Raw genomic sequence first — 55,710 nt, forward strand, 5'->3', positions numbered from 1 at the left:
CACGTCACCGCGAGCTGCTTCGTCCTCTCCGCCGACCGGGGATCGGTGCTCCTCGCGCTGCACCGCAAGGCCGGTCGTTGGCTGCAGCTCGGCGGCCACGTCGAGCCCGACGACGCGAGCGCCGCAGCGGCAGCGCTGCGCGAGGCCCGAGAAGAAGGGGGCATCGCCGACCTGGTCAAGGTCGTGGCGCACCCCGTCGACGTCGACCGCCACCGGTTGGTGGGCGCGTTCGGCGCCTGCGAGGTGCACTGGGACGTCGGCTATCTCGCTGTCGCCGCACCCGGCGCCGCCCCCGCGGTGAGCGACGAGAGCGACGACGTCGCCTGGTGGCCCCTCTCCGACCTCAGGGACACGCAGCCGCACCTCGCCGACCGCATCGCGGGCCTCGTCGCCGAGACACCCGGCCTGCTCGAGAACCGGCCGACGTGATCGAGCTGCAGGAGCACCGACCCGAGTGGGCCGAGTCGTACCGAGCGGCCGCGGCGGCGGTCATGGCCGTTCTCCCCGGGCAGCTCGACGCGATCGAGCACATCGGCAGCACCGCGGTCCCGTCCCTGCTGGCGAAGCCGATCATCGACCTGGCTGCGCGGGCGGTCGCGGGGGCCGACCCGCGCCTCCTCGACAGGCCCCTCTCCGGGCTGGGCTTCGAGCGGCACGCCGCCGGGCCGAAGAACCACGCCGTCTTCGTCCGCACCGTGGACGCGCGTCGAACGCACCTCCTGCACGTCTTCGCCCCCGATCAGTGGGAGCACTGCAACCAGCGCCTCTTCCGCGACCGGCTGCTCCGTGACGCCGATGCCCGCCGTCGGTACCGCGAGCTGAAGGAGGCGCTGGCCCGGTCCCGAGACGGCCGCGACTACACGGCGGGCAAGCTCGCCCTCGTGGAGGAGCTGCTCAACGAGGAGCGGGCGGCCCGTGGCCTCCCCCCGACGTCGGCCTGGGACAAGTAGCTCAGCGCTGGCGCGCGACGGCGGGCAGATCCCGCCCGTACGTCTGCATCGGGCGCCCGAGCAGCGAGTGCTCGAACGGCTCGCCGACCGCCTCCCAGCCCTCGCTCTCGTACAGGCGGATCGCCGCCGCGTTGTCGAGCAACGCGTGCAGCACGACCCGCGGGTGCCCGAGCCCGGCGAGGTGATCCGTCACGTGACGGATCAGCGCCCGGGCGAGACCCTGCCCCTGCGCGGCCGGTGCGACGGCGAGAAGCCCCAGGACGGCAGCATCCGTCGGGTCGGACGGCAGGCCGCTCCCCGGCGCCGTCGCCAGGACGAACCCGCCGAGCGTGCCGTCGACCTGCTCCGTGACGAACCAGCTGATGCTGCGGTCGAACTTCGGGCGCGCCCGCTCGGCGACGCCGGGGAACGCGCGTCCGTCGCGGGCGGCGCACGCCGCGACCCAGAGTGCGACGCAGGCCCCGACGTCGGCGCTCGTGGCCGGGCGGAGGGAGGGATCGATCGCACGAGTGTCGTCCATGTGTCGGTCATGCCGGGGACGACCGCCTCGAGTGGTCGGTTCCTGTCCCTCAGAGCGCCGGCACCGACCAGAACCGACCACTCGGCGCGCGGACGCGCGCGGACGCGGCACGGACGCGCACGGACGTGCACGCTCGCCGACCCTGGGCGCCAGCCCCGCTCCCGCCGAGGCCCGAGGTATATCGTTCGGGCATCGCTCGACCCTCGACAGGAGATCATCATGGGCACCTCGCGCACACCCGGCACCTTCGGCATGGACCTCGACGGGATGTGGCAGGCGATGGACCAGCTCCGCTCCACCTTCGACCGTCGTGACGGCGCCCGCGCCCCGCGCGGCGAGGTCCGCGCCGCGATCCTCGCCCTGCTCGGCGAGCGGCCGATGCACGGCTACCAGATCATCCACGAGATCGACGAGCGCAGCGGCGGCGACTGGAAGCCCAGCGCCGGCTCCGTCTACCCGACCCTGCAGCTGCTCGCCGACGAGGGCCTGATCGTCGCCGAGGAGACCGAAGGCCGCAAGGTCTGGTCGCTCACCGACTCGGGCCGCGCCGCCGCCGGCGTCGACCCCTCCGACCCCTGGGCCGCCCCGCGCTCCTCCGGCGACCGTCGCACCGCCCTGCCCAAGGCCGGCGTCGAGCTCGCCCGCGCGACCGCCCAGATCGGCCGCACCGGCACCTCCGCGCAGGTCGACGAGGCGGTGGCGGTCCTCGACGAGGCACGTCGGCGCATCTACTCGATCCTCGCTCGAGACTGACGCGGGTGGCGTCGCCCCGTCCCGACGAGGCCCATCCCGAGGTGCGTGACCGGGCCGGTCGCGCCCGGTACCGCCGCATCCTGCGGTTCGCGTCGCGCCACCTCGCGGTGACGTGGTGGTTCGAGCTCGTGCTGCCCCGGTTCGGGCTGCGCTGGGTCGCCGAGCGCACCCGTGCCCGGCGCATGCAGCGCTTCGCCCGAGGCTTCCACGGGCTCGCGCTCGACCTCGGCGGCCTGATGATCAAGGTCGGCCAGTACCTGTCGTCGCGCCTCGACGTGCTCCCGCCCGAGATCACCAAAGAGCTGGAGGGGCTGCAGGACGAGGTCACGCCCGTGCCCTTCCCCGAGATCCGGGCGCTCGCCGAGGCCGAGCTGGGCATGTCGCTCGACCGGGTCTTCGCCTCCGTGTCCCCGGAGCCGATCGCGGCGGCCTCCCTCGGCCAGGCGCACCGCGCCGTGCTCGGCCCGGTCGACTCGGCCGACACCGGTCTCCGCGACGTGGTGCTGAAGGTGCAGCGCCCCGGCATCGACCGCATCGTCGACGTCGACCTCGCCGCCCTCCGCAAGGTCGGCGGCTGGCTGAGCCACGTCCGGCTCGTCTACGACCGCGTCGACGCCCCTGCCCTCGTCGAGGAGTTCGCCCGCACCAGCCTCGAGGAGATCGACTACCTGCACGAGGCCGCCGCCTCGGCCCGCTTCGCCGCCGACTTCGCCGACGACGACCGGGTCGGCGTGCCCGACGTCGTGTGGGAGCGTTCCACCCGCCGCGTCCTCGTGCTCGAGGACGTCTCCGCCATCAAGATCACCGACGCCGAGGGCCTCCGCGCCGCCGGCATCGACCCTGCCGAGGTCGCCCCGGTCTTCGCCGCGGTCATGTTCGACCAGCTCTTCGGCAACGGCTTCTTCCACGCCGACCCGCACCCCGGCAACATCTTCGTGACGCCCGTCGAGCCGGGCGGCAGCGCCGGCAGCGCCGACGGTGTCGAGCCCCAGCGCCCGTGGCGGCTCACCTTCATCGACTTCGGGATGATGGGGGAGGTGCCGGCCGGCACCCGGAACGGCCTCCGTCAGCTGCTCATCGCGGCCGCGTCGCGCGACGGCAGCGGCATGGTGAACGCCATGCGCGACCTCGGGGTGCTGCTCCCGACCGCCGACACCGTCGGCCTCGAGCGGGCCGTGACCGCGACCTTCGCCCGCTTCGGCGGCATGGGCTTCGCCGAGCTGCGCGAGGTCGACCCGCGCGAGTACCGCGAGTTCGCCGGGCAGTTCGGCGACCTGATCCGGTCGCTGCCGTTCCAGCTGCCCGAGGACTTCCTGCTCGTCCTGCGGGCGGTGACCCTCACCTCCGGCGTGGCCAGTGCCCTCGACCCCGTCTTCAACCTCTGGGACTCGGTCGAGCCGTACGCCGCCCGGCTCGTCCGCGACGAGCGCGGCAACGCCGTGCAGGACGTGGCCCGACGGGCGGCCGACGCGGTCGGCGTCGCCGCCCGCCTGCCCGGCCGGCTCGACCACCTCGTCGGCCGCCTCGAGGACGGCACGCTCGAGGTCGGCAGCCCCCGCATCGAGCGCCAGCTCGGCCGGATCGAGCGGACGGCCCGCCGCGTGCTGGCCGCCGTCCTGTTCGGCGGCCTGCTGATCGCCGGCGCCGTGCTGCGCGCCGACGGCGACGTGCTCGGCACGGTGCTGATGGTCGCCTCCGCGGTGCCGCTGCTGTACGCCCTGCTCGCCGGGCGGCTCCCCGGGTAGGAGGCGGCGCCTCCTCGGCTGGACTTGCCCAGTGGTCCGAACTGGGCCCCCTGCCTGCCGAGTGGTCCGAACTGGGCACCTTGCCTGTCGAATGGTCCGAACTGGGCACCTTGCCTGCCGAGTGGTCCGAATTCGGCCCTCGCAAGGGTGCGGACGACATCTTCTGACCACTCGATGGCGGGCGGCACCGCGAGCAGGGTCAGGCGGTCGCGGTGTCGTGCAGCACCTTCCGGGCGACCACGTTGCCGAGCCGCTGCGCCACCTGCACCAGCACGATGATCAGCACGGTCACGGTCACGGTCACGGTCACCGTCCTGTGTCGGGACGGGGTGAGCCGACACGAAGTGCCGTCCCGGCGGACTCGCAGAGCCCTCCGCGCCGGTTCACCGCGGGGCCGCCCGGCCTCGACGGCGACGACGGTGCTCGGTAGCGTGGTCGGACGCCGTCGAGGGGACACCGCATGAACACCGCCACAGTCGTCATCGCCCTGATCGTGCTCGCGATCGTCGCGGCCACCGTCGCGATCGTGCTCCGCGACCGGCGGGACCGTGCGCTGGCCGCCAGGCTCGACGAGTCCGACCCGGGGGCGGGCGTCCGCGCCCAGGCCGACGCCGAGCGGCAGCAGGCCGGCCCGCGGGGCGAGGCCGGCGGTTCGTCGTGGTCGGCCGCCGGGAAGAACTCGGCCTGAGACGGGGCTCGGCCGGCCCCGTGGACCAGCACCGTCACGACGACGACCACGAGGATGCTGCCGTCCTCGAGTCGGGTTCCTCTCCCGACCCCGGTCCCGACCTCGACCCCGACCCCGGTCCCGACCTCGACCTCGACCCCGACCTCGACCCCGACCCCGACTCCGACCCGGACGAGGGCTCGCTGGTCTCCTTCGCCGCCCTGGCTGTCGACAAGCTCGTCTCGCCCGCTCGCGGCACCCGGCAGGGCGTTCTCCTGCCCGGCGTCGACACCTCCGTCGTCCGGATCTGGGGAGACGGCGTGGACGTCGTCGTCCGCACGCCACGAGACACCGCCGGGCCCGACACCTACCCGGCCGAGGAGTGGGCCGCCGAGCACGCCGCGCGCCACGGGGTGCGGACGCCACGGGTGCTCGCCCGCGAGTCCGAGTTCGGCGAAGGGCCCCTCATGATCGTCGAGCACGTCACCTCGATCGCCTCCGACCGTGACCCGTGGCACGATCTCGGCCGCCTCGCCGCGGCGCTCGCCGAGGTTCACCTCGACGCGGTGGACCCGGCCTCGGTCGAGCCCGACGGGGTCGACCCCCACGTGCCCGACTCGCTCTTCACCCGCTTCGGCCGCGACCTGCCGGAGGCCTGGCGGCGCCACGTGCGGTACGGGCTCGACTCCCTGGTGCCGGGCGACCGCCTCCTCGGCCTCGGCGTCTACACGGAGCGACAGCGGGGCCCGCTGCGCACCGCCCTCGAGCAGCTCGTCGACGAGAGCGAGGGGTGGCGGCACGGGCTCGTCCACGGCGATCTCGCACCGCGCAACCTCGTGCCCCGAGGCCCCGGCGACCCCGTGCTGATCGACTGGGGGACGGCCCGCACCGGCCCCGTGCCCTGGCTCGAGCTCGACCGCGTGCACCGCTGGAGCGTCGTCGGCGGCGTCGTCACGGCCGACGAGCTGCGGCGCTTCGCCGCCGGGCTCGGGGTCGACCTCGACGACTCCCTCCCGACCCTGCGGCGACTCGCCCTGCTGCACCACCTCGACCTCGTGCGCTGGGCGCTCGAGCACCGTCCCGACCGGCTCGCCCGTGAGGTCGAGGAGGCGCGGCGAGCGATCGCCCGTTGCCTGCCCTGACAGCCCGGTCGGCCACGTCAGGGAGCCGTCCTGCCCTGCTCGGCCGTCGAGTGGTCACGACCTGTCCTTCCGCGGCGCGTGAACGACACTTCTCGACCACTCGACGCCGCGTGCCTCTCTGGCTGCCGCGGTCAGGCGGCGACGCCCGCCGCGTCCGCGCCGCGGAACGTCGCGCGGTAGGCCCGCGGCGTCGTCCCGAGCACCCGCGTGAAGTGGTGCCGCAGCACCGCGGCCGACCCGAACCCGGCCTGGCCGGCGACGGCGTCGAGCCCGAGCCCCGTCACCTCGAGCAGGTGCTGTGCCCGAAGGAGGCGCTGCCTCGTCAGCCAGGCGGCCGGCGTCGTGCCCAGCTCGGCCTTGAACCGGCGGGCGAAGGTGCGGGGCGACATGTGGGCCCGTGCCGCGAGGGCCTCGACGGGCTGCTCGTCGCCGAGGTGGGCGAGCATCCAGTCGGCGAGGGGCGCGAGGGACGTGTCGGCCTCGTTCGGCAGGGGAGTCTCGATGAACTGGCTCTGGCCGCCGTCGCGGTGCGCGGGCACGACCATGCGGCGGGCCACGACGTTCGCGGCGGCGGCCCCGGCGACCCGACGGACGAAGTGCAGGCACGCGTCGATGCCTGCGGCGGTGCCGGCGCTCGTGATGACCTTCCCGTCCTCGACGAAGAGCGCGTCCGGGTCGACCGTCGTGCCGGGGTGCTCGCGCCGCAGCCTGTCGGCGTGCATCCAGTGCGTCGTGGCGCGGCGGCCCTCGAGGATTCCCGCGTCGGCGAGCACGAACGCGCCGCTGCAGACGCTGATCAGCCAGGCTCCGCGCGCCTCGGCGGAGACGAGCAGGTCGCGCACCGCGGGCGAGAGCGTGCCGTCGGCCCCGTAGCTGCCGAGGGCCGGGACGCAGATGACGTCCGCGTCGTCCGCCGCCGCGAGGCCGTCCGCGACCGTGATGCCGAAGCCCTGGTTCGTGGCGACGACGCCCGGGTGCTCGGTGACGACGCGGTGCTCGAACGATGGCCCGCCCTCGGCGCTGCGGTCGAGGCCGAAGACCTCGCAGAGCACGCCGAACTCGAAGGGGGCGACTCCGTCGGCCACCAGGGTGGCGACGATCATGCGGTCCATGGGGTCTCCCGGCATCTGGCAGTCATGACGTGTTCGATGGCGATCCTGCCACTGGTCGGCGCGTCCGTCCACTCCTAGGTTCGGGGGTATGACCTCTGCTGAGCCCGTGGACTCATCGACCGCCTCCACCGCCGCCTACTCCGCCGCCGTCGCGCGCCTCCTCGTCCCGCCCACCGACGTCGCCGCCCGCGCCCGGGAGGTCGCCGCGGCGCACGCGAGCCCGGCCCTGCTCGCCCACAGCGATCGCTCGTGGGCGCTCGCCGCCGAGCTGGGCCGGCGCGAGTCGATCGAGTTCGACGCCGAGCTCCTCTGGGTCGCGTCGCTGCTGCACGACCTCGGCCTCGTGCCCTCGTTCGACGCGCACGCCGTCGACTTCGAGCACGCCGGGGGAGCCGTCGCGCGCGTCTTCGCCGCCGGAGCCGGCTGGCCGGAGGCTCGACAGCGCCGGGTCGCCGAGGTGGTCGAGCGCCACATGTGGGCGTCGGTCGACGTCGCCCTCGATCCCGAGGCGCACCTGCTCGAGCGGGCGACGAGCCTCGACGTCAGCGGCGCAGGAGGTGCGGACTGGGACGCCGCGTTCGTCGCCTCCCTGGTCGCGGCCGTCCCGCGGCTCGGCTTCGCCGCCGAGTTCGCCGCGGCGATCGGCGACCAGGCCGAGCGCAAGCCCGCGAGCGAGGCGGGCCGTGCGGTGCGCGGGGGAATGCCCGGCCGCATCGCCGCGAACCCCCTCGACCGCCTCCCCGGCTGAGCGGCGGCCGCGGAATGCCGAGTGCGCACCCCTGGTTCATCCCGTAAGATCATGCACACGCATGAAACGCAGCGGATCGGAGCGCACCCCATGGCACACCCCCTCGAGTTCGGACTCGACACCTTCGGCGACGTCACCGAGCGCCCGGCCGGCGTCGACGGCGCGGGCGAGCTCGTCTCGCACGCCCAGTCGATCCGCGACCTCGTCGAGCAGGCCGTGCTCGCCGACCAGGTCGGCCTCGACTTCATCGGCGTCGGCGAGCACCACCGGGTCGACTTCGCGGTCAGCGCGCCCGAGGTCGTGCTCGCGGCGATCGCGGCCCGCACCGAGAAGATCCGCCTGGGCTCGGCCGTGACCGTGCTCAGCTCCGACGACCCCGTCCGTGTCTACGAGCGCTTCGCGACGGTCGACGCGCTGTCGAACGGGCGGGCCGAGGTCATCCTCGGGCGTGGCTCCTTCACCGAGTCGTTCCCCCTCTTCGGCCTCGACCTGCAGGACTACGAGGTGCTCTTCGAGGAGAAGATCCAGCTCTTCGCCGAGCTCCTCAAGGACGAGCCCGTCACCTGGCAGGGCACCAAGCGCGGCGCCCTCAGCGACCAGTGGGTCTACCCGCGGCCCGAGAGCGGCACGCTGAAGACCTGGGTCGGCGTCGGCGGATCGCCGCAGTCGGTCACCCGGGCGGCGCACTACGGCCTGCCCCTCTTCCTCGCGATCATCGGTGGTCAGCCCGCCCAGTTCGCGCCGTACGCCGACCTCTACCGCCGTGCGCTCGGCGAGTTCGGCAAGGAGTCGCAGCCCATCGCGATGCACTCGCCCGGCTTCGTGCTCGAGACCGACGCCGAGGCGAAGGAGGTGCTGTTCCCGTACCAGGAGGCGCAGACGAACCAGCTCGGCAGCGAGCGCGGCTGGCCGCCCTACTCGCGCGCGCAGTACGAGCAGAGCGCGGGCCCCCAGGGCGCCCTCTACGTCGGCTCGCCCGAGACTGTCGCCGCCAAGATCGCCCAGAACATGACGCTCCTCGGTGCCACCCGCTTCGACATGCGCTACAGCATGGGCCGTCTGCCGCACGCGGAGATGATGCGCAGCATCGAGCTCTACGGCACGAAGGTGGTGCCGCTGGTCCGCGAGATGCTCGCCTAGCCGACCCGCGCCTCCTCGGTGCCAGGGTCGCCGACGAGGTCAGCCCCTGGCGCTCCGGCGGCGCCCACGGCTCCGACCCGCAGGAAGTCGAGGGCGGCGGCCGCGGGCGACCCCTCGGCGGCCGTGTAGGCGACGATCGCGAGCTCGCTGCCGGGGACGGTGAACACGTCGCAGTCGAGCTCGAGCGGCCCGACGAGCGGGTGGTCCATCACCTTGCGCGCGGACTCGTGCACGCCGACCGCCCCCTGGGCCCAGAGGGCTGCGAAGGCGGGCTCGGAGGCGAGCAGCCCGTCGACCAGGCCACGGAGGTGCGGGTCGGCCGGGTGGTCGACCAGGGCCCGGCGCAGGTCGGCGACCAGCGCGGCCCGGAAGCGGGCGCCGCCCGAGCCGTCGAGGTGACGGGTCCGCACCGCCGTGTCCGCGCCTCCTGTGCTCGTCCGTGTCCTGTCCTCCTCCACGGCGGCAGCCGGGTCGGCCTCGCGACGGGCGTCGCGGAACGCCCGGACGACGATGTTCCGCTCGCCCGCCGGCCAGCCCTCGGGGTCGCCGAGGAGGCGCCCCCAGAGCGGGCTCCAGGTGAGCAGGTCCCAGGAGGCGCTGAAGACCGCCACGGGAGTCTCGCGCAGGCGTCCGACCAGCCGCTGCACGCCCGGCGGGATGTGCCGCGACACGACGGCCGAGGTCGGGGGCAGGAGGCCCGCGCTGCGGAACAGGTGGTCGCGCTCGGCGTCGTCGAGCTGCAGGGCGCGGGCGAGCGCGGTGGCGACCTGGTCGGAGGGGTGCCGGGCGCGGCCCTGCTCGAGCCGCACGACGTAGTCGACCGAGAGCCCGGCGAGGGCCGCGAGCTCTTCTCGGCGCAGGCCGGCCGCGCGCCGGGGGCCGCCGGAGGGCAGGCCCGCGTCGGAGGGCGCGAGGCGGGCTCGCCAGGTCTTCAGCAGCCAGCCGAGCTGGTCGTCCTGTGCAGTCACGGGCTCATCCTCTCCTCCCCAGGGAGGAGCTGCCTGGTACTGGCAGTCCTCCTGCCCGGGCGGGCCACGCGCCTGTCGGCGGCGACGCGCAGACTCGACCCATGACCACGACACTCATCACCGGATCCAACAAGGGCCTCGGCCTCGAGACCGCCCGCCGCCTGCTGGCCGAGGGCCACACCGTCTGGATGGCGGCGCGCGACGCGTCACGCGGACAGCAGGCCGCCGACGAGCTCGGCGCCCGCTTCGTGCAGCTCGACGTCACCGACGACGCCTCCGTCGCGGCGGCCGCCGAGCTCGTCGGGGCCGAGGGCGGGCTCGACGTCCTCGTGAACAACGCGGGGATCTCGGGTTCGCACGCGGACCCCGCCGACCTCACGGGCGCCGACGCGCTGCTCGTCCTCGACACCAACGTCGCCGGCATCGTCCGCACGACGCACGCGTTCCTCCCGCTGCTCCGCGCCTCGTCGGCCCCGGCGATCGTCAACGTGACGAGCGGGCTCGGCTCGTTCACCGCGGTGCACGACCCCGACCGCATCGAGTCGACCGTGGTGGCCCCGCTCTACACGGCGTCGAAGTCGGCCGTGACGATGCTCACCGTCCAGTACGCCAAGGCGCTGCCGGGCATCCGGGTCAACGCGGCCGACCCCGGCTACACGGCGACCGACCTCAACGGCAACAGCGGGCACCAGACCGTCACCGAGGGCACCGACGCGATCGTCGAGCTGGCGACGCAGGGGGCGGACGGGCCGACCGGCACCTTCATCGACCGTGGCGGCGTCGCGCCCTTCTAGGCGGCGCAGCGGCTGCGCTCGGGCGGAGGCGCCGGGCGCGATACGGCAGGCGTCAGCCGCCAGGCGTCAGCCGGCAGGCGTCAGCTCTTCTCGCAGGCGATGCCGTCCTTGTCGCGGTCGAGCTTGCTGTTGGCGGCGTAGAGCGCCTTGTCGAACTTCACGGTGCCCTTGAGCTTGCGCTTCTCGACCGCGCCCTTGGCGGGGGTGACGAGGTTGACCTTCACGCCGGGCTTGGCGATGCCGCCCGACCAGGCCTTCTGCACCGCAGTGCAGTTGGCGTAGGTCTTCGCAGCCGTGGTCGCGGCGTGGGCCTGGCTGCCGCCTCCGAGCAGGGACGCGACGACGACGCCGGCCGCGAGGAGCCCGAGCTGCGTGCGGGCGATGGTTCCGGCCATGGTGGGTGTCCTCTCGAGGGCGCCGTCTGACGTCCGGCTCCGATCCAAGCCGCCGCGCGCCTCCTGCACGACCCCCAGAGCGAGCGCCCCTCGCACGGGGCTCAGAGGCGCGGTGCGGCTGAGGGGGGCAGCCCCTGGCGCGCGGGCCAGCTCAGCCGCGGCTGCGGGCCAGTGCCTCGAGCTGCTCGTTGTAGGCGGTCAGCTCGGCGTCGCCGTCGCGGTCGGCCTGACGGTCCTTGCGCTTGGCCTCGCGGCCGTCGCTGCGGCTCCACATGATCGCGACGATGATCGCCATCGTGACGGTCGGGATCTCCCCGACGCTCCAGGCGATGCCGCCGGCGGCGTACTGGTCCTCCATCGGCGTCGGGCCCCAGGTCCGTCCCATCGCGCCGTACCAGTCGGCCAGGAACAACCCGGTCGCCGTCATGATCCCGATGCCGAAGAACGCGTGGAACCCCATGGTCGCCAGCAGCACGACGAGCCGCATCGGGTACGGCAGGCGCCCCTTCACCGGGTCGATGCCGATCATCGACTGCACGAAGAGGTACCCGACGATCAAGAAGTGCACGATCATCCAGTAGTGGCCGAGGTGCGTCGTCGTCGCCCAGCTGAACAGCGACGTGTAGTAGAAGACGAAGAGCGATCCGGCGAAGAGCACGGCGGCGACGATCGGGTTGCTGATGACGTGCGCGTAGCCGGAGTGCACGAGGATCATGATCCACTCGCGCGGCCCCCGGGTGCCGTCCGTCCGCTTGCGGATCGCCCGCAGCGCCAGTGTCGCCGGGGCGCCGGGCACCAGCAGCAGCGGGATCACCATGCCGAGCACCATGTGCGACAGCATGTGCGCGCTGAAGAGGTAGGGCTCGTAGACGTTCGGGGCGCCGCTCGTGACGTAGAACAGCACGAGCAGGCCGGCGATCCAGGAGGCGGTGCGTCCGAGCGACCACTGGTCGCCACGGCGTCGCAGCCGCACGACGCCCGCGACGTAGAAGAAGATCCCGAAGGCGCAGACGAGCGCCCAGAGCAGGTCGACGTTCCACTCCGTCAGGTACCGGATCGGCGTCAGCTCACGAGGCAGCGCCTCCTCCGTGAGGATCTCCGCCGGCGACGGCGCGGCCAGGTCGCTGGCAGCCACCTCCTCGACCGGTGTCGCCGTGCGGGCGAGCGCCGACGCGACGCCGGAGGCCAGGCCCATGAAGGCCAGCTCGGCCGTCACGAACCACCAGAAGAACCGGGCGGTCCTCGCCGGGTGCGTCTCCATCCGCCGGACCAGGTACTGCCGCTGCACGACGCCGAACAGCCCGAGCGCGACGAGCGCGAAGGTCTTGACCAGCACGAGCACGCCGTAGCCCGTCGACAGCGCGGCCCAGTCGCCGATGCGCAGCGCCGCGCTGCCGACGCCCGAGACGGCGACGACGACGAAGCAGATGATCGCGAGGGTCGAGTAGCGCGCCAGGACGACGCTGATCCGGCCCTTCTCGAGCGTGCTCCGCAGGAGGACGAGCGCGACGAGGCCGCCGAGCCAGACGGAGGCGCCCTCGAGGTGCAGCGCGAGGTCGGTGACGGCGGCGTCGTGGCCGCTCGAGCCGGCGGCGTGACCCTGCTGGGCCAGGGGGATGAGCCCGCCGCCCGCGAGCACGGTGAGGGCGACGAGCGCCCAGATGTTGCGCAGCACGAAGCTGAGCACCGTGACCGCCGCGGCGATCAAGGTGGTGATGAGCCAGGCCCGGCCCAGCTCGGTGTCGGTGAGGAAGAAGGCGAGGGTACGGCCGAACTGCTCGTCGAGGGTGACGGGCACGTTGGCGACGCTGAGGAACGTGAAGAAGCTGGTGGCCGCGGAGGCGACGGTCCAGAACCCGGCAGCGCCCGCCGCGATGTCCATGGCCCGCTCGAACTCGGGTCGGTCGCGCGAGAGGGCGAAGCAGGTGAGGAACAACGTTCCGATGGTGACGGCCGCGCCGATGTTGCCGAGCATCTTGGCCATCGGCAGCCCGTAGCGCACGACCTGGCCGGGGTCGACGACGAGCGGCGCGTCGGCGGCGCCGCCGAACTTCAGGGCGGCGACGAGGGCCGCGAACGCGACGACCACGAGCAGTGCGGGCCCGGCCGTGCGAGAGAGTCTGGGCATCGCTCCCATGGTAGGTCGCCGCGACTGGGAGCGGGAGCGGACCGCTCGCCCCCGAGCGACCTCCTCCTCCTCCTCATTCAGGAAGATCGGACCTGAGCCGCGCGAGCGGGGGAGGCGGAGTCCTGACTCGTGCACCGATCAGGAACTACGGATGGCGAGTTCCTGAATGCTGCACAGGCACAGGCACAGGCACAGGCACAGGCACAGGCACAGGCACAGGCACCGGCGCCGGCACCGGCACCGGCGCCGCTGCCCGCACAGAGCCCGGGCATGCAGAAGAGGGCGGCGACCGAAGTCGCCGCCCTCTCCCGGGTGCTTCGTGAGAAGCGGAGGACTACTTGACCGCAGCCTTGAGCTTGCTGCCGGCGCTGACCTTGACCGAGTCGCTCGCGGCGATCTCGAGGGCCTCGCCCGTCTGCGGGTTGCGACCCGTGCGAGCGGCGCGGTGCGTCTTCTCGAAGGCGATCCACCCGGGGATGGTGACCTTCGTGCCGTCGGCGACCGACTTCGACACGACGGAGAAGAAAGCGTCGACGACGCCGCTGACGGCGGCCTGGCTCTGGCCGGACTCGGAAGCGACAGCTGCGACGAGCTCGGTGCGGTTCAGTGACTTGTCAGCCATGTGGTGTCCTCCTCGGACTTCGTTCGGTGAGACATGACACGGCGTTCACCGTGCCTGTTCGGATCAGTCTGCAGAGCCGAGGGCCCTGTGCCTGTGTGGTTCAGACCCGGTGCCGCAGCCCCGGACCATCTAGCTCGATCCTGGAGCCGAGGCCCCGGGAAACGGCTCGAACCTACCAGGAAGACTTCGTGATGCCCGGAAGCTCACCACGGTGCGCCATGTCACGGAAGCGCACGCGGCTGATGCCGTACTCCTTGAGGTGGCCACGGGGGCGACCGTCGATGGCGTCGCGGTTGCGCAGACGGACCGGCGACGCGTCGCGCGGCAGCTTCTGCAGGCCGAGGCGAGCGGCCTCGCGGCTCTCGTCGGTGCCGGCCGGGTCGACGAGGGCCTTCTTCAGCTCGAGGCGCTTCTCGGCGTAGCGCGCGACGATGACGGCGCGCTGGTCGTTCTTGGCGATCTTGCTCTTCTTGGCCATGCTTAGCGCTCCTCGCGGAATTCGACGTGCTTGCGGATGACCGGGTCGTACTTCTTGAGAACCAGGCGGTCGGGGTTGTTGCGACGGTTCTTCTTGGTCACGTACGTGAAACCGGTGCCCGCCGTCGAGCGGAGCTTGATGATGGGACGGACGTCCTGCTGACGAGCCATTAGATCTTCTCCCCACGAGCGAGCAGGTCCTTGACGACCGACTCGATGCCACGAGCATCGATGACCTTGATGCCCTTGGCGCTGAGCTGGAGGGTCACCTTCCGGCGCAGCGACGGCACGTAGTACGTCTTCTTCTGAATGTTCGGGTCGAAACGACGCTTGGTGCGTCGGTGCGAGTGCGAGATGTTGTGGCCGAAACCAGGAATGGCTCCGGTCACCTGGCAGGTTGCTGCCATGATTTCCTCCGTAGGTACCGTAGGAACTCGCCGCCCGTGGACGGCGACCCCTACCCAAGGTCACTTGTCGGCGCGCGTCGCCCCGCTCGGTCCGCATGACGGGCCGTGGTGCTCGGGGGTCGGTGCACATGGGCGCAGAGAGCGCCCAACCAAAGAACGAGCTTACGCGACACGCCCGACCCGGGTCAACTGCGACCCCGCTGGTAATTCAGGCCGAGACCGCAGGAGGCGCGAGGCCGAGATCGCAGGAGGCGCGGCTCAGTCGGCCGCCCCGCCGCGCGTCACGGCAGGGTCGCGTCCCGCGGCCTTCTCCGCCGTGCACGCCGCGCAGGTCCCGAACACGTCGACGATGTGCTGTGCCTCGGTGAAGCCGTGCTGCGCGGCGACCTGTCGGGCCCAGGTCTCGACGGCGTCGGCCTCGATCTCGACCGTGGTGCCGCAGGTGCGGCAGATCAGGTGGTGGTGGTGGGTGCCCGGCGTGCAGGCGCGGTAGAGGCTCTCGCCCTCCTGCTGCAGCGAGTCGGCGGCACCGTCGGTGGCGAGGTCCGAGAGCGCGCGGTAGACGGTGGCGAGCCCGATGGGCGAGCCCGTGTCGCGCAGCTGGCCGTGCAGCGACTGGGCGCTGACGAAGCCCTCCGAGCGGCCGAGCGCCTCGCGCACGGCCTCGCGCTGCCAGGTGTTCCGCTTCGCTACCACTGCGCACCTCCGTGCATCGCTCGTGCTCGTGCAGGTCCCGCCACGTCAGGCCTCCTTCGTCGTCGTCGAGGGTACCGGGGCGTCCTGTGGTCGCCTGGGGGCGCCTCCTCGGCGGTCGCGTCGCCCGCCGACGACGCGGCAGACGAGCCAGATCAAGAACGAGATGGTGGTGACGTAGGGGCTGATCGGCAGCCCGCCGCCCAGTGCGAGCAGGATGCCGCCCACCACCGACACCACCGCGAACACGACGCTGAGCACCGGCACGAGCCGCGGGTCGACGGTGAGTCGCAGAGCTGCCGCCGCCGGGGTGACCAGCAGCGCGAGCACGAGCAGGGCGCCCACGATCTGCACCGAGACCGCCACCGCGAGGCCGAGCACGAGCATGAAGACGAGGCCGAGCGCCCGCACCGGGATGCCGGCCGCCGCCGCGACGTCGGGGTCGACGCTGGCGAAGGTCAGCGGTCGCCAGATCACGAGCAGCACCACGATCACGACGGCCGAGATGGCGACGAGCCAGCCCAGCTGCGGGTTGTCGACCGAGACGATCTGGCCGGTGAGCAGGCCGAACTTGTTCGCCGACCGTCCGCGGTACAGCGCGAGGAACAGGATGCCCAGGCCGAGCCCGGCCGGCATCAGCACCGCGATGATCGAGTTCCGCTCGCGCGCCCGCGATCCGAGCAGGCCGATCAGCAGCGCCGCGACGACGCTGCCGACGACCGAGCCGCCCACGACGTTCGCGCCGATCAGCAGGGCCGCCGAGGCGCCGGCGAACGAGAGCTCGCTGATGCCGTGCACGGCGAACGGCAGGTTGCGGGTGATCACGAACGGCCCGATCAGTCCGCCGACGAGGCCGAGCACGGCGCCCGCGACGATCGAGTTGCGCACCAGCACGACGAGCTCGCCGAAGTCCTGGAACGAGAACAGCTGGGTCCAGAGGTCGGTCACCGCACGAGTCCTTCGTCGTCGTCGTGCTCGTCGGGGTGGTGGTCGTCGTGGCCCTGGCCGCCGACGATCACGATGCGCCCCATGGTGCGCACCACGTCGACGGGCGTGCCGTAGAGCTCACTGAGCACGGGGGCCTGCAGCACCTCGTCGGGGGTGCCGATGCGGAACCTGCCGCCGGCGAGGTAGAGCACCCGGTCGACGACGTCGAGGATCGGGTTCACGTCGTGGGTCACGAACACCACGGCCGCTCCGCGGGCGCGTCGCTGCCGGTCGATCAGCTCGGTGACGCCGCGCTGGTGCCGCAGGTCGAGCGAGATGAGCGGCTCGTCGCACAGCAGCAGGGCCGGCTCGGCCGCGAGGGCCTGGCCGACGCGGGCGCGCTGCTGCTCGCCGCCCGACAGGCTCGCGACGGGCGCGGAGGCGAACGAGGAGGCGCCCACCTCGTCGACGAGGGAGTCGATCGTCGCGCGCTCGGCGGCCGACTCACGACGCAGGCCCCACCGGTGCCCGGTGACGCCGAGGGCGATCATGTCGCGGGTGCGGAGCGGGGTCCCGGCCTCCATCAGGCGTTGCTGCGGCACGTACCCGATGCGGCGGTGGCCGCGGCCCACGGGCCGGCCGAGGAACTCGAGGGTGCCCTCGGTGAGCTGCTGCTGGCCGAGCACGGCGCGCAGCAGCGTGGTCTTGCCCGCGCCGTTCGGCCCGAGCACGGCGATGAACTCGCCCGGGGCGACGTCGAGGTCGAGGCCCGACCACAGCGTGCGGTCGCCGAACGAGACGCCCGCGCCGCGAAGGCGCAGCACGGCGTCTCCGCCGCCCCCGGCCGAGGAGGCGCGGTGGGCGGCGGCGACGGAGGCGTCGGCCGTGCCGGGGGTCACTTGTCGAGCGCCGCCTTGATCGCGTCGATGTTGCTCTGCTGCCACGAGACGTAATCATCCCCTGTCGGGAGCAGCTCCGTCACCGGGACGATCGCGACGCCGGCCTCGGTCGCCGCCTGCTCGACCTGCTCGGTCTCGGGGCTGGAGGTCTGCTCGTTGTAGGCGAGGAGGTCGACGCTGCCGTCCGAGAACAGCTTCAGGGTGTCGTTCAGGGCGGCAGGCGACACGTCGTCGCCTTCCTCGATCGCCTCGGAGAAGTCGGCGGGGGTCACGTTCACGAGGCCCATCGCGTCGAAGAGGTACCCGGGCACGGGCTCGGTGTAGGCGACCGACTCGCCGTCGTGGGCGGTCTCGATCTCTGCTGCCTGCGCCTCCAGGTCGGCGATCTGCTCGCCGAACGAGGCGGCGTTCGCGGTGAACGTGTCGGCCTGGTCAGGGTCGACCGAGCCGAGCTCGTCGGCGATCGCGGTGGCGACCGCGGCCATCGAGGGGAGGCTGTAGAAGACGTGCTCGTTGAACTCGCCGTGCTCGTGGTCGTGCTCGTCGGCGTCGGCCGGCTCGTCGGCGTGCGCCTCGCCCGTCTCGTCGGCGTGCACCTCGTCGGCCTCGAGCCCGCTCACCTCGACGGCGTCGATCACGGCAGCCTCCGACCCGCTCGCGTCGAGCAGCGTGTGCATGAACTCGTCGTAGCCGCCGCCGTTCTGGACCACGACGTCGGCCCGCGAGACGGCGAGCTGCGTGCGGGCGTCGGCCTCGAACGAGTGCGGGTCCTGTGAGGGATCGCTGATGACGCTGGTGACGTCGACCGCGTCGCCGCCGACCGTCTTCGCGATGTCGCCGTAGACGTTCGTCGACGCGACCACGGCGATCGCGCCTCCGTCGTCGGACGACGACCCGGCCGCACCGGGACCGCCGCCCCCGTCGCCCGAGGCGCAGCCGCTCAGCACCAGCACGGCGGCGGCGGGCAGGGCGAGGAGCGACAGGGCACGCGATGTGGTCATGTCGCCACGCTATTGCTACTGATAATGATTGTCAAAACAGTGACGCGGGCCGATCGAGAGGGCTCGCCAGGATCAGCCCGGAACGCGCACACCCGCAATGTAGTGCTAGACATTCCACATGTCTTCTCGCGCACAGCCTGCAGGTGTGCGCCGGGCGGAGCCGCCCGCCGCACCGCCCGCCGCCGAGCGACCGCGACCGCGGCCGCACGGCACCCTCGGCCCCGGCGCGCGCGACCTGGCGCTCGGGGTGGGACTCGTCCTGTGGAACTCCCTCTACACGACCTACGTCCACCCCGACAGCGGTGAACGCGTCTGGCCGTACGACCGTCCCTCGACGTATCTCCTCGTCCTCCTCGGCGTCTGGGTGGTCGTCGTCGGCCGCCGGTCCCGGCCGGGGACGACGGTCGTGGCCTGTGCGGTGCTCGATCTCCTCCTGCGGGGGACGGACGCCGCCAGCGACCCGCTGCCGACGGCGTGCGCGGCCTTCGCCGTCATGCAGTACCGACACGGCCCGCGCCGACCTGTCGCGGTGGGCCTCGCGATGCTGGTCTTCGTCGCCTCGGTCCCGCTCGCCGACCGGTCGCTGGACGGCCTCGTGGTCGCGCTGTCGACCATCGCCGCGAGCGCAGCGACGGGGCACGTCTCCGCGCGGCACCGCAGCGCGGCGGCGCAGGCCGAGCAGGCGGCGCTCCTGCGCCTGAGGGCGGCCGAGCAGGCGGTCGCTCTCACGGTGGCGCACGAGCGGCAGATGGTGGCGAGGGAGATGCACGACGTCCTGTCGCACGGCGTGGCCGTGATGGTGCGGCTCTCCGAGGCTGCTCGGGTGCTCGGCGACCAGGACGACGACGACCGGCGTCGGGACGCGCTGCTCAGCGAGGTGTCGGCCACGGGACGGGGAGCCGTCGCCGACATGAGGCGGCTCCTCCACGTGGACGGATCGCCGCCTGACGGCTCCGGCTTCGAGCCGACGTTGTCGGACTCGCTCGAGGCCCTGGGCCGACGGGCACGGCTCGCCGGCCTGCCCGTCGAGCTCGAGGTCGACGAGCCCCTGATCGCCCGGTGCTCGACGGCCGCACGACGACTGGTCGCGCGGGCGGTGCAGGAGGGCCTCACGAACGCCTTCCGCTACGCGGACGGCGCGACCCGCGTCGCCGTCCGGGTCCGTGGGGGAGACGCGGCGGCACAGGCGGCGGGCTCGTCCGCCCGGGTCGTCGTCGAGGTCGAGGACGACGGGGCCGGTGCCGCCGTGCCCCTCCAGGGCACGCTCAGCGGGCTGATCGGCCTCGACGAGGGCGCCCGCGCCGTCGGCGGTCGCGTCGAGGCCGGGCCGCGGGCCGACCTCGGCGGGCTCGGCTGGCGACTGGTCATGACACTTCCCGAGAGAGAGCTCCCGTGAACGACACCACCGTCCTGATCGCCGACGACCAGCCCATGGTCCGTCTGGGCACGACGGTGGTCGTGGGGCGCGCTCCGGGGCTCCGCGTCGTGGGCGAGGCAGCCACGGGACGCACGGCCGTCGAGGCCGCGACCGCCCTCCGCCCGGACGTGGTGCTCATGGACATCCGCATGCCCGACGTCGACGGGGTGGAGGCCACGCGGCGCATCGTCGAGACCCTCCCCGAGGTGCGGGTGCTCGCGCTCACCACCTTCGACCTCGACGAGTACGCCTTCGGGGTGCTGCACGCCGGGGCGAGCGGCTTCCTCGCGAAGGACTGCACCGCGGAGGAGCTGGTGTCGGCGATCAGGACGGTGGCCGCCGGGGAGGCGGTGACGTCGCCCCGCGTCACGAGCGCGCTGATCGCCCTGCACCGCCACCGCTTCGCCGAGCTGGTGCCGACGGGCGACGCGGCGGCGTCGCTCACGACTCGCGAGCGCGAGATCCTCCGGAGGGTCGGGCACGGACTCTCCAACGCCGAGATAGCCCACGAGCTGTACCTCGCCGAGTCGACCGTCAAGACGCATCTCTCGCACGTCCTCGCGAAGCTCGGGGTGCGCGACCGCGTCCAGGCGGCCATCTGGGTGCATCACCACGGGGCCGTCTGACGACCTCCGGACGCCTGCCGAGGAGGCGCCCCCTCAATCGAGCAGGAGCGCCGGCTCCTCGAGCACGCTCGCCACGTCGGCCACGAACCGGCTCGCCACGTCGCCGTCGACGACGCGGTGGTCGAAGCTCGCACCGATCGTCGTCACCATGCGCGACCGCACCTCGCCGTCGACGACCCACGGCTTCGCCTTGATCGTGCCGAGGGCGACGATGGCGACCTCGCCCGGGTTGAGGATCGGCGTGCCCGTGTCCATGCCGAACACGCCGATGTTGGTGATCGTGATGGTGCCGTCGCGCATGTCGGCCGGGCTCGTCTTGCCGTCGCGGGCCGTCAGCGTGAGCTGCTCGAGTGACTGGGCGAGCTCGAGCAGGCTCATCGACTGCGCCTCCTTGACGTTCGGCACGATGAGGCCGCGGGGCGTCGCGGCGGCGATGCCGAGGTTCACGAAGTGGTGCACGAGGATCTCGCGATCGGTCCAGGCCGAGTTCACCATGGGGTTGCGGCGCACGGCCCAGATGATCGCCTTCGCCATGATCAGCAAGGGCGACACCTTGACGCCGGCGAACTGCGGAGAGGCCTTGAGGCGCTTGACGAACTCCATCGTGCGTGTCGCGTCGACGTCGACGAAGAGGCTGACGTGCGGCGCGGTGAACGCCGACGAGGTCATCGCGGCGGCGATGGCCTTGCGGACGCCCTTGACGGGGATGCGCTCGACGCGCTCCTCGCTCCACTCGGGGGTCTCGATGTTGCGGAACACGCTCGCCTGCTGCGCGTGGCGGATGACGTCGTCCCGCGTGACCTCGCCGGCGAGGCCGGTCGGCTGCACGGTCGCGAGGTCGACCTCCAGGTCCTTCGCGAGCTTGCGGATCGGGGGCTTGGCGATGATCGGCAGCGCGAGCGCGGCGGGCACCGAGGTCGTCGGCCGGCGGCGGGCCTGCTCGGCCACGCGCAGCTGGCGCGCGTCGACCTCGCCCTGCGACGGCTTGCGGCGACGGGTCTGCCCGTGGCCGCCTGCAGCGCCGTAGCCCACGAGCACGGCCCCCGAGCCGGAGTCGGCGTCCGCGGACGGGGCCGACGCCGCAGCGGATGGGCTCGACGCCGCAGCCGACGGCACGGTGCCCGTGCTGCCGGACGCGGCCACCTCGTCGGCCGAGGGCGCAGGAGGCGCGGGCGGGGCAGCAGGGGCGGGCGCGGACTGGCGAGCGCGCTGCTCGGAGAGCGCCGCCTCCTCCTGCGCGATGATCTGGGCGGTGCGGGCCAGCGCGCCCGACTCGCCGGACGCGGCCTCGGCGGCCCGGTCGGACGGCGTGGCCGGCCCGGTGCCGTCGGCGATGGTGATGATCGGCGTGCCGACGTCGACGGTCTCGCCGCTGGCGACGAGCACGCTCTCGACGACGCCCGCGTAGGGCGAGGGCAGCTCGACGAGCGACTTGGCGGTCTCGATCTCGACCAGCACCTGGTTGATCTGGACGGTGTCGCCGGGGGCGACCTTCCACTCGACGATCTCGGCCTCGGTCAGGCCCTCGCCGACGTCGGGCAGGGAGAACTCGTTGGTCACGGAGGTGTTCCTCTCAGTACGCGAGAGCGCGGTCGACGGCCTCGAGCACGCGGTCCGCGTCGGGCAGGTAGAGGGTCTCGAGCTTGGCGGGCGGGAACGGCGTGTCGAAGCCGCTCACGCGCAGCACCGGCGCCTCGAGCGAGTAGAACGCCTTCTCGGCGACGGTCGCGGCGATCTCGGAGCCGACGCTGACGAAGCCGGGCGCCTCCTGAGCGACGACGAGGCGGCCGGTCTTGCGGACCGACTCGAGGATCGGCGCGTAGTCGATCGGCGACAGGGACCGCAGGTCGACGACCTCGGCCGAGATGCCCTCGGCGGCGGCGATCTCGGCGGCCTGCAGCAGCACGCTGACCATGGCGCCGTGGCCGAGCAGGGTGACCTCGGTGCCGGTGCGGACGACGCGGCTGGCGTGCAGCGGCGCGTGCGGCTCGGCGAGGTCGACCTCGCCCTTGGGCCAGTAGCGGCTCTTGGGCTCGAAGAACATGACCGGGTCGTTCGACGCGATCGCCTCCTGGATCATCCAGTAGGCGTCGTGCGGCGTGCTCGGGCTGACGACCCGCAGGCCGGCGGTGTGCGCGAAGTACGCCTCGGGGCTCTCCTGGTGGTGCTCGACGGCGCCGATGTGCCCGCCGTAGGGCACCCGGATGACGACGGGCATCGTGACCGAGCCCTCGTGGCGGTTGGTCATCTTGGCGAGCTGGGACACGATCTGGTCGAAGCCGGGGTAGATGAAGCCGTCGAACTGGATCTCGACCACAGGGCGGAAGCCGCCCATCGCGAGGCCGATCGCGGTGCCGATGATGCCCGACTCGGCCAGCGGCGTGTCGATGACGCGGTTCTCGCCGAACTCGGCCTGCAGCCCCTCGGTGACGCGGAACACGCCGCCGAGCGTGCCGATGTCCTCGCCCATCAGCAGCACGCGCGGGTCGTCGGCCATCGCGCGGCGGAGGCCGGCGTTGATCGCCTTGCCGAGCGGCATGGTCTCGAGGGAGGCGCGGGTCGGCTCGCCCGCACCGGCGGCGGTCGCGTCGGTGGTCGTCGCGTCGGTCGTCGTCACGTCGCTCATGCGCGTCCTCCTGCTGGGTCGGAGCCCGAGGCGACGTCGCTGCCGCCGAGGCCCTGTTCGTAGTGGGTCAGCCACTCGTGCTGCTCGCGCACGACGGGGTGCGGCTCGCTGTAGACGTGCTCGAACATCAGCGACGGGTCGGGGGCGGGCAGCGACGTCGTGCGGGTGCGGACGTCGTGGCCGAGGTCGTCGCCCTCGGCCTCGAGCTGGGCGAAGAACTCGTCGCCCTCGCCGCGCGAGCGGAGGAACGCCTCGAAGCGGTCGATCGGGTCGCGGGCGATCCAGCCCTGCAGCTCGTCGTCGGTGCGGTACTTCGTCGGGTCGTCGGACGAGGTGTGAGCACCGATGCGGTAGGTCATCGCCTCGATGAACCGGGGGCCGGAGCCAGAGCGTGCCGCGTCGAGGTCGCGGCGGCTGACGGCGTAGCTCGCGAGCACGTCGTTGCCGTCGATCTGGGTGGCGGGCAGGCCGAACCCGGCCGCGCGGTCGACGAGCGGGGTGCGCGACTGGCGCGACACGGGCACGCTGATCGCCCACTGGTTGTTCTGCAGGAAGAACAGCTCGGGCGTCTGGAAGCTCGTCGCGAAGATCATCGCCTCGTTGACGTCGCCCTGGCTGGTCGCGCCGTCGCCGAAGAACGTGACGACGGCCTGGTCGACCTCGGGGTCGCCGGTGCCGCTCTTGCCGTCGAGGCCGAGGCCCATCGCGTAGCCGGTGGCGTGCAGCGTCTGCGAGCCGATCACCAGCGTGTAGACGTGGAAGTTCTGGTGCTCGGCGGGGACCCAGCCGCCGTGGGTGTGGCCGCGCAGCAGGCGGAGGATGTCGACCGGGTCGACACCGCGCGCGAGGGCGACGGCGTGCTCGCGGTACGACGGGAACAGGTGGTCCTGCGGACGGGTGGCGTGCGCCAGGCCGACCTGGGCGCCCTCCTGGCCGTGGCTCGGCACCCACAGGGCCAGCTGGCCCTGGCGGGCGAGCGCGGCGGCCTCGCGGTCGAAGCGCCGTGTCAGCACCATGTCGCGGTGCATCGCGCGCAGCTGGTCGTCGCTCAGCGCGTCGACCCAGGGCAGGAACTCGGCCGTGTCGTCGGTGCGGACCAGCTCGCCCGCGGGCGTCAGCAGCTGGACCGTGCCGGGGCGCCGGCTCGTTTCGCTCGGGGACATGCGCACAAACCTACTAGGGCACGCATGCCCTCACGCGGATGTGTTGCCCAGCACTTCCTGCGCTGCCCGCAGCACCCGCTCGACCGACTCCGGCTCGCCGATCGTGATGCGGAGGCCCTCGGGCGCGAACGCCCGGACGACCAGCCCGTGGGTCTCGAACACCTCGGCCGCGTGCGCCGTGTGCTCGCCGGTGGGCAGCCAGACGAAGTTGCCCTGCGCGAGCGGCGGCTCCCAGCCCTGGTCGACGAGGGCGCGCCAGACCTGGTCGCGCAGCACCGCGATCCGGTCCACCCGCGCGAGCAGCTCCTCCTCGTGTGCCAGCGACGCCAGGGCGGCGGCCTGGCCCTGTGCGGTCACGGCCAGCGGGATCGCCGTCGAGCGCGCGGCGTCGAGCACCGAGGAGGCGCCGATCGCGTACCCGACGCGGAGCGCCGCCAGGCCGTGCGCCTTCGAGAAGGTGCGCAGCACGACGAGGTTCGGGTGCCGCTCGGTGAGCGACGGCCCGTCGACGGCGTTCTCGTCGGTGACGAACTCGGCGTACGCCTCGTCCAGCACGACGAGCAGGTCGTCGGGCACGGTGCTCATGAACGTCTCGAACTCGGTCGTGGTGACGACCGTGCCCGTGGGGTTGTTGGGCGAGCAGACGATCACCAGGCGGGTGCGCTCGCCGACGGCCGCGGCCATCGCGACGAGGTCGTGGCTGCCGTCCTCGCGGAGCGGCACCTGCACGCTGGTCGCGCCGCTGACGGTGACCAGCCCGGGGTAGGCCTCGAACGAGCGCCAGGCGTAGACGACCTCGTCGCCCGGGGCCGCGGCGGCGAGCACGAGCTGCTGCAGCAGCGAGACGCTGCCGGCGCCCACGTGCACCTCGTCGGTGGTGACGCCGAACTTGTCGGCGAGGGCGGCGCGCAGGCCCGCGCCCGTCGCGTCGGGGTAGCGGTTGACGGCGACGGCGTCGCGGAGCGCGTCGACGACGGCGGGCAGCGGCTCGAACGGGTTCTCGTTCGACGACAGCTTGAACGCGTCGGGCGCGGCCTGCTTCCCCTGGCGGTAGGCGGGCAGGGCGGCGATCTCGGGACGGAGCCTGACGGGAGCGTTCACCCGGCCACCTTAGGACGGCATGATGGACCCATGCGATTCCTCGTGCGGCTGCTGATCAACGCCCTCGCCCTCTGGGCGACCACGTTCGTCGTCGGGGGAGTGCGGGTCGACGCGTACGGCGACGGCGGCACCACCGAGACGGTGCTCACCTACCTGCTCGTCGCCCTCATCTTCGGCATCGTCAACGGGATCGTCGGCACGGTGATCCGGGTCGTCGCGTTCCCCCTCTACGTGCTGACCCTCGGGCTGCTCGCGCTGATCGTGAACGGGCTGCTCCTCGGCATCGTGGCCTGGATCTCGGGGCAGATCGGCTTCGGCCTCGTCGTCGACGGGTTCTGGTGGGGCGTGGTCGGCGCGCTCGTCCTCGCGATCGTCGCCTGGCTGATCGGCATCGTCGTCCGTCCGATCGTCGAGTCCGGCGACCGCCGGCGGTGAGCCGCCTCAGCGTCGTCTTCGTCTGCACCGGCAACATCTGCCGGTCGCCGATGGCCGAGGTGGTCCTGCGCGAGGTCGCCCGTCGGGCCGGCCACGCCGACTCGCTCGACGTCTCGTCGTCGGGCACGGGCGACTGGCACGTCGGCGAGGGCGCCGACCCGCGCACCGTCGAGGCCCTGCGGGCCCGCGGCTACGATGGCTCCCGGCACCGCGCCTCCCAGTTCTCGACCGCCGACTTCGCTCGACACGACCTCGTGGTCGCGCTCGACCGGGGCCACGAACGGGTGCTCCGGTCGTGGGCCGAGAACGAGTCGGACCGCTCGAAGGTGCAGCTGCTCATGTCGTTCGACCCGCAGGGCGCGGCGCAGGGCGGCTCCGACGTGCCCGACCCCTACTACTCGGACCCGGCCATGTTCGACGACGTGCTCGCCATGGTCGAGCGAGCCTGCACCGCCCTCTTCCGCCAGATCGAACCCGCACTCCGCAAGGGACCCTCATGACGTTGCCCCCTCAGCCCCTCAGCCCGCTCGACGGCCGCTACCGCGCCTCCGTGGGGCAGCTCGGCGACCACCTCAGCGAGGCGGGCCTCAACCGGGCCCGCGTGCACGTCGAGGTCGAGTGGCTGATCGCGCAGACCGACCGCGGGGCGTTCGGCTCGCAGGCGCTCGCCGCCGACCAGAAGGAGGCGCTGCGAGCGGTCGTCACCGACTTCGGGCAGCCCGCGATCGACGAGCTCGCCGGGCTCGAGGCCACGACCCGTCACGACGTCAAGGCGGTCGAGTACTACGTGCGCGCCCGTCTGTCCGAGCTGGGCCTCGACCCGATCGCCGAGCTCACGCACTTCGCCTGCACGAGCGAGGACATCAACAACCTCTCGTACGCGGTGACCGTCAAGGCCGCCGTCGCCGAGGTCTGGCTGCCGGCGCTCGACGCCGTCCTCGACGCCCTGTCGACCTGGGCGACGGACGCCCGCGACGTGCCGATGCTCGCGCACACGCACGGCCAGCCTGCGACCCCCACGACCGTCGGCAAGGAGTTCGCGGTCTTCGTGCACCGCCTCCAGCGCCTCCGGGCCCAGGTGGCCGGCACCGAGTACCTCGGCAAGTTCAGCGGCGCCACCGGCACCTTCTCGGCTCACGTCGTCGCCGACCCGGCGGCCGACTGGCCCGAGATCTCGCGTGCCTTCGTCGAGGACGCGCTCGGTCTCAGTTGGAACCCCCTCACGACGCAGATCGAGTCGCACGACTGGCAGGCCGAGCTCTACTCGCGCATCGCCCACGTCAACCGCGTGCTGCACAACCTCGCGACCGACATCTGGTCGTACATCTCGATGGGCTACTTCACGCAGATCCCCCAGGCGGGCGCCACCGGCTCGTCGACGATGCCGCACAAGATCAACCCCATCAAGTTCGAGAACGCCGAGGCCAACCTCGAACTGTCGTGCGCCCTGCTCGACTCGCTCGCGGCGACCCTCGTCACCTCGCGTCAGCAGCGCGACCTCACCGACTCGTCGGCCCAGCGCAACATCGGCGTCGCCCTCGGCCACTCGGTGCTGGCGCTCGACAACCTGCGTCGCGGGCTCGGCGAGATCGCCGTCGGCACCGCTGCCCTCGAGGCCGACCTCGACGGCAACTGGGAGGTGCTCGGCGAGGCGATCCAGACGGTGATCCGCGCCGAGGTGGTCGCCGGTCGCTCGTCGATCGCCGACCCCTACGCGATGCTCAAGGAGCTCACCCGGGGCAAGCGCGTCTCGCAGGCCGACCTCGTCGCCTTCGTCGAGGGGCTCGACATCGGCGCCGACGCGAAGGCCCGCCTCGTCGCGCTCACGCCCGCGACCTACACGGGCCTCGCCTCGGACCTCGTCGCCCGCCTGAGCTAGTCCGCGGCGGCGGGCGGGCCACCCGGCGGGGCAGAAGCGCGGGTCAGTGGCCCTTGGGGCGGTCCGACTCGTCGATCTCGTGGCGCTCGTCCTCGTTGGGCTTCGCGGCGAGGGCCAGCATCGCGATGACGACGAGCGCGACGATGAAGGCGATGCAGAGGAAGATCAGCGCGAGCTCGAGCTCGCGGGTGGTCATCAGCACGACGACGCCGACGAACACGGCGAACACGGCGCTGAGGCCCAGGAACTCGGCAGGACGGACGCGCTCGCGCCAGCTGGGTGTGGTCATGCGTGCTGTCCCTCGTCGGAAGTCGGTTCGGTGCTGGTGCTGCTGCTGCTGGTGCTGCTGCTCCTGGAGGGCCCTTCAGCGCGGCCCGTGTCCGTCTGCCACCGCAGCGACAGCCCGGCGATCACCAGGAACACCCCGACGACCGCCGCCCACGCCCCGAGCACGCCCACGAGCACGGTGGACGAGGTGAGCTCGCCCTCGATCTGCTCGACCCCGCCGAGCGGCTGCGCGTAGTCGAGCGGCACCACGAGGAACACCGCGGCCAGCGCGAGCGTGAGCACCGCCACGCTGATCCAGTCGCGGGCGAGCGGCGAGCGGCCGCGGCGACGCAGGCCGGCGACGAGCTCGAGGGCCCCGGCGACGAGCGCCCAGCCCGACACGAGGGCGACGAAGAACGCGAGCCCGGCCGAGGAAGCGGCGAGGGCGACCACGCCGGCCACGACGGTCGTCACGCCCTGGACCACCTGCAGGGTCCGGCTGCTGCGGTCGTCGAGGCGCAGCAGCACGCCGACGGTGAGCAGGAGCCCGCCGACGACGGCGGCGACGCCGAACGAGACGAGGCCGACGAATGGCGAGTGGTCACGCGAGAAGGTCACGACGGCGGCCGTCACGAGGAGCGGCACGGCGCGCACCAGGGGCACGGGCCAGTACGAGGAGGACCCCGTCGAGGGGGAAGCCGAGGAGGTGCGGCCCCGGTCGGCCGTGTCGCCGCCGGACGGCGCGGGGGGCACGGAGGCAGACGGCACGGTACTTCTTCCTGGGCGAGGCGGACCCGGGGAGTTTACCGCCCCCTCCTGGCAGCTCCCGCTCGGGACCTCGAGGGTCGCTCGCCGTCGAGGGAGAGCGCGACGGAGCGACCGCCCGGTCCACCTGTGCATCCGCCCGGTCCACCTGTCCATCCGCCCGGTCCACCTGTGCATCCGCCCGGCATCGCTGTGCATCGCCGACTGCGCTGGCGCTGCCCCCGCGCGTGCCCGTAGCGTCAGAGCATCTGGGGCGCACCGCTCACCTCCACGGCTGGGAAGTCGACACACCCGCGGGAGCTCCATGTCCGTCATCGCACCCCCCGTCGGCGCCTCAGGCCCGATCTCGTCCGGCTTCCGGCCGACCGTCGCCGGTCGCGCCAGCAAGCCGACCAGCACCTACTCGGCCCTGCTCGCCAGCGTGCGCGAGGCAGGCCTGCTCCGTCGCCGCACGGGCTTCTACGTCACGGTCTTCGTGATCCTCGTGGCCTGCCTCGGCGGCGCCGCGACCGGCTTCGTCCTGCTCGGCTCCAGCTGGTTCCAGCTGCTCATCGCCGCAGCCCTCGGCGTCATCCTCACGCAGTTCGCGTTCCTCACCCACGAGGCCGCGCACCGACAGGTGTTCGACTCCGGCACGCGCAACGACAAGGTCGGCCGCGTCCTCGCCGCCGGCGTCGTCGGCATGAGCTACGCGTGGTGGATGTCCAAGCACACCCGGCACCACGCCAACCCGAACACCAAGGGCAAGGACCCTGACATCGCGTTCGACACGGTGTCGTTCCTCGAGGAGGACGCGGCGAAGCAGACCGGCCTCATGAAGCACCTGACGCGTCGTCAGGGGTACTTCTTCTTCCCGCTGCTGCTCGGCGAGGGCGTCAACCTCCACGTGCACTCGTTCAAGGTGCTGCTCACCAAGGAGAAGATCGAGGGCCGGGCGCTCGAGATCTCGCTGATCGCGACGCGCATGGTGCTCTACTTCGGAGTCGTGTTCTTCTTCCTGCCCGTCGGGATGGCCTTCGCCTTCATCGGCGTGCAGATGGCCGTCTTCGGCCTCTACATGGGCTCGTCGTTCGCGCCGAACCACAAGGGCATGCCGATCATCCCCGAGGGCGCCAAGGTCGACTTCCTCAGCAAGCAGGTGCTCACCTCGCGCAACATCACGGGTCGCTTCTCGACCGCGTTCATGGGCGGCCTGAACTACCAGATCGAGCACCACCTCTTCCCGAGCATGGCGAGGCCGCACCTGCGTGCCGCGTCCGCGCTCGTCAAGGCGCACTGCGCCGCGCACGAGATCCCCTACCAGGAGACGACGGCCGTCAAGTCGTACGGCATCGTCATCCGCTACCTGAACCGCGTCGGCCTCGCCGCGGGCGGCGACCCCTTCGACTGCCCGGCAGCGGCGCAGCTCCGCCCCCGCTGACCAGCGTCAGGTCCTGAGCACGACGGCGCCTGTCCCCTCGGGGGCAGGCGCCGTCGTGCTGTCCGGCTCGGCGGTCAGCCCTGCGGTGTCGGCCAGGCCTCGAGCTGCCAGCCGAGCCACGGGCTGAAGGCGAACGGCGTCGCCGCGACCGCGTCGCGCAGCGCCGCCGGGTCGGTCCAGGCCCACTCGGCCACCTCGTCGGGCGACGGGTCGGGCACGCCGACCGCGCGGGCGGTGAAGACCGGGCAGATCTCGTTCTCGACCACGCCGGAGGCGTCGGTCGCCAGGTACCGGAAGTCCGGCAGCACGCTGGTCACGTCCGTGACCTCGATGCCGAGCTCCTGCGAGGCGCGCCTGGCCACCGCCTCCTCGGGGGTCTCGCCCGGCGCGGGGTGTCCGCAGAAGGAGTTCGTCCAGACGCCGGGCCAGGTCTTCTTCGACAGGGCGCGACGGGTGACGAGCACACGGCCGCGGTCGTCGAGCACGTGGCAGCTGAAGGCGAGGTGCAGCGGCGTCGTCGCCGTGTGCACCGTGGCCTTCAGGTGCGTGCCGCAGGGCTCGCCCGCCTCGTCGAGCAGTACCACGAGCTCGTCGCCGCCGCTCGCGACGGGGCTGCGGAGCGCCTGGGGATGCACGGAGGTCTCGGGTGTCATGAGAGGTAGTCTGCCCTGGTGAGCGGTGAACACCAGCGTGCGGGGACGCACGACCGGCAGGGCCGCGTCGACGGCGACCTCGTCGATCGTGAGGCGCGGGACCAGTCCCGGGTCGACGCCGTCCTCGACGACTTCTTCCGGCTGGCCAAGCGCCGGGCCGAGTCGGTCGGCTACCGCTACGTCGACCTCTGGAAGGTCCTCGAGCGCAACACCAGCGGCGGCAAGAGGTTCCGCCCTCGCATGGTCTTCACGACGTACACGGCCCTCGGCGGCCGCGACGACGAGGCAGCGGCCCGCGTCGGCGCCGCCTTCGAGCTGCTGCACACCGCGTTGATCGTCCACGACGACGTGATCGACCGCGACTTCTCGCGCCGCGGCATCCCCAACGTCTCCGGCAGCTACCGCGACGAGGCGACCACGGCGGGCATCCCCACGCCCACGGCCGAGCACCGCGGCATGTCGGCCGCGGTCATCGCCGGCGACCTCGCGCTGACGGGTGCGAGCCGCCTCCTGCTGCAGGTGCCCTGCGACGGGCCGGTCCAGGCGCGCCTCCTCGACCTGCTCGACGAGGCCGTGTTCGTCAGCGCCGGCGGCGAGATGATCGACGTCGAGCTCTCGCTCTCGGACGACCTGCCGACCGTCGACGAGATCCTCGACATGGAGCGCGCGAAGACCGCGGTGTACTCGTTCGAGGCGCCGCTGCAGGCCGGCGCCGTGCTGGCCGAGGCTCCGGAGGTGGTGGTCAGGGCCCTGGGCGAGTTCGGCCGTGAGGTCGGGGTCGCGTACCAGGTCGTCGACGACCTGCTCGGCGTCTTCGGCACGCAGTCCGACACCGGCAAGACCGTGCTCGGCGACCTCCGCGAGGGCAAGCGCACCGTGCTCGTGGCGCACGCGGCCACGACCGACGACTGGTTCGGCATCCGGCCCTTCATCGGCAAGGCCGACCTGTCCGAGGCCGAGGCCGAGGTCGTCCGCGGCCGCCTCGAGGCCTGCGGCGCGCGGCGCTTCGCCGAGCAGCTCGTCGAGGACCACGCGCGTCGAGCGCTCGCCGTGCTCGACGGCCCCGACGTCGGCGAGGCCCTGCGCGACGCCCTGGCGCCGCTGGTGCAGGTCGTGCTGGAGCGCGTGCGGTGACCGGCCTCTCGCTCTACGACGCGACCGCCGACGGCACCGCGTCCGGCGTCATCCGCCGGTACTCGACCTCGTTCGGGCTCGCCTCGCGGCTGCTCGGCCCGGCCGTGCGCCAGCACGTCGAGAACGTCTACGCGCTCGTGCGGGTCGCCGACGAGGTCGTCGACGGGCCGGCCACGGAGGCGGGCCTGACGGCCGACGAGTCGCGTCGCTGCCTCGACGAGCTCGAGGCCGAGACCGAGCGCGCGATGGCGCAGGGCTTCAGCGCCAACCTCGTCGTGCACGCCTTCGCCCGGACGGCCCGCGCCACCGGCTTCGGCCCCGAGCTGACCCGGCCGTTCTTCGAGTCGATGCGTGCCGACCTCAGCGCGAGCGAGCACGACCAGGAGTCGTTCGACCGCTACGTGCACGGGTCGGCCGAGGTCGTCGGGCTGATGTGCCTGCGTGCCTTCCTCACCGGCCACAGCTACCCGGAGTCGACGCGGGCGCTGCTCGACGAGGGCGCCACGCGGCTCGGGGCGGCCTTCCAGAAGGTGAACTTCCTCCGCGACCTCGCGGCCGACTTCGAGCACCTCGGCCGCAGCTACTTCCCCGGGGTCGACGTGACGACCTTCGACGAGGCCACGAAGCTGCGCCTCGTCGCCGACATCGACGACGACCTGCGCGTCTCGGGCGAGGTGATCCCCGTGCTGCCCGCCTCGTCGCGCCGCGCGGTGGCGCTCGCCCACGGCCTGTTCGCCGAGCTGAACCGGCGTCTCGAGGCGACCCCCGCCTCCTCGCTCATCAGGGCGCGCGTCCGCGTGCCCGACCCCGTCAAGGTGCGGATCGCGCTGCAGGCCACGGCCGGCCGCGTCGCCTCCGTCCCCGACCACCGACCCCCACCTCCTGGAGCCTCCCTGTGACGACCCCCTGGCTGAAGCGCGCCGTCGGCGACACGAGCGTCGAGCGGCACGGCCGCCGGGTCGTCGTGATCGGCGGCGGCATCTCCGGGCTCGCCAGCGCGGCGCTGCTCGCCCGCGAGGGCCACGACGTCACCGTGCTGGAGAAGAACGACCAGGTCGGCGGTCGCGCCGGCAGCTGGGAGCAGGACGGCTTCCGCTTCGACCTCGGCCCGAGCTGGTACCTGATGCCCGAGGTGTTCGACCACTTCTTCAGGCTGATGGGCACGTCCGCCGACGAGCAGCTCGACCTCGTGCCGCTCGACCCCGGCTACCGCGTGCTGTTCGAGCCCGGCGCCGACGGCACCCGCGAGGAGCCGATCGTCGTGCCGCGCGGCCTCGAGGAGAACATCGCGCTGTTCGACGGCATCGAGCCCGGCAGCGGCGACCGCATGCGCGGCTACCTGCGGTCGGCGCGCGACACCTACGAGCTCGCCAAGCAGCGGTTCCTCTACACGAGCTTCGAGACCGTCGGCCCGTTGCTGCGCGGCGACGTCGTCGTGCGGCTGCCGAAGCTCGGCCGCTTGCTGCTGCAGGACCTGGACGCTTTCGCGTCGCGGGCCGTCAAGGAGCCGCGCCTGCGCCAGATCCTCGGCTACCCGGCCGTCTTCCTCGGCTCGTCGCCGTTCGCGACGCCGAGCATGTACCACCTGATGAGCACGCTCGACCTGGACGACGGCGTGCTCTACCCGCAGGGCGGCCTGACGACGGTGATCCGGCGGATCGCGGCGGTGGCCGAGGAGGCGGGCGTGCGGATCGTCACCGAGGCGCCCGTCACGCGCGTCCTCACGTCGCCGGGGCCCGCGCGGTCCGCCGTCGTGCGCGGCGTCGAGCACGGCGACGCAGACGGCGGGCATCACGTGCTCGAGGCCGACGTGGTCGTCGGCGCCGCCGACCTCGAGCACCTCGAGACGCAGCTGCTGCCCGAGGGGCTGCGCACCTACGACTCCGACTACTGGGCCACCCGCGACCCGGGGCCGAGCGCCCTCCTGCTCTACCTGGGCGTCGAGGGCGAGGTGCCCGAGCTCGAGCACCACACGCTGTTCTTCGCCCGCGACTGGCACGAGAACTTCGACCGGATCTTCGGCGACGACAAGCGCATCCCCGACCCGCCCTCGCTCTACGTCTGCAAGCCGAGCACGGTCGACCCGTCGACGGCCCCCGCCGGGCACACGAACCTCTTCGTGCTCGTGCCGCTGCCCGCCGACCCGGCCCTCGGCCGCGGCGACGTCGGCGGCGACGGCGACCCGCTGATCGAGCGGCTGGCCGACCAGGTCATCGAGCAGATCGCCGACTGGGCCGAGATCCCCGACCTCGCGTCGCGCGTCGTGCTGCGCCGCACCCGCGGGCCCCGCGACTTCGTCGACGACGTCAACGCGTGGAGCGGCAGCATGCTCGGCCCGGCCCACACGCTCTCGCAGAGCGCGATGTTCCGCGCCGGCAACACCTCCGAGCACGTGCAGGGCCTGTTCTACGCCGGCGGCTCGGTGCGCCCGGGCATCGGCCTGCCGATGTGCCTGATCAGCGCCGAGATCCTGCTCAAGAACATGCGCGGCGACACGAGCACGGGGCCGGTGGCCGAGCCGGCCGTCGGCGCGGGCTCGGGATCCGGGGCCGTGCCCGGCGCGAGCGGCGACGCCTGATGGGCTTCGCGTACCTCGTCGCCCTGCTGATCTCGATCTTCGGCATGGCGATGCTCGACCGGCGCTTCGGCCTGTTCTTCTGGCGCGACGGCTGGCGCGCGTTCGTCACGCTGCTCGTCGGCGTCGTGTTCTTCCTCATCTGGGACATCGTCGGCATCGACGCGGGCGTCTTCTTCCGTGGTGAGACCTCGTTCATGACGGGCGTCCAGCTGGCGCCCGAGCTGCCCCTCGAGGAGGTCTTCTTCCTCGTGCTGTTCTGCTGGCTCACGATGAACCTGCTCGCCGGCTCGCGCCTCGCGCTCGACGCCCGCGTCGAGCGCCGAGCCGCCTCCGCCGGCATCTCGACCGGCGGCCCGACGGACGGCGGCCGCGCGTGACCTACTGGGCGATCAACGCGGTGTTCCTCGCGCTCGTGGCCGTGACGGCGGGGGCCGCCCTGCTGCTGCGCTGGACGCGCACCCGGTCGACCCGCGCCTCCTCGGCCCGCGCCTCCTCGACCCGCGGCTCGCTCGCGCCCGTCGTGCGAGCGGCCGGTCTCTCGACCGCGGTGCTGCTGGTCATGACCGCCGTCTTCGACAACGTCATGATCGGCGTCGGTCTCGTCGGCTACGACGAGTCGCGCATCAGCGGAGCCTTCGTCGGCATCGCCCCGCTCGAGGACTTCGCCTACGCGGTCGCGGCGCTCGTGCTGCTGCCGAGCGTCTGGACCCTGCTCGGGTCGCGCCGCGAGACGGAGGCCGTGAAGGCCGCGAGGGCGTCCCGTCGCGCCGAGGAGGCGCGGTGACCGCGACCCTGAGGGCCCTGTTCTGGTCGTCCAGGCCCCTCAGCTGGATCAACACGGCGTTCCCGTTCGCGGCGGCGTACATCCTCACCGCGGCCAGCGCGCCGCGACCCGACGCCGGCGGCGCGTACGTCTCCCAGTCGGTCGCCGATGCCGTGGCCGACGGCTCGGCCGCGGTGGTCGTCTTCTCCGGGCCGACGCCCGCCTTCGACTTCGCCCAGGTGAACTGGCTCGTCGCGGTCGTCGGCATCCTGTTCTTCCTCGTGCCGTACAACCTCGCGATGTACGGCATCAACGACGTCTTCGACTACGAGAGCGACCTGCGGAACCCGCGCAAGGGCGGCGTCGAGGGCGCGCTGCTCGACCGGAGCATGCACCGCACGACGCTCTGGGCAGCGGTGCTCACGTGCGTGCCGTTCGTGCTGTTCCTGGTCGCGGTGGGCAGCCCGCTCAGCTGGCTGGTGCTCGCCGTCAGCCTGTTCGCGGTCGTCGCCTACTCGGCCAAGGGCCTGCGCTTCAAGGAGCGCCCGTTCGTCGACTCCGTCACGTCGAGCACGCACTTCGTCAGCCCCGCCGTCTACGGCCTCGTGCTCGCGGGGGCCACCTTCACGCCGGCTCTCTGGGCGCTGCTGGGGGCGTTCTTCCTCTGGGGAGCGGCGAGCCACGCCTTCGGCGCCGTGCAGGACGTCATCGCCGACCGGGAGGGCGGCATCGCCTCGATCGCGACCGTGATCGGCGCCCGCACCACCGTCCGGCTCGCCGTCGTCGCCTACCTGCTCGCGGGCATCCTGCTCACGTTCACCGACGCACCAGGGCCGTTCGCGGCGATCATCCCGGTCGCCTACGCCCTGAACTGCGCCCCGTGGTGGAACATCACCGACGCCGAGGCCGAGGGCGCGAACAAGGGCTGGAAGAGGTTCCTCTGGCTCAACTTCGTCTCGGGCTTCGTCACGACGATGCTGCTCATCGGGTGGGTGGCGCTGGGGTAGCTGCGACCGCCGGGTCAGCCGCCCAGGTTGCCGACGGCCCTCCGCAGCACGCGCAGCGCCGTCTCGCGGTCGTCAGGGCTGACGCCCGCGAAGGCGTCCGCGCCGATGCCGAGCACCACGTCGCGCAGCTTCGCGTGCGCCACCGCGCCCCGCTCGGTGAGCGAGTGCCGGCTCGCGCCGAGGCCGTCGGTCTCGACCGCGACCCAGCCGCTCTCGACGAGCTCGCCGAGGTCGTCGACCAGCGACTGGTCGTCGTCGGCCGGCCCGTCCGCGGACGCGGTCGAGCCGGTCGCCGCCGCGAGGGACTCGTCGGCGCCGGGCTGGACGCCCCGCTCGAGGGCCTCCAGCACCTGCCACTGGCGGCGCGTGACGCCGTGCTCGTCGAGGGCCTCGGCGAACCGCTGGTCGAGCAGCCGCTCGACCCGGGTCAGCCACCAGCCGACCGGCCTGTCGTCGTCGCTCTCGTCGCCGCGCGTCGCCTGGTCGTCCTCTGGCCCTGGCGCAGCCGTGCGCGGGTCGTCGTCGGAGCTCCATCGGTCCATGCGCGGCATCGTACGCCCCGTGTTCACCTCGTCGAAAGGTGCACGCCCTAGCGTCCGCAGGGTGAGCTCGCGCACGCCCTCGACCGCCGCCTCCTCGTCACTGCGTGCCCGTGTCGGGCACCTGCGCCGGGTCTGGGGCGTGTTCCGCCAGCAGCCCCGCGCGATCTGGTGGACCTTCGCGGCCCTGCACGCCGCCGTCTTCGTCGCCCTGACGCCGCTGATGCTCCGAGGAGGCGCGGAGGGCGACCTGCCCCTGTACCGCACCTGGGCCACCGGCGCCCTGAGCGAGGGCCGCTGGCCCGTCATGGACTTCGCCTGGGTCTACCCGGCCGGCGCGCTGCTGCCCGTCGTGCTGCCGAACCTGCTGGGCGAGTCGCTCTACCAGCTCGTCTGGCTCGTGCTCGTGACGGCTGCGAACGCGGCGTCGCTCTGGCTGCTCACCGACCGCGGGCGCCGCACGGTCGACGCCCCGGCGGCGTGGTGGTGGCTGCTGGTCTTGTTCCTCCTGAGCCCGGTCGCGTTCCTCCGCCTCGAGGCGTTCAGCGCGCCCGCCGTGGTCGCGGCCCTCCTCCTGCTCGGCACCCGGCCCCGCGTGGCGGGCGCGCTGCTCGCCGCGGCCACCTGGGTCAAGGTCTGGCCCGCGGCCGTCGTCGCGGCCGTCGTGGTCGCGAGCCGAGGACGCGCGACGGTCGTGCGGGCGTGCCTGTGGGTGACGCTCGTCGTCGTCGCGGTGGTCGCCGTCGGCGGGGGCCTGTCGTCGGTGGACGGCTTCGTCACGATGCAGTCGGACCGGGCGCTGCAGCTCGAGGCGCCGCTCGCCACCCCGTGGCTGTGGATGGCGATGCTGGGGGTCCCCGGCGCCTCCGTGTACGAGAACGTCGGGCTCGCGACCCGCGAGGTGATGGGGCCGGGCGACACCTGGGCGGTGCACGGCAGCACGCAGGCCATGGGCGTCGTGATGCTCGCGCTCGTCGGGCTGCTGGCGGTCGCGGCGGCCGGGCGGGCACGGGCCGGGCGGGCGCAGGCCAGGCGGGCGCAGGCCGGCCGTGCGGGTCGGGTCGGCAGCGACGCCCCTGCCGTCACCGGGCACGAGCCCCGTCTCGTCCTGCTGGGGGCGCTGACGCTGACGATCACCCTGATCGTCTTCAACAAGGTCGGGTCGCCCCAGTACGTCCTGTGGATCGCGCCGGTGGTCGCGGCGGGCCTGTGGGCGGACGCAGCCGCCTTCCGTGCCCCGGCGAGGATCGTCGCGTGGGCGGCCGGGCTGACGACGCTGGTGTTCCCCGTGCTCTACCTGCCGCTGATCGACCTGGACCCCGTGGCCGTCGCGGTGCTCGGCGCGCGCAACGTGCTGCTCGTCGTGCTCTTCGGCTGGTGCGTGCTGCGCCTCGTCGAGGAGGCGCTCGCCGCGTGGGGCCGCGAGCTCCCGCCCCGCTGGTGGTCGCGCCGGGTGCGGGCGGTTCCCGTTCCTGCTCCGGTGGCCGTCCTGGCCGATGCGACCCCCGCCTCCTCGGCGTCGTCGCTGCCGGCCGTCCACAGTCGGGGCGCTCGTCGCTCCTCCTGAACGACGTGGCTGTACCCCGGGCCGCAGGGCGGTCCTGCGAATCTGGGCTGTAGCCGGGGGTCTGTGCCAGCGTTGGTGTCCTGGGCCGCTGAGGCCCGGTCGACCTCGAACTGAATGGAGCACTCATGAAGGGCAAGATCCTCTTCGTCGCCGGAGCAGCTGTGGGCTACGTGCTGGGAGCACGTGCCGGGCGCGGTGCCTACGTCAAGATCAAGTCGCAGGCCGAGAGCCTGTGGGAGAACCCCTCTGTGCAGAAGACGGTCCACCAGGCCGAGGACTTCGTGAAGGAGAACGCCCCCGTCGTGGGCAAGAAGCTGCAGGGCGCCGCCGGCGACGCAGCCTCGAAGGCCAAGTCCGTCGCCTCGAAGGCGTCCGACAAGGCCGACGACGTCGCGGACTCCGCCAAGAGCGCCGGCTCCGACAGCGAGGGCGCCGCGAAGCTGCCCGGGGTGAACGTCGGTGAGTGACCTCAAGGCACCGGAACAGAGCACCAAGAAGTCGCTCGGCTCGCTGCTCGGCAGCCTGCCCGAGCTCATCTCCCGCCTCATCAGGGGCGAGATCCAGCTCGCCAAGACCGAGCTCGTCACCAAGCTGAAGGAGGCGGGGGTCGGCGCAGGGCTGCTGGTCGGCGCCGCGCTCTTCGGCTTCTTCCTGCTCGCCGTGCTGATCACCGCCGGTGTGCTGGGGCTCGCGACCGTGGTGGCGCCGTGGCTGGCCGCCCTGATCGTGGCGGCCGTGCTGCTGGTGATCACCGGCGTGCTCGCGCTGCTGGGCGTCAAGGCGCTCAAGAAGGGCGTCCCGCCCGTGCCGCAACAGGCCGTCGACAGCGTCAAGGCCGACGTGGCCGCCCTCAAGGGGACGAGCACGAAGAGCACGAAGGGCACCGACGTCTGATGGGCGACGACAAGAACGAGCAGAAGCCCGGCCCGCGCGAGGGCGCGAGCATCCCCGAGATCGAGCTGGACATCGCCCGCACCCGCGAGCAGTTCAAGGAGACCCTCGACGCCATCGAGGACAAGCTGAGCGTCCCCGCCCACGCCAGGCGCCTCACGGCGAGCGTCAAGCGCCGCCTCGACGACGACCCGGCACCCGTGATCGCCACGGCGGCCGCCGGCGTGGCCGGCGTCGCCGCGATCATCGCCGGCGTCGTCAAGATCGCGCGACGCTGACGCGACGCTGACGGACGGCAGGGGGCGCGCCTCCTGCCGTCTTCTGCATCACCTCGCACTGCATCACCTCGCACTGCATCACCCATCTCGTTCGTAGGACAGGAACACGAGACCCCATGGCACAGACCAGCACGCGTCGGGACGAGACGGCGCCCGAGCCGAACGACAGCCGCAAGCCCGACAGCCCCGACGACCTGCACGCACGGTCGTGGGGCTACGTCCTGAAGAAGACCCTGCGCGAGTTCGGGTCCGACCAGTGCACCGACCTCGCGGCGTCGCTCACGTACTACGCCGTGCTCGCGATCTTCCCCGGGCTGCTCGCCATCGTCGCGCTGCTGGGCGTGTTCGGCCAGGCCGGGCCGACGACCGACGCGGTGCTCGATCTCCTGACGCAGCTCGGCGGCGCCTCCGTCGCCGCCACCCTGCGTGGCCCCATCCAGGAGCTGATCGCCTCGCAGGCGGCCGGCATCGCCCTCGTCGTCGGCGTGCTCGGCGCCCTGTGGTCGGCCTCCGGCTACGTCGGCGGCTTCGGCCGGGCGATGAACCGCATCTACAACGTCGACGAGGGGCGTCCGGTCTGGAAGCTCCGCCCGACGATGCTCGCCATCACGGCCTTCACCGTGGTGCTGATCGTGGTCGCGGGGCTCATCCTCGTGCTGAGCGGCGACGTCGCCCAGACGGTCGGCGACGTGGTCGGCCTCGGCTCGACGTCGGTCTTCGTCTGGAGCATCGTCAAGTGGCCCGTGCTGCTGGTCATCGTCGTGGTGGTCGTCGCGGTGCTCTACTACTTCTCGCCGAACATCCGCCAGCCGAAGTTCCGCTGGATGAGCCTCGGCTCGATCACCGCGATCGTCATCTGGGGCATCGCCAGCGCCGGCTTCGGCTTCTACGTCGCGAACTTCTCGAACTACAACAAGACCTACGGCTCGCTCGGTGCCGTGATCGTGTTCCTGCTGTGGCTCTGGATCACCAACCTGGCGCTGCTGTTCGGCGCCGAGTTCGACGCCGAGATCGAGCGTGGCCGCGAGCTGCAAGCCGGCATGAAGGCCGAGAAGGACATCCTGCTGCCGCCGCGCGACACCGCGCAGAGCGAGAAGAAGCAGGCGGTCGCGGCGCAGGACGAGCTCGACGGCATGCGGCTCCGCCAGGCCGCCGCCGAGTCGATCGAGCGGCAGGAGGCCGAGGAGGCGCGCGGCGGCAACGCCCGGCGCGGCGACGACCACGCGGACGCCGACTCCGACGACCTCGACCGGGCCAAGGCGAAGGACGACGCCGCCGACGACGAGGCCAAGGCCAAGCGAAAGGCCGACAAGGCCGACGCGAAGGCGAAGGCGAAGGCTGACGACTGAGTCCGGCTGCACGCACGAGAGAGGCCCCGACGACCTGAGTCGTCGGGGCCTCCCTCGTGCGTGCGGGGTGCTGCGCTAGAAGCCGAAGCCGAGCTCGCGGGGGTAGTCGCCCCTGGCGGTGAGCTGCTCGGCGGCGTCGCGCAGGTGCGACAGCGTGAGGCCCATCGTCATCGGCCCGAAGCTGACGCGCGAGACGCCCAGCTCGGCGAGGCGGGCGAGCGGCACGGAGTCAGGGCCCGAGATGACGCTGACCTTGCCGTGGATCTCGTCGAGGGCCCGCTTGACCAGGTCCTCGGTGCCGAGGCCCAGCACGAAGGCGCAGTCGGCGCCGGCGTCGAGGTAGGCGTTCGCCCGCAGCACGGCGTCGTCGAAGCTGTCGGGGTCGCCGGCCAGCGCGTCGACGCGGGCGTTGATGACGATGGGGACACCGGCGCGGTCGCCGGCCTGGCGGGCGGCGGCGACCTTGGACACCTGGGTGTCGACGTCGTAGAGCGGGGCCTTCGCCTGGCCGATGCTGTCCTCGATGTTCAGGCCCGCGGCGCCCTCCTCGATCAGGCGCCAGACGTTGTCGAGCGTGCCGGCCGCGTCCGTCGCGTAGGCCTTCTCGAAGTCGACCGAGACGGGGAGGTCGACGGCACGGATCACGAGCCGGACGGCGTCCAGCATCTGGTCGACGTCGAGCCCCTCGCCGTCCTCGACGCCGTGGGCCTCGCTGATCGAGTGCGACGCGGTGGCGAGCGCGGTGACTCCGGGGGCGCCCGCGACGACGCGGGCGGTGATGCTGTCCCACACGTTGGTGACCACGAGCGGGTCGCCGGGCACGTGAAGCGAGCGGAGGAGTTCGGCCTTGGCGGCCGTGGAGGAGATCGACATGGCCCCAGCCAACCGCACCCGCGCCTCCTGCGCCATCAGGGGACGAGGAGGTGCGGGTGCGGTGCGAGGGACCAGCACGGACTCCGGGTCAGCGGCCGGCCCAGTCCCAGGAGCCGGTGAGGCTCGTGAGCGTGCGCTCGGTCGCGGCGGCGCGGGTGCGGTCGTCTGCGTCGACGTGGTCGAACTCGGACTCGCTGTCGCCGAGGGTCACGAGGGTGAGCGAGGAGGTGCCCGCCGCGTCCTCGGGAGACCAGGCGACGACGACCGCCACGGGCGTGCCGAGGTCGGGGCCGGTCGCGAGGCGGACGAGCGCGGCCGGCTCGCCGTCGAGAGTGGTCTGCTCCGGCTCGCCGACGACGGTGCCGAGGCGCGGGAGCCAGCTCTGCCGTAGGGCCGCGACGGCGTCCGCGACCCGGTCGGTGCTCGTCGAGGGGACGAGGCCGGCCGAGACCGCGGCAGGCACGGCCGCGGCATCGACCCAGGTGAGGTCAGTGCCGTCGGCCACGAGCACCGACGTGGAGCAGGAGACGGCGTCGCTGTGGTCCTCGGAGAGCCAGGTGTCGTCGGGGAGCGAGAACGACCAGCACGAGGTGCTCGTCGTGGCCCGGTCGGCGATGCCGTCGAGGCCGGCGTCGCCCTCGCCGAGGCCGGAGTCGTCCGGGTCGTCGCCCTGGACCTGCCCCTGGTCCCCGCCGTACCAGCTGTTCGCGGCCTCGTCGGCGAGGCGGGCCCCGAGGGGCACGGCGACGACGAGCGCGGCCACGACGACGACGTTCGTGACGGCGGCGACGCCGGAGAGCGCAACGCCCGTGACGCCCAGGCCGAGTCCCGACTGAGCACGGCGACGGCGGACCAGCGCGACGATGCCGAGTGCGACGCCGACGAGCGCGACGAGCAGGCCGACCACGGGCACGAGCCCGACGAGGAACGCGCCGATGCCGACGACGAGGGCAGCGATCGCCCAGCCGCTCGCACCCGCCGGCGCCGGCGGAGCTACGGCATCGGGTGCGGGGGCGCCGAGGTCGTGGGTCACCTGCTGGTCGGCGGCCTGCCCTTCCGCGTGCTGCTGGTCGGCGGCCGGGTGAGCGGCGTCCTGCTGCGCGGCGTTCGGCTGGTCGGCCTCGTCGGCGGGGTCCTCGGGGGGCGTGCGGTCGTCGGTCATGGTGTCTCCTCGCGTGCGGGGCCGGCGTCCACCGGCCCGTCCTCGACGCTACGGAGCCGCGCGTCCCCGGACGTCCGCCGTCGGTGGCGCGAGTGCGGTCCTGCAGGATGACCCGCGCCTCCTGCGCCGTCGCCCCAGCGGATGAGGCGGCCGGATCACGGCGAGACCCCTCGGACCCGCGCACGCCCTCGCTCGCGCGGAGGGGTGCACGCGGGTCCGAGGGGTCTGGACGGTCAGCGCGCGGGCAGCGGCAGCGCCGGCTAGTCGCGGCGCAGCACCAGCTCGTCGAGCGACAGGCGGACGCGCGGCGCGGTCTCGCGCTCGGCCAGCGCCTCGATCAGCTTGTCGGCCTCGTCCACGACGCCGACGGCGGTCACGGTGACGGGCTCCAGGTTCGCGGGCAGGTCGAACGCCGCGACCAGCTTCTCCCACTCGACGCCGGCCATCTGGTGGGTGTGGAAGCCCTCCGCGTGCGCCTGGACGCTGAGGTGCGCGACGGCCTGGCCCAGGTCGTACTCGGCGGTCGGCCGGTCGTCGCCCTCGACGGTCGAGGTCTCGGCCAGGGCGACGATCAGCGCGGAGGCGTTCCCGGCCCACATCGCGTTGAAGCTCAGCAGGGCGCCGACGATCGTGTCGAAGGTCTCGGTGCCGCGACGGGCCACGACGAAGCGGCGGGGCTGGTGGTTCTGGGCCGACGGGGCCCAGCGGGCGGCCTCGAGCAGGGCGTCCAGCTGGCGGTCGCTGATCTCGGCCGTCGGGTCGAACGAGCGGGGGCTCCAGCGCTCGTCGAGCAGGTCGACGATCGGCACGCTGGTCTCGGCGGTGCGGACGGTGGACGGGGCGGTGGAGCTGGAGGTGGTGGTCTCGGAGAGCGACACGGTGGACCGGCTTTCGTGGTGGTGACGGGGAGGGGCCGGCGCGACGTCGGGCCACCGAGGTGAACCGTCGCTCGGCGCGCAAGATTCCCGCTGCGCCCCGCTGCGCCCCGGTGCGCCCCCGGGCGTCGGAGCCGTGCCGAGTGGTCAGGACGTGTTCCCCTCGCGCCCCGGGAGGACGTCTTCTGACCACTTGAGGGCGCAGAGCCGACAGCGGACCCTAGGAGGCGCCCCGCACCTCCGCGAGGACGGCCGCGATCCGCCCCGGCACCGACGCGTCCTGCAGGCTGGTCGTGTCGCCGAGCCCGCGCCCCTCCGAGACGTCGCCCAGCAGGCGCCGCATGATCTTGCCCGAGCGGGTCTTCGGCAGGTCGGGGACGACGAGCACCGTCGCGGGCTTCGCCACGGGGCCGATCTGGTCGGCGACGTGGGCCCGCAGCAGGGGCGAGAGCGAGCCCGACGCCGACCCCGAGAGCGCGGCCCAGACCTGCGGTTCGGAGGCGTCGCCGGCGTCGCGCACCGCGCCTCCTGCGGGGCGGGTCGCCGGGACGACGAACGCGGCGATCGCCTGCCCGGTGCGCTCGTCGGCCACGCCGACCACGGCCGCCTCGGCGACGAGGGGATGCGCGACCAGCGACGACTCGATCTCGATCGTCGAGAGGCGGTGGCCCGACACGTTGATGACGTCGTCGACGCGGCCGAGCAGCCAGATGTCGCCGTCGTCGTCGTACTTGGCGCCGTCGCCGGAGAAGAACCAGCCCTGCTTCCAGTACTTCGCCCAGTAGCTGTCGCGGTAGCGCTCGGGGTCGCCCCAGACCGTGCGCGCCAGCGACGGCGGCGTCTGCTGCACGACGAGGTAGCCGCCGGAGCCGTTCGGGACGCGCTCGCCGGCCTCGTCGACGATCGCGGTCGAGACTCCGGGCAGAGCCCGCAGCGACGAGCCGGGCTTGAGGGTGTCGACGCCCGGCAGCGGGGCCATCACGGCCGCGCCCGTCTCCGACTGCCACCAGGTGTCGACGATCGGCAGCTCGCCCCGGCCGAACTGCTCGCGGAACCAGACCCACGCCTCCGGGTTGATCGCCTCGCCGACCGTGCCGAGCAGCCGGAGCGAGCTGAGGTCGAAGTCGGTCGGCAGGCCGTCGGGGAACCACGAGGCGAGCGTCCGCACCAGGGTCGGCGCCGTGTAGTACGTCGTCACGCCGTAGCGCTCGATGATCTCGAGGTGCCGGGCAGGGTGCGGGGTGTCGGGCGTGCCCTCGTAGATCACCTGCGTGAGGCCGTTCGAGAGCGGGCCGTAGATCTCGTAGGTGTGGGCCGTGACCCAGGCGAGGTCGGCCGTGCACCAGTGCACGTCGTCGCGCTTCGCGTCGAACACGGCCCAGTGGGTCCAGCTCGCGGCCGTGAGGTAGCCGCCGCTCGTGTGCACGAGCCCCTTCGGCTTCCCGGTCGTGCCGCTCGTGTACATGATGAAGAGGGGCGTCTCGGCGTCGAACGCCTCCGGCTCGTCGGTGTCGGGCTGCGGGTCGACCACGTCGTGCCACCACAGGTCGCGGCCCTCGGTCCACGGGACGTCGGGGGTCTCGTCGCCGGTGCGCCGCACGACGAGCACGTGCTCGACCTGGTTCTCGCCACTCACCGCGTGGTCGGCGTTCGCCTTGACCGGCACCGCGCCTCCTCGACGGAACTGCCCGTCGGTGGTGACGAGCAGCTTCGCGCCCGTGTCCTCGACGCGGAACTTCAGGGCCTCGCCCGAGAAGCCCCCGAACACGAGCGAGTGGATCGCGCCGATCCTCGCGATCGCCAGCGTCACGACGATCGTCTCGGCGATGACGGGCAGGTAGACGACGACCCGGTCGCCCTTCTCGATCCCGAGGCTGCGGAGGCCGTTCGCGGCCTTCACGACCTCGCGCTGCAGCTGCGCGTACGTGACGTCGCGCCGGTCGCCGGGCTCGCCCTCGACGTGCAGCGCGACCTTCTCGCCGTTGCCCGCGGCGACGTGCCGGTCGACGCAGTTGACGGCGACGTTGAGGCGGCCGCCCGCGAACCAGGTCGCCTCGGGCACGGTGAGGCTGCCGTCCCCTCGCTCGGCGACGGGCCGCCACGTGTGCGCCGTGTTCCACGGCGTCGCCCACTCGAGGCGGCGGGCCTGCTCCTCCCAGAACGCGACGGGGTCGGCCGCGGCCCTGGCGTGCTCGTCGCTCGTGACGTTCGGGGCGGCGGCAGCGCCGGCGAGCGCGCTCGGCGGCGGGAACGTCCGGCGCTCGTCGAGCAGGTTCGAGATGGTGTCGCGGGCGGTCGTGGTGGTGTCGCTCGGGGCCATCACCCGAGCGTACGGAGGTGCGGGTCGGCCCCGCGGGGGAGTCGTCACGGTGCGTAACCGCGCGGCTCCCCGTCGCCTGCGGACCACGCCGCCGCTGCGCCCGCCTGCTCCTCCCTGCGCGCCGCTGCCGGCGGGCGCGCTCCTGCGGACCGCGCCGCCGCCTCCTCGTGTCGCATCACGTTCCGAGCGTCACGTCTCGGCACAGCGTGACGCGATGCTCGGAACACGATGCGACACTGCCCGGGGCCCGGGGCCCGGGGCCCGGCGCCCGGCGCCCGGCGCGTCAGCGGCTGCACGGCACGCCCGCGCTGACGAGCAGCGTCCGCAGCCGCCGAGGGTCGCCCAGGTGCCACCAGGTGCACCGCACGAACGAGTGCACCTCGGGCCGGGCGCGGATCGCGTCCTCCCGGATCTTCTCCTTCACGACGACCTGCTCGGGCGTCAGCGAGCCTCGCCATCGGCTCTGCGTGTACTTGACGACGCCGTCGAACTCGAGCACGCAGCCCTGTTCGGGGAACCAGAAGTCGACGTGCGGGTCCCAGCGGCCGCGTCCGAGCTCGAACCGTCGTTGCAGCACGGGCGCGGGCGCGCCGAGCTGGTGCAGGAGGACCCGGGTGAGCGACTCGCCCGCCGACTCGGAGCGGTCGTCCGCGAACGCCAGGGCACGGCGGGCGCCCGTCTGGCCGCGCGCCCGCGGTCGCCGGTCGAGGGAGGCGAGCACCGCCTCCTTCGTCGTGAGCCCTCGGTGCAGAAGGTCGTCGACGACGACCGTCACCTCGTCCAGCGACCGGGTGCCGAGAGCGAGGTCGGCCGCCGTGCGTGCAGGGGTGGTGAGCGAGGTGCCGCGCAGCGACGACACCTCGTCGTCCTCGAGCGGGCCCGGGTGCTTCACGACGGCCGCCGTCGACTGAGCGCCGCGGGCGTCCGGATCGGTCACGTGCACCCGGTCGGGCCAGTCGCGGAGCACCGGCGAGCCGAGCAGCGCGGCGGCCGACAGGTGCGAGACCACGTGCCTCGGGCCGGTGCGGCCCAGGGCGGACTCGACCAGGAGCACGTGACGCCGGCGAGGAGTGAGCGCGTCCCAGTCGTGTCGCGCGACGAACGAGCCCGGATGGAGGCGCCTCAGGCGCCCTGCCGCGGCGGCGCGACGCAGCCTGGTCGCCTCGCGCGAGCCGGACCCGAGGCCCGTCGTCCGGAACAGGAGGGGGAGGGGGTCGTCGTCGATCACGCGTCGACCCTGCCCGACTTCGCCGGAGGGCCGTGATATCTGTGCACAGGCTGCTGTCGCATCACGTTCCGAGCGTCACGTCTTGGCACAGCGTGACGCGATGCTCGGAACACGATGCGACGCCTCATCGGGGCGGCGACGCGCTTGCTGCACGGTGCGGCGGGGTACAGCGGGCGGCTCGGATCGCGGATGCGTTGCGCGCCGGGGGAGGCGGCCCTTTACCCTGGGGTACATCCGGCCCCGAGGGCCGCTCGGCCAGGGGGCCGGGCGACCTGGTTCTCGTGGCTCGCGCCCGTCGCCGTGCGCCCGACACCAGGAGCCACCACGTGATCACATCCGTCCGACGCCGGGGGGCGCGCTGGGCGACCGCCCTGGCGCTCACGACCGCCCTGGTGCTCGCACCCACCGCCGTGTTCGCCGCGGACGGGGACGACGTCGCGCCCGCGGCCGTCGACCCGGCCGTCGACCGGGCGGTCGACCCGGCGGTCGACCCCGACGCCGCCCCGGCGGAGGACGAGCCGCTCGCGGGGACGCCGGCCGCGGGGACGCCGGCCGCCGAGACGCCCTCCGCCGACGAGCCTCTCGCAGAGACGCCTTCCGCAGACGCCCCCGCCGCAGAAGTGCCCGCCGCCGAGGCCGCCGCCGCCGACCCGCCCCCCGTCGCGTCAGCCCGCGTGGCCGACGGCGTGGTCATGAACTACGTCCTGAACACCACCGTGCGGAGCGAGACCGCCGTCGCAGCCGTCTCGGCCGCGGTCGTCGCCGCAGGCGGAGTCGTCCTCTCGCAGTATCCCGAGATCGGCGTCGTCACCGCGCAGTCCCGTGACGGCGGCTTCCTCGCGGTGATGCGCAAGGCTCCCGGCGTCGAGTCGGCGGGGCCGACCCGCACCGCCCCGGTCGCGGGGGCCGAGGTCGTGCCCCCGGCCGGCGGCCCCGTGCCGGCAGCCGTCGACCAGGTGCCGGCAGCCGTCGACCAGGCGCCGGCCGTCGTGGACCAGGCGACGGCCAGCGCCGCGGGCACCGGCACGCAGGGCACGCAGGCCGTCGAGCAGTCGAGCGACGCGCAGGGCACGCAGGCCGCCCCGATCGACCCCCTCGAGCGCGCCCAGTGGGACATGGCCGTCATCGAGGCCCCCGAGGCTCGGGAGATCGAGACCGGCGACGGAGTCGTCGTCGGCGTGCTCGACAGCGGCATCGACGTGGCGCACCCCGACCTCGCGGGCCAGGTCGACGCCTCCCTGTCGGTCGGCTGTGTCGTCAACGGGCAGCCCGACCAGGCGCAGGCCGCCTGGGTCCCGGCGCAGAGCGACCACGGCACCCACGTGGCCGGCACCATCGCCGCGGCCGACAACGGCGTGGGCATCGTCGGCGTCGCGCCCGGCGCGACGCTCGCGAGCGTCAAGGTCGTCAGCGACGCCGGGTCGATCTACCCCGAGTACGCCCTCTGCGGCTTTATGTGGGCTGCGGAGCACGACTTCGACGTGACCAACAACAGCTACTACGTCGATCCGTGGGAGTTCTGGTGCTCCACCGAGATCGACCAGGCCCCGGCGCTCGAGGCCGTGACCCGCGCCGTCGAGTTCTCCGAGCAGCAGGGCGTGATCAACGTCGCCGCCGCGGGCAACTCGAACTACGACCTCGCGAACAAGACGACCAGCAGCTCGAGCCCCAACGACTCGGAACCCGTCGAGGACCGTCCGCTGAACGAGGGCTGCTCGACCATCCCGACCGAGATCCCGGGAGTGGTGGCCGTGGCGTCCGTGGCGCAGCAGGCCGACGGCTCGATCGTGAAGTCGCAGACGTCGAACTACGGCGAGGGCGTCATCGACGTCGCCGCCCCGGGAACGTCGATCGTCAGCACCGTCCCCGGCGGGTACGGGCTGAAGGACGGCACGTCGATGGCCTCGCCGCACGTCGCCGGCGTCGCCGCCCTCCTCGTCGCGACCCACCCCGGCGCGTCGCCCGCCGAGCTGCAGGCGCTGCTCGAGCAGCAGGCCGCCCCCGTCGCGGGTGCCGGCGACCTCACCGGCTCCCGCTACTTCGGCGCCGGGCTCGTGAACGCCTTCGCGGCGGTCACCGAGGACGTCGTCCCGACGGTCGGTCCGGTCGCGGCGGTGGCTGACGGCACGGTCCAGGCCGGCCGTCCCTTCCGCGTCCTCGGCGCCAACTTCGTCCAGGGCGAGACCGTGACGGTGGTCGCTCCCGACGGGCAGCGACTCGAGGGCGAGCTCGTCGCCGATGCCGAGGGGCGCATCGACGGCCCCGCGGTCCTCAGTCCCTTCCTCCCGGCAGGCCCGAGCACGCTCGTGCTGACCGGCGACGCGGGCAGCCGCGCGACGCTCGACCTGATGGTCGAGGAGGCGCTGGCCGGGCCCACCTTGACGGCTCCGGCCACCGGGGCGACGGTCGAGACCGGCACGGTCACCGTGACGGGGACGGCCGAGCCGGGCGCCCTGGTCTCCGTCGTCCTCGCGACCGCCGACGACATCGAGGGCGTCGAGCGGCGGGGGGCGACCTCGCCGCAGGCCCGTGCGGTCGACGTGGTCGACGTGGTCGGCGAGTCCGTCGCGTGCGACCCCGGGCTCGGGTCCTCCGTGGCGACGATCCAGACCGGCGCCACGGGAGCGTTCTCCGTGGCCTTCACGGGCGTCCCCGCCGGCGCCTACGGGGCGACGGCGCTCCAGGTGGTCTCCGACGGCACCCGGTCGACCTTCACCGACCCGGTGCTGTTCACCGTCGCCGCTGCCGCCGTCGTGCCCCCGGTCGCCGTGCCCCCCGCCGCCGTCCCCGGACTCGCCCCCGGCACCGCGCCCGCGGGCACCGGCACCGTCGCGGCCGCCTCCCCGCGGGGCGCGGCCCTGGCCTGGACCGGCTCCGACCCGGCCGAGCCCCTGTCGGCCGCCGTGCTCCTCCTCGTCGCCGGTGTCGCCGCGCTCGTCACGGCGCGTCTGCTCCGTCGTCGCGGCGACGCGCGGACCGACGGCTAGGCCAGGGGGCGCCCCGGCGGCCCTGCGCAGCCCCGCAGCCCCGCAGCCCGGGCCTCGTCTCGCCCCGTGCCTAGGATGGACGCCATGCCCTGCGCCGGACCGACCCCGTGACCAAGGCCCCCACCGTCTACGACGTGGCCGCCCACGCCGGCGTCTCGATCGCCACCGTCTCCCGCGTCCTCCGTCGTCCCGACGACGTGCGCCCCGAGACGCGGGCCCGCGTGCTCGACTCGGTGCGCTCGCTCGGCTACGTGCCGAGCGGCGCGGCGCGGGGGCTCGCAGGTCGGCGACACGGTGTGCTGGGGCTGTTCCTCCCCGGCCACGACGGCATCGACCTGCCCGAGCCCGACTGGGAACGCGTCGCGGACGCGAGCCGCATCCCGCTGATCGACGACCGCGAGGGGCGACCGGCGCCTCCTGCGACGACCGGCACCGAGACGGCGAACGCGGCCGCGGCCGCGACCGCGAACGCCAACGCGAACGCGAACGCCAACGCGAACGCGAACGCGAACGCGACTGCGACCGACGCCCCGCGCTCCGCGTCGAACCCCGCGAACCTGTACTTCGACGAGGTGCTCCGCGGCGCGGAGGTCGAGTCCTGGAGGCGCGGCTTCGCCCTCATGGTCGCCGCGGGACGGGGCTCCAGCCGAGAGGTCATGCTGAACGACATCGCCGGCAGGGTGGACGGCCTAGCCGTCCTCGCGCAGACCGTGCCCGACGACCTCCTGGCGCACGTGTCGCGGCGCATCCCCGTCGTCGTGCTCGCCGACTCCCGGCCGGGTGACGAGCTCGACCACGTCGGCGTCGACAACACCGCGGGGATGCGGGCCCTGACGGACTTCGTGCTCGGGCGCGACGGAGGCGGCCGCGTCAGGGACGTCGTCTACGTGGCGGGCCCCGGCGACTCTCCCGACGAGGCCGACCGGCACCGAGGCTTCGACGAGGCCGTCGTGGCGGCGACGGCGGCGACGGCGGCCGCCACGCGGCAGGGCCACGGCCCTGTGCGCGTCCGCGTCGAGCGCGGCGACTTCTCCCGCGAGGGCGGCAGGCGAGCCGGGGAGGCGCTGGTCGCCTCCCCGGACCCCCTCCCGCAGGCCGTCGTCTGCGCCAACGACCAGTCGGCGCTCGGAGTGCTCGACGCGTTCGTCGCGCACGGGGTGGACGTGCCGGGCCGGGTCGCCGTGACGGGATTCGACGGCATCGAGGCGGGCCGCTTCTCGACGCCGCGCCTCACGACGGTGCGCCAGCCGATGAACGACCTCGGCCGGGTCGCGGTGCGCACCATCGTGACGCGGCTGACCGACCCGAGCGCGCCTCCTCTGCGGGTGACCCTGCCCGTCGAGGTCCTGCTCCGCGAGAGCTGCCCCGCCCGCTGACTCGCAGGCTCCGCCCGCACGGTCACAGCGCTCCCTCTGCCGACCTTCGTCGCCGCTCTGGTCCCGCCCCGAACCGCGTTCCGGACCATGGACCGAGATAGATCGCGGTTCATGGTTCGGAACGTGGTTCATGCCGCTGCGGCATCGTTGCGCCGTAGGGATGTATGCGCTTACACTGGCCACGCTCACCTCGACGACGAATGAGAGAACCGTGGCGATGACGCACACGCACAGACACCGCGCCCGAACGCGCACCGCCGTGGCGGCACTGGCCGCCGCCACCGCCGTGGTCCTCGTGGCCACCGGCTGCAGCATCCAGATCCGCAGCGAGCCCGACCCGACGATCGGCGCCGACACGATGTTGATCAACGCCGACAAGGGAAATCCGCAGTTCGAGCGGAACTTCAACCCGTTCCTCACGAACAAGCGCACCGCCTCCACCTGGATCTACGAGCCCCTGCTCGAGATCAACCCGCTCGACGGCGAGATCACGCCGTGGCTCGCGAGCGAGACGACGCTGCCCGACGCGCGCACCGTCGACATGACGATCCGCGACGGCGTCGAGTGGTCCGACGGCGAGCCGATGACGCCCGCCGACGTGGTCTACACGTTCGACCTGATCAAGGCGAACCCGGCGCTCGACCTCAAGGGCGCCTGGCAGCACATCGAGACGATCGAGCAGCAGGGCGACCACGTCGTCTTCCACCTGCAGACGGACGACGTGCCGGCGATGGAGATCATCGGCCAGACGACGATCGTGCCCGAGCACCTCTGGAGCCAGGTCGACGACCCGGCGACGTACCGCAACCCCGACCCGGTCGGCACCGGCCCGTTCACGCTCGGCAACTACTCGGCGCTGCAGTACTCGATGGACAAGAACGAGTCCTACTGGCAGGCCGAGAAGATCGACATCGCGCACCTGATCCTGCCCGCGACGAACAACCAGCTCGACACCGTCACGCGCGGCTACGACTGGGCGTACTCGTTCATCAGCGACGTCGAGGGCACCTGGGGCGCGGCCAGCGACACGAACTCGTACTGGTTCCCGCCGGGCGGCGTGATCGGCCTGATGCCGAACCTCACCAAGGCGCCGTTCGACGACGTGGACGTGCGGAACGGCATCGCGCTGGCGCTCGACCGCGACCAGATCGCCGAGTCGGCGACCGAGGGCTACCTCGAGCCTGCCGGCCAGACCGGCCTCATCCTGCCCAACCAGCAGGACGACCTCGACCCCTCGATCCCCGACGAGGGAGTCATCGGCCAGGACGTCGACGGCGCCCTCGCCGCCTTCGCCCAGGCCGGCTACACGCAGCAGGGCGACCAGCTGGTCGGCCCCGACGGCCAGCAGCTGCGCATCACGATCCTCACCGCGAACGGCTACACCGACTGGCTGAGGGCCGTGCAGGAGGTGCGGGCACAGCTGGGCGCGATCGGCATCGACGTGCAGATCCAGGCTCCCCAGCCTGCCGGCTACCAGTCGGCCATCGCGAACGGCGAGTTCGACATGGCGCTCGGCGGCATGGGCAACGGCAACACCTACCAGGCCTACAACACGCTGCTCAACAGCGCGTTCGCGACGCCGATCGGCGAGACGACGGCCTCGAACTTCGGCCGCTTCGGCGACCCTGCCGTCGACGAGCTGCTCGACGAGTGGAAGGCCGCGATCGACCCCGCCGAGCAGCAGCGCCTCTCGTACGCGCTGCAGAACGTCGTCTACGAGCAGAAGCCGGTCATCGGCCTCTACTACGGCGGGTTGTGGGGCCTTTTCAACGACTCGAAGTTCACCGGCTGGCCGAGCGAGAAGGACCCGTACATGGCGCCCCAGAACTACGACCAGGCGCCGCTGCTGATCTTCACGAAGCTGAAGCGCGTCTACCAGGGCGGTGACGACCAGTGAAGTACGCAGCGCAGAAGCTCGGCCTCTTCGTCCTCACCCTCTGGGCGGCGGTGACGCTGAACTTCATCCTGCCCAGGCTGATGCCCGGCGACCCCACCGACGCCGCGATCGCGAAGCTCTCGCAGAACGGCCCCGTGACCGAGGCCACGCGTGCCGCCATCGAGGCCCAGCTCGGCGTGCCCGACGGCAACGTGCTGCAGCAGTACGGCGCCTACCTCGGCCAGGTCGTCCGGCTCGACTTCGGGACGAGCTACACGTTCTTCCCCGAGACGGTCGGCCACCTGGTGGGGCAGGCGCTGCCGTACACGCTGATCCTCGTCGGCGCGTGCACCGTGATCGCCTTCGTGGTCGGCACCCTGATCGGCGTGGCCGCGGCCTGGAAGCGCGGCACCTGGCTCGACTCGCTGCCCACGCTCTCGGGCAGCTTCATGAGCACGTTCCCCTACTTCTGGACGGCCCTGCTCCTCCTCTTCTTCCTCGGCTACGTGCTGCACTGGTTCCCGACCACCGGGGCCTACGGCGCGACGACCACGCCGGGCTTCACGCCCGCGTTCGTCGGCGACGCCCTGCTGCACGCGGTGTTGCCGGCGGTGACGATCCTCGTCACGAGCCTCGGCGGCTGGATCCTCGGCATGCGGAACGCGATGATCAACACGCTCGGCGACGACTACGTGACCTTCGCGGAGGCGAACGGCCTGAAGGGCCGGACGGTCGCCGTCCGCTACGCCGCCCGCAACGCGATCCTGCCGAACCTCACCGGCTTCGGCCTCGCCCTCGGCGGGGTGGTCGGCGGCTCGATCCTGGTCGAGCAGGTCTTCGGCTACCCCGGCATCGGCTACCTGCTGTTCAACGCCGTCATCGGCCAGGACTACCCGCTGATGCAGGCCCTCTTCCTGATGATCACCGTGAGCGTGCTCGTCGCCAACTTCCTCGTCGACATCTTGTACGGCGTGCTCGACCCAAGGACCCGCCGATGACCTCCACCGTGTCCGTCCGCCTCCCCGAGGGAGGCGACCCTGCCGGCCCCGCGGCCGAGCAGGCCGCGCCCAGCACCTGGAAGACCGTGCTGCGCACCGCCGGCGTCGTCTGGTCGAACCCGAAGGCCAAGATCGGCATCGTCATCCTCGGCGTCTTCGTCCTGATGGCCGTCTTCGCCCCGCTGATCGCCCCCTACGGCGGCAGCGAGAACGGGTTCGAGCGCAACCAGGACGCCTCCTGGGCCCACTGGATGGGCACGACCGCCGCCGGCGAGGACGTCCTCAGCCAGCTCATCTGGGGCGCCCGCATCAGCGTGTTCGTCGGCTTCGTGGCCGGCATCGCCGCGACCCTCGTCGCCGTCGGGATCGGGCTCAGCTGGGGCTACATGCGCGGCCCCGCCGCCGAGGTGGTCGGCTTCGTCGTCAACCTGTTCCTCGTCATCCCCGGCCTGCCGTTGATGATCGTCATCGCGGCGTATCTGCAGAACGGCGGCATCGCGGTCATCATCGCGGTGATCGTCGTGACCGGCTGGGCCTGGGGCGCCCGCGTGCTGCGCAGCCAGACGCAGTCGCTGCGGTCGCGCGACTTCGTCGAGGCCGCCCGGTTCTCGGGCGAGGGCGCGACGCGCATCGTGTTCCGCGAGATCCTGCCGAACATGACGTCGCTGATCGTCGGCTCGTTCTTCGGTGCCGCGACGAGCGCGATCCTGGCGGAGGCGGGCCTCGAGTTCCTGGGGCTCGGCGACTCCTCGATCGTCAGCTGGGGCACCATCCTCTACTGGGCTCAGAACTCCAACGCCCTGCTCACCGGGCAGTGGATCCTCCTGTTCGCCCCCGGCCTCTGCATCGCCCTGCTCGCGATGAGCCTCACGCTGATCAACTTCGGCGTCGACGCCGTCAGCAACCCGCGCCTGCGCGAGGGCACCGCGCCGAAGAAGAAGAAGGAGGCGCGTCGATGACCGCCGCAGACCTCACGAACCAGCCCGCCGCCTCCTCGACGACGACCGCCGGCGACGCCGCGTTGCTGGACGTGCGCGACCTCAGCGTCGTCTACGAGTCCGCGGCGTCGACGCCGGTGCAGGCCGTCGACCACGTGTCGTTCTCGCTGCGCCGCGGCGAGTTCGTCGGCCTGGTGGGCGAGTCCGGCTCGGGGAAGTCGACGCTCGGCTACGCACTGACGCGGCTGCAGAAGCCGCCGGCGCGCACCAACGGCGGCAGCATCGTCTTCGACGGCTACGACATCCGCGACCTCGACGCGGAGGCCCTGCGTCAGCAGCGCCAGGGCGGGTTCGCGATGGTGCTGCAGTCGGGCATGAACGCGCTGAACCCGGTGCGGACGATCCACAAGCACTTCGTCGACATCTTCAAGGCGCACGGTCACGTGCCGCGCGAGCGCTGGGACTCCCGCGCCGCCGAGCTCGTGCAGAAGGTCGAGCTCGACCCGAAGGTGCTCGCACGGTTCCCCGGCG

At 72.8% G+C, this 55,710-nt stretch carries 58 protein-coding genes (2 of these 58 cut by a window edge); 32 read left to right on the forward strand and 26 right to left on the reverse strand.

The features are described from left to right. Together ES689_RS13570 and ES689_RS15705 are read left to right on the forward strand one after the other, a co-directional pair. Positions 1-429: the 3' portion of an NUDIX domain-containing protein gene (locus ES689_RS13570; protein ID WP_146905703.1), read on the forward strand. 159 nt of this gene lie to the left of the window's left edge; 429 of the gene's 588 nt are visible here — the last part of the coding sequence; the start codon falls outside the window, past its left edge; its stop codon occupies positions 427-429. Beyond that, positions 426-950 (forward strand): GrpB family protein, encoded by a 525-nt coding sequence (locus ES689_RS15705; RefSeq protein ID WP_191330474.1) that lies wholly within the window; start codon positions 426-428, stop codon positions 948-950. Before ES689_RS13570 ends, ES689_RS15705 begins: the two co-directional genes overlap by 4 nt. A gap of 1 nt (position 951) precedes the next feature. On the opposite strand, the gene ES689_RS13580 is transcribed toward ES689_RS15705, so the two are convergent. After that, positions 952-1,470: a GNAT family N-acetyltransferase gene (locus tag ES689_RS13580; protein ID WP_146905709.1), complete on the reverse strand. Its 519-nt coding sequence runs from the start codon at positions 1,468-1,470 to the stop codon at positions 952-954. Between the two features lie 219 nt (positions 1,471-1,689). Here ES689_RS13580 and ES689_RS13585 point away from each other — a divergent pair, with 219 nt between their 5' ends. The 4 genes from ES689_RS13585 to ES689_RS15715 all read left to right on the forward strand — a co-directional run bounded on the left by ES689_RS13585 (position 1,690) and on the right by ES689_RS15715 (position 5,777). Then, positions 1,690-2,223: a PadR family transcriptional regulator gene (locus ES689_RS13585; RefSeq protein WP_223269614.1), complete on the forward strand. Its 534-nt coding sequence runs from the start codon at positions 1,690-1,692 to the stop codon at positions 2,221-2,223. Between the two features lie 5 nt (positions 2,224-2,228). Next, on the forward strand, positions 2,229-3,968 hold the full coding sequence (locus ES689_RS13590) for an AarF/ABC1/UbiB kinase family protein (RefSeq protein ID WP_146905712.1): 1,740 nt from the start codon (positions 2,229-2,231) through the stop codon (positions 3,966-3,968). A gap of 460 nt (positions 3,969-4,428) precedes the next feature. Further along, positions 4,429-4,656, forward strand: coding sequence for a hypothetical protein (locus tag ES689_RS15710; protein WP_191330476.1), 228 nt, complete (start codon positions 4,429-4,431; stop codon positions 4,654-4,656). 20 nt (positions 4,657-4,676) lie between these two features. Beyond that, positions 4,677-5,777 carry a phosphotransferase gene (locus ES689_RS15715; protein WP_191330478.1) on the forward strand — a complete coding sequence of 367 codons (1,101 nt, stop codon included), beginning with the start codon at positions 4,677-4,679 and terminating at the stop codon, positions 5,775-5,777. 131 nt (positions 5,778-5,908) lie between these two features. On the opposite strand, the gene ES689_RS13605 is transcribed toward ES689_RS15715, so the two are convergent. Then, a complete protein-coding gene (locus ES689_RS13605) occupies positions 5,909-6,889 on the reverse strand; it encodes a GlxA family transcriptional regulator (RefSeq protein WP_370512381.1) in 981 nt (326 codons plus the stop codon). 106 nt (positions 6,890-6,995) lie between these two features. On the opposite strand from ES689_RS13605, the gene ES689_RS13610 reads away from it, so the two are divergent. Both ES689_RS13610 and ES689_RS13615 read left to right on the forward strand, forming a co-directional pair. Then, positions 6,996-7,637, forward strand: coding sequence for an HD domain-containing protein (locus tag ES689_RS13610; protein WP_223269615.1), 642 nt, complete (start codon positions 6,996-6,998; stop codon positions 7,635-7,637). A gap of 90 nt (positions 7,638-7,727) precedes the next feature. Then, on the forward strand, positions 7,728-8,777 hold the full coding sequence (locus tag ES689_RS13615) for an LLM class flavin-dependent oxidoreductase (protein WP_146905725.1): 1,050 nt from the start codon (positions 7,728-7,730) through the stop codon (positions 8,775-8,777). Here the strand turns inward: ES689_RS13615 and ES689_RS13620 are convergent. Next, a complete protein-coding gene (locus ES689_RS13620) occupies positions 8,774-9,745 on the reverse strand; it encodes a helix-turn-helix transcriptional regulator (protein ID WP_146905727.1) in 972 nt (323 codons plus the stop codon). The two genes, ES689_RS13615 and ES689_RS13620, sit on opposite strands and share 4 nt — an antisense overlap. A gap of 101 nt (positions 9,746-9,846) precedes the next feature. Here ES689_RS13620 and ES689_RS13625 point away from each other — a divergent pair, with 101 nt between their 5' ends. Continuing rightward, complete coding sequence (locus ES689_RS13625) at positions 9,847-10,539, forward strand: SDR family NAD(P)-dependent oxidoreductase (RefSeq protein ID WP_146905730.1); 693 nt, start codon at positions 9,847-9,849, stop codon at positions 10,537-10,539. An 80-nt stretch (positions 10,540-10,619) separates the two neighbouring features. Here the strand turns inward: ES689_RS13625 and ES689_RS13630 are convergent, their stop codons facing one another. The 10 genes from ES689_RS13630 to ES689_RS13675 all read right to left on the reverse strand — a co-directional run bounded on the left by ES689_RS13630 (position 10,620) and on the right by ES689_RS13675 (position 18,088). Continuing rightward, the gene (locus ES689_RS13630) at positions 10,620-10,934 is read right to left on the reverse strand and encodes an excalibur calcium-binding domain-containing protein (protein ID WP_146905733.1); all 315 of its coding nucleotides are present in this window, start codon (positions 10,932-10,934) and stop codon (positions 10,620-10,622) included. Positions 10,935-11,085: 151 nt separating this feature from the next. After that, positions 11,086-13,062, reverse strand: coding sequence for a cytochrome c oxidase assembly protein (locus tag ES689_RS13635; RefSeq protein ID WP_146905736.1), 1,977 nt, complete (start codon positions 13,060-13,062; stop codon positions 11,086-11,088). Between the two features lie 334 nt (positions 13,063-13,396). Further along, on the reverse strand, positions 13,397-13,684 hold the full coding sequence (locus ES689_RS13640) for an HU family DNA-binding protein (protein WP_043595940.1): 288 nt from the start codon (positions 13,682-13,684) through the stop codon (positions 13,397-13,399). 172 nt (positions 13,685-13,856) lie between these two features. Continuing rightward, positions 13,857-14,162, reverse strand: coding sequence for a 30S ribosomal protein S14 (gene rpsN, locus ES689_RS13645; protein WP_056058637.1), 306 nt, complete (start codon positions 14,160-14,162; stop codon positions 13,857-13,859). A gap of 2 nt (positions 14,163-14,164) precedes the next feature. Next, the gene (gene rpmG, locus ES689_RS13650; RefSeq protein WP_043595944.1) at positions 14,165-14,332 is read right to left on the reverse strand and encodes a 50S ribosomal protein L33; all 168 of its coding nucleotides are present in this window, start codon (positions 14,330-14,332) and stop codon (positions 14,165-14,167) included. Continuing rightward, positions 14,332-14,568: a 50S ribosomal protein L28 gene (gene rpmB / locus ES689_RS13655; RefSeq protein WP_123548488.1), complete on the reverse strand. Its 237-nt coding sequence runs from the start codon at positions 14,566-14,568 to the stop codon at positions 14,332-14,334. Before rpmB ends, rpmG begins: the two co-directional genes overlap by 1 nt. A 258-nt stretch (positions 14,569-14,826) precedes the next feature. Beyond that, entirely contained in the window at positions 14,827-15,264 is a 438-nt protein-coding gene (locus tag ES689_RS13660) for a Fur family transcriptional regulator (protein WP_146905739.1), read from the reverse strand. Positions 15,265-15,309: 45 nt separating this feature from the next. Beyond that, entirely contained in the window at positions 15,310-16,209 is a 900-nt protein-coding gene (locus ES689_RS13665) for a metal ABC transporter permease (RefSeq protein ID WP_146905742.1), read from the reverse strand. Beyond that, entirely contained in the window at positions 16,206-17,012 is an 807-nt protein-coding gene (locus ES689_RS13670) for a metal ABC transporter ATP-binding protein (protein ID WP_146905898.1), read from the reverse strand. Before ES689_RS13670 ends, ES689_RS13665 begins: the two co-directional genes overlap by 4 nt. Positions 17,013-17,083: 71 nt before the next feature. Beyond that, positions 17,084-18,088 (reverse strand): metal ABC transporter solute-binding protein, Zn/Mn family, encoded by a 1,005-nt coding sequence (locus tag ES689_RS13675; protein WP_146905745.1) that lies wholly within the window; start codon positions 18,086-18,088, stop codon positions 17,084-17,086. A gap of 118 nt (positions 18,089-18,206) precedes the next feature. Here ES689_RS13675 and ES689_RS13680 point away from each other — a divergent pair, with 118 nt between their 5' ends. Together ES689_RS13680 and ES689_RS13685 are read left to right on the forward strand one after the other, a co-directional pair. Further along, positions 18,207-19,484 carry a sensor histidine kinase gene (locus tag ES689_RS13680; protein WP_146905747.1) on the forward strand — a complete coding sequence of 426 codons (1,278 nt, stop codon included), beginning with the start codon at positions 18,207-18,209 and terminating at the stop codon, positions 19,482-19,484. Continuing rightward, the gene (locus ES689_RS13685; RefSeq protein WP_146905750.1) at positions 19,481-20,131 is read left to right on the forward strand and encodes a response regulator transcription factor; all 651 of its coding nucleotides are present in this window, start codon (positions 19,481-19,483) and stop codon (positions 20,129-20,131) included. The genes ES689_RS13680 and ES689_RS13685 overlap by 4 nt, the downstream gene beginning before the upstream one ends. A 33-nt stretch (positions 20,132-20,164) precedes the next feature. On the opposite strand, the gene ES689_RS13690 is transcribed toward ES689_RS13685, so the two are convergent. From ES689_RS13690 to ES689_RS13705, 4 genes are all read right to left on the reverse strand, one after another. Beyond that, the gene (locus ES689_RS13690; RefSeq protein WP_146905753.1) at positions 20,165-21,691 is read right to left on the reverse strand and encodes a dihydrolipoamide acetyltransferase family protein; all 1,527 of its coding nucleotides are present in this window, start codon (positions 21,689-21,691) and stop codon (positions 20,165-20,167) included. A 13-nt stretch (positions 21,692-21,704) separates the two neighbouring features. Next, positions 21,705-22,670, reverse strand: coding sequence for an alpha-ketoacid dehydrogenase subunit beta (locus tag ES689_RS13695; RefSeq protein ID WP_223269623.1), 966 nt, complete (start codon positions 22,668-22,670; stop codon positions 21,705-21,707). An 83-nt stretch (positions 22,671-22,753) separates the two neighbouring features. Continuing rightward, positions 22,754-23,920, reverse strand: a complete 1,167-nt coding sequence (locus tag ES689_RS13700; protein WP_146905759.1) for a thiamine pyrophosphate-dependent dehydrogenase E1 component subunit alpha — start codon at positions 23,918-23,920, stop codon at positions 22,754-22,756. Positions 23,921-23,950: 30 nt separating this feature from the next. Continuing rightward, positions 23,951-25,021, reverse strand: coding sequence for a histidinol-phosphate transaminase (locus tag ES689_RS13705; RefSeq protein ID WP_146905762.1), 1,071 nt, complete (start codon positions 25,019-25,021; stop codon positions 23,951-23,953). Positions 25,022-25,051: 30 nt separating this feature from the next. On the opposite strand from ES689_RS13705, the gene ES689_RS13710 reads away from it, so the two are divergent. Genes ES689_RS13710 through purB form a run of 3 tightly spaced genes read left to right on the forward strand, consistent with a single transcriptional unit; the run spans position 25,052 to position 27,335 of the window. After that, a complete protein-coding gene (locus tag ES689_RS13710; protein WP_146905765.1) occupies positions 25,052-25,456 on the forward strand; it encodes a phage holin family protein in 405 nt (134 codons plus the stop codon). A gap of 50 nt (positions 25,457-25,506) precedes the next feature. Continuing rightward, complete coding sequence (locus ES689_RS13715) at positions 25,507-25,956, forward strand: low molecular weight protein-tyrosine-phosphatase (RefSeq protein WP_146905901.1); 450 nt, start codon at positions 25,507-25,509, stop codon at positions 25,954-25,956. Further along, positions 25,953-27,335, forward strand: coding sequence for an adenylosuccinate lyase (gene purB / locus ES689_RS13720; protein WP_146905767.1), 1,383 nt, complete (start codon positions 25,953-25,955; stop codon positions 27,333-27,335). Before ES689_RS13715 ends, purB begins: the two co-directional genes overlap by 4 nt. Positions 27,336-27,378: 43 nt before the next feature. Here the strand turns inward: purB and ES689_RS13725 are convergent, their stop codons facing one another. After that, entirely contained in the window at positions 27,379-27,624 is a 246-nt protein-coding gene (locus ES689_RS13725; protein WP_146905770.1) for a hypothetical protein, read from the reverse strand. Further along, a complete protein-coding gene (locus ES689_RS13730; RefSeq protein ID WP_223269617.1) occupies positions 27,621-28,370 on the reverse strand; it encodes a DUF308 domain-containing protein in 750 nt (249 codons plus the stop codon). The genes ES689_RS13725 and ES689_RS13730 overlap by 4 nt, the downstream gene beginning before the upstream one ends. A gap of 301 nt (positions 28,371-28,671) precedes the next feature. On the opposite strand from ES689_RS13730, the gene ES689_RS13735 reads away from it, so the two are divergent. Next, complete coding sequence (locus ES689_RS13735) at positions 28,672-29,787, forward strand: acyl-CoA desaturase (RefSeq protein WP_146905776.1); 1,116 nt, start codon at positions 28,672-28,674, stop codon at positions 29,785-29,787. Positions 29,788-29,861: 74 nt separating this feature from the next. On the opposite strand, the gene idi is transcribed toward ES689_RS13735, so the two are convergent. After that, on the reverse strand, positions 29,862-30,440 hold the full coding sequence (idi, locus tag ES689_RS13740; RefSeq protein ID WP_146905779.1) for an isopentenyl-diphosphate Delta-isomerase: 579 nt from the start codon (positions 30,438-30,440) through the stop codon (positions 29,862-29,864). 18 nt (positions 30,441-30,458) lie between these two features. Here idi and ES689_RS13745 point away from each other — a divergent pair, with 18 nt between their 5' ends. From ES689_RS13745 to ES689_RS13770, 6 genes are read left to right on the forward strand one after another with little or no spacing between them, the layout of a single operon-like run. Continuing rightward, positions 30,459-31,574 carry a polyprenyl synthetase family protein gene (locus tag ES689_RS13745; protein ID WP_146905782.1) on the forward strand — a complete coding sequence of 372 codons (1,116 nt, stop codon included), beginning with the start codon at positions 30,459-30,461 and terminating at the stop codon, positions 31,572-31,574. Next, the gene (locus ES689_RS13750; RefSeq protein WP_146905785.1) at positions 31,571-32,473 is read left to right on the forward strand and encodes a phytoene/squalene synthase family protein; all 903 of its coding nucleotides are present in this window, start codon (positions 31,571-31,573) and stop codon (positions 32,471-32,473) included. The genes ES689_RS13745 and ES689_RS13750 overlap by 4 nt, the downstream gene beginning before the upstream one ends. After that, positions 32,470-34,152 carry a phytoene desaturase family protein gene (gene crtI / locus ES689_RS13755; protein ID WP_223269618.1) on the forward strand — a complete coding sequence of 561 codons (1,683 nt, stop codon included), beginning with the start codon at positions 32,470-32,472 and terminating at the stop codon, positions 34,150-34,152. The genes ES689_RS13750 and crtI overlap by 4 nt, the downstream gene beginning before the upstream one ends. Next, positions 34,152-34,529: a lycopene cyclase domain-containing protein gene (locus ES689_RS13760; RefSeq protein WP_146905788.1), complete on the forward strand. Its 378-nt coding sequence runs from the start codon at positions 34,152-34,154 to the stop codon at positions 34,527-34,529. The genes crtI and ES689_RS13760 overlap by 1 nt, the downstream gene beginning before the upstream one ends. Beyond that, positions 34,526-34,936 (forward strand): lycopene cyclase domain-containing protein, encoded by a 411-nt coding sequence (locus ES689_RS13765; protein ID WP_146905791.1) that lies wholly within the window; start codon positions 34,526-34,528, stop codon positions 34,934-34,936. Before ES689_RS13760 ends, ES689_RS13765 begins: the two co-directional genes overlap by 4 nt. After that, positions 34,933-35,922: a prenyltransferase gene (locus ES689_RS13770; RefSeq protein ID WP_223269619.1), complete on the forward strand. Its 990-nt coding sequence runs from the start codon at positions 34,933-34,935 to the stop codon at positions 35,920-35,922. The genes ES689_RS13765 and ES689_RS13770 overlap by 4 nt, the downstream gene beginning before the upstream one ends. A gap of 14 nt (positions 35,923-35,936) precedes the next feature. Here the strand turns inward: ES689_RS13770 and ES689_RS13775 are convergent, their stop codons facing one another. Continuing rightward, entirely contained in the window at positions 35,937-36,464 is a 528-nt protein-coding gene (locus ES689_RS13775) for a MarR family winged helix-turn-helix transcriptional regulator (RefSeq protein WP_146905794.1), read from the reverse strand. 61 nt (positions 36,465-36,525) lie between these two features. Here ES689_RS13775 and ES689_RS13780 point away from each other — a divergent pair, with 61 nt between their 5' ends. The 5 genes from ES689_RS13780 (at position 36,526) to ES689_RS13800 (ending at position 40,546) form a co-directional block, all read left to right on the forward strand. Next, positions 36,526-38,028 carry a glycosyltransferase 87 family protein gene (locus tag ES689_RS13780; RefSeq protein WP_191330483.1) on the forward strand — a complete coding sequence of 501 codons (1,503 nt, stop codon included), beginning with the start codon at positions 36,526-36,528 and terminating at the stop codon, positions 38,026-38,028. A gap of 125 nt (positions 38,029-38,153) precedes the next feature. Next, entirely contained in the window at positions 38,154-38,495 is a 342-nt protein-coding gene (locus ES689_RS13785; protein WP_191330485.1) for a YtxH domain-containing protein, read from the forward strand. Continuing rightward, the gene (locus ES689_RS13790) at positions 38,488-38,922 is read left to right on the forward strand and encodes a phage holin family protein (RefSeq protein WP_146905800.1); all 435 of its coding nucleotides are present in this window, start codon (positions 38,488-38,490) and stop codon (positions 38,920-38,922) included. Before ES689_RS13785 ends, ES689_RS13790 begins: the two co-directional genes overlap by 8 nt. Then, positions 38,922-39,197 (forward strand): DUF3618 domain-containing protein, encoded by a 276-nt coding sequence (locus ES689_RS13795; RefSeq protein WP_146905803.1) that lies wholly within the window; start codon positions 38,922-38,924, stop codon positions 39,195-39,197. The genes ES689_RS13790 and ES689_RS13795 overlap by 1 nt, the downstream gene beginning before the upstream one ends. Before the next feature lie 116 nt (positions 39,198-39,313). After that, entirely contained in the window at positions 39,314-40,546 is a 1,233-nt protein-coding gene (locus ES689_RS13800) for a YihY/virulence factor BrkB family protein (RefSeq protein ID WP_223269620.1), read from the forward strand. A 75-nt stretch (positions 40,547-40,621) separates the two neighbouring features. Here the strand turns inward: ES689_RS13800 and ES689_RS13805 are convergent, their stop codons facing one another. The 5 genes from ES689_RS13805 to ES689_RS13825 all read right to left on the reverse strand — a co-directional run bounded on the left by ES689_RS13805 (position 40,622) and on the right by ES689_RS13825 (position 47,004). Next, on the reverse strand, positions 40,622-41,419 hold the full coding sequence (locus ES689_RS13805) for an isocitrate lyase/phosphoenolpyruvate mutase family protein (protein WP_146905806.1): 798 nt from the start codon (positions 41,417-41,419) through the stop codon (positions 40,622-40,624). An 88-nt stretch (positions 41,420-41,507) separates the two neighbouring features. Beyond that, positions 41,508-42,581: a DUF4190 domain-containing protein gene (locus tag ES689_RS13810; protein WP_146905809.1), complete on the reverse strand. Its 1,074-nt coding sequence runs from the start codon at positions 42,579-42,581 to the stop codon at positions 41,508-41,510. A gap of 260 nt (positions 42,582-42,841) precedes the next feature. Further along, positions 42,842-43,459, reverse strand: coding sequence for a nitroreductase family protein (locus tag ES689_RS13815; protein WP_146905811.1), 618 nt, complete (start codon positions 43,457-43,459; stop codon positions 42,842-42,844). Between the two features lie 217 nt (positions 43,460-43,676). Then, on the reverse strand, positions 43,677-45,776 hold the full coding sequence (acs, locus tag ES689_RS13820) for an acetate--CoA ligase (protein ID WP_146905813.1): 2,100 nt from the start codon (positions 45,774-45,776) through the stop codon (positions 43,677-43,679). 283 nt (positions 45,777-46,059) lie between these two features. Beyond that, positions 46,060-47,004 carry a hypothetical protein gene (locus tag ES689_RS13825; protein ID WP_146905815.1) on the reverse strand — a complete coding sequence of 315 codons (945 nt, stop codon included), beginning with the start codon at positions 47,002-47,004 and terminating at the stop codon, positions 46,060-46,062. Positions 47,005-47,330: 326 nt separating this feature from the next. Here ES689_RS13825 and ES689_RS13830 point away from each other — a divergent pair, with 326 nt between their 5' ends. The 6 genes from ES689_RS13830 to ES689_RS13855 form a co-directional block, all read left to right on the forward strand. After that, positions 47,331-49,991: a S8 family serine peptidase gene (locus tag ES689_RS13830; protein WP_146905817.1), complete on the forward strand. Its 2,661-nt coding sequence runs from the start codon at positions 47,331-47,333 to the stop codon at positions 49,989-49,991. Positions 49,992-50,098: 107 nt separating this feature from the next. Further along, the gene (locus tag ES689_RS13835) at positions 50,099-51,367 is read left to right on the forward strand and encodes a LacI family DNA-binding transcriptional regulator (RefSeq protein WP_146905819.1); all 1,269 of its coding nucleotides are present in this window, start codon (positions 50,099-50,101) and stop codon (positions 51,365-51,367) included. A gap of 217 nt (positions 51,368-51,584) precedes the next feature. Beyond that, a complete protein-coding gene (locus ES689_RS13840) occupies positions 51,585-53,264 on the forward strand; it encodes an ABC transporter substrate-binding protein (RefSeq protein ID WP_146905821.1) in 1,680 nt (559 codons plus the stop codon). Beyond that, on the forward strand, positions 53,261-54,241 hold the full coding sequence (locus ES689_RS13845) for an ABC transporter permease (RefSeq protein ID WP_146905824.1): 981 nt from the start codon (positions 53,261-53,263) through the stop codon (positions 54,239-54,241). The genes ES689_RS13840 and ES689_RS13845 overlap by 4 nt, the downstream gene beginning before the upstream one ends. Next, positions 54,238-55,200 (forward strand): ABC transporter permease, encoded by a 963-nt coding sequence (locus tag ES689_RS13850; RefSeq protein WP_146905826.1) that lies wholly within the window; start codon positions 54,238-54,240, stop codon positions 55,198-55,200. Before ES689_RS13845 ends, ES689_RS13850 begins: the two co-directional genes overlap by 4 nt. Next, a protein-coding gene (locus ES689_RS13855; protein ID WP_146905828.1) for an ABC transporter ATP-binding protein crosses the window boundary here: on the forward strand, positions 55,197-55,710 show its 5' end (the start). The gene runs 1,244 nt beyond the window's last position; the window shows 514 of its 1,758 coding nt (coding positions 1-514); it begins with the start codon at positions 55,197-55,199; its stop codon lies beyond the right edge, outside the window. The genes ES689_RS13850 and ES689_RS13855 overlap by 4 nt, the downstream gene beginning before the upstream one ends.

This window comes from Frigoribacterium sp. ACAM 257 (assembly GCF_007954365.1).
Taxonomy (GTDB): domain Bacteria; phylum Actinomycetota; class Actinomycetes; order Actinomycetales; family Microbacteriaceae; genus Frigoribacterium.

Coding starts and splice junctions, on each gene's coding strand:
- ES689_RS13580 (WP_146905709.1), bottom strand. CDS start 1,470: ATGGACGACACTCGTGCGATCGATCCCTCCCTCCGCCCGGCCACGAGC.
- ES689_RS13585 (WP_223269614.1), top strand. CDS start 1,690: ATGGGCACCTCGCGCACACCCGGCACCTTCGGCATGGACCTCGACGGG.
- ES689_RS15710 (WP_191330476.1), top strand. CDS start 4,429: ATGAACACCGCCACAGTCGTCATCGCCCTGATCGTGCTCGCGATCGTC.
- ES689_RS13605 (WP_370512381.1), bottom strand. CDS start 6,889: ATGGACCGCATGATCGTCGCCACCCTGGTGGCCGACGGAGTCGCCCCC.
- ES689_RS13615 (WP_146905725.1), top strand. CDS start 7,728: ATGGCACACCCCCTCGAGTTCGGACTCGACACCTTCGGCGACGTCACC.
- ES689_RS13625 (WP_146905730.1), top strand. CDS start 9,847: ATGACCACGACACTCATCACCGGATCCAACAAGGGCCTCGGCCTCGAG.
- ES689_RS13630 (WP_146905733.1), bottom strand. CDS start 10,934: ATGGCCGGAACCATCGCCCGCACGCAGCTCGGGCTCCTCGCGGCCGGC.
- ES689_RS13635 (WP_146905736.1), bottom strand. CDS start 13,062: ATGCCCAGACTCTCTCGCACGGCCGGGCCCGCACTGCTCGTGGTCGTC.
- ES689_RS13640 (WP_043595940.1), bottom strand. CDS start 13,684: ATGGCTGACAAGTCACTGAACCGCACCGAGCTCGTCGCAGCTGTCGCT.
- rpsN (WP_056058637.1), bottom strand. CDS start 14,162: ATGGCCAAGAAGAGCAAGATCGCCAAGAACGACCAGCGCGCCGTCATC.
- rpmG (WP_043595944.1), bottom strand. CDS start 14,332: ATGGCTCGTCAGCAGGACGTCCGTCCCATCATCAAGCTCCGCTCGACG.
- rpmB (WP_123548488.1), bottom strand. CDS start 14,568: ATGGCAGCAACCTGCCAGGTGACCGGAGCCATTCCTGGTTTCGGCCAC.
- ES689_RS13675 (WP_146905745.1), bottom strand. CDS start 18,088: ATGACCACATCGCGTGCCCTGTCGCTCCTCGCCCTGCCCGCCGCCGCC.
- ES689_RS13680 (WP_146905747.1), top strand. CDS start 18,207: ATGTCTTCTCGCGCACAGCCTGCAGGTGTGCGCCGGGCGGAGCCGCCC.
- ES689_RS13695 (WP_223269623.1), bottom strand. CDS start 22,670: ATGCCGCTCGGCAAGGCGATCAACGCCGGCCTCCGCCGCGCGATGGCC.
- ES689_RS13700 (WP_146905759.1), bottom strand. CDS start 23,920: ATGTCCCCGAGCGAAACGAGCCGGCGCCCCGGCACGGTCCAGCTGCTG.
- ES689_RS13710 (WP_146905765.1), top strand. CDS start 25,052: ATGCGATTCCTCGTGCGGCTGCTGATCAACGCCCTCGCCCTCTGGGCG.
- ES689_RS13715 (WP_146905901.1), top strand. CDS start 25,507: ATGGCCGAGGTGGTCCTGCGCGAGGTCGCCCGTCGGGCCGGCCACGCC.
- purB (WP_146905767.1), top strand. CDS start 25,953: ATGACGTTGCCCCCTCAGCCCCTCAGCCCGCTCGACGGCCGCTACCGC.
- ES689_RS13725 (WP_146905770.1), bottom strand. CDS start 27,624: ATGACCACACCCAGCTGGCGCGAGCGCGTCCGTCCTGCCGAGTTCCTG.
- ES689_RS13735 (WP_146905776.1), top strand. CDS start 28,672: ATGTCCGTCATCGCACCCCCCGTCGGCGCCTCAGGCCCGATCTCGTCC.
- idi (WP_146905779.1), bottom strand. CDS start 30,440: ATGACACCCGAGACCTCCGTGCATCCCCAGGCGCTCCGCAGCCCCGTC.
- ES689_RS13760 (WP_146905788.1), top strand. CDS start 34,152: ATGGGCTTCGCGTACCTCGTCGCCCTGCTGATCTCGATCTTCGGCATG.
- ES689_RS13775 (WP_146905794.1), bottom strand. CDS start 36,464: ATGGACCGATGGAGCTCCGACGACGACCCGCGCACGGCTGCGCCAGGG.
- ES689_RS13785 (WP_191330485.1), top strand. CDS start 38,154: ATGAAGGGCAAGATCCTCTTCGTCGCCGGAGCAGCTGTGGGCTACGTG.
- ES689_RS13795 (WP_146905803.1), top strand. CDS start 38,922: ATGGGCGACGACAAGAACGAGCAGAAGCCCGGCCCGCGCGAGGGCGCG.
- ES689_RS13800 (WP_223269620.1), top strand. CDS start 39,314: ATGGCACAGACCAGCACGCGTCGGGACGAGACGGCGCCCGAGCCGAAC.
- ES689_RS13805 (WP_146905806.1), bottom strand. CDS start 41,419: ATGTCGATCTCCTCCACGGCCGCCAAGGCCGAACTCCTCCGCTCGCTT.
- ES689_RS13810 (WP_146905809.1), bottom strand. CDS start 42,581: ATGACCGACGACCGCACGCCCCCCGAGGACCCCGCCGACGAGGCCGAC.
- acs (WP_146905813.1), bottom strand. CDS start 45,776: ATGGCCCCGAGCGACACCACCACGACCGCCCGCGACACCATCTCGAAC.
- ES689_RS13840 (WP_146905821.1), top strand. CDS start 51,585: ATGACGCACACGCACAGACACCGCGCCCGAACGCGCACCGCCGTGGCG.
- ES689_RS13850 (WP_146905826.1), top strand. CDS start 54,238: ATGACCTCCACCGTGTCCGTCCGCCTCCCCGAGGGAGGCGACCCTGCC.